We start from the raw sequence: 42,420 nt of genomic DNA on the forward strand, positions 1-42,420 counted from the left end.
GGCCGGGCCGGCCGGGCGGGCCGGGCCGGCCGGGCGGGCCGCCGCTTCGGCCGCCGGCCCCGGACGCTGCGCGCCCGGCTGATCGCCGGCGTGCTCGCGCTGCTGCTGCTCACCTGCGGCGGGGTCAGCCTGGCCACCGCCGAACTGCTGCGGCACTTCCTGGTCGGCCGGCTGGATCAGCAGCTCGCGCAGGCCGGCGCCCGGTACGCCGCCAGCCTTGAGCACGCCGCGGGTGCCCCCGGTACGGGGATCCCCGCCCCCGGCCGACCCGACGCCGGCGCGGACACCCGCGCCCAGGCCCCCGGCACCTTCGGCGCCCGGCTCCTCGACGGCCGGGTCACCGCCGCGGGCGTGGTCGACGGCGACGCCGACGACGCCGAGGTGGCCTCCGGCGACCGGCCCGCCGACACCGACGACAAGGTCGCCCTGACCGCCGTCGACGGCCGGCACCTGGCCGCGCTGCCGCCGGACGGCTCCGCCCACGGCGTCCGGCTCTCCGCCCTCGGCGGCTACCGGGTCCGGGCGGCGGCCGGCCGGGACGGCGACGTCCTGGTCACCGGCCTGCCCACCGGCCCGGTGGACGCGACCGTACACAAGCTCGTGATGGTCGAACTGCTGGTGTTCGGAGTGGCGCTGGCCGCCACCGGCATCGCCGGCACGCTGTGGGTGCGGCTGTCGCTGCGCCCGCTGGAGCGCGTAGCCGGCACCGCCGAGCGGGTCAGCGCGCTCTCCCTGGCCAGCGGCGCGGTCGCGCTCTCCGAACGGGTGCCGGACGAGGACCCGCGCACCGAGGTCGGCCGGGTCGGCTCGGCGTTCAACCGGATGCTCGGGCACGTCGAGGACGCCCTGGCGCAGCGCCATCTCGTCGAGGAACGGCTGCGCGGCTTCGCCGCCGACGCCGGCCACGAGCTGCGCACCCCGCTGGCCACCGTGCGCGGCCACGCCGAACTGGCGCTGCGCCACCCCGGCCCGGTGCCGCCGGAGGTCCGGCACTCGCTGGGCCGGATCGAGGCGGAGTCCCGCCGGATGGGCGCGATCGTCGAGGACCTGCTGCTGCTCGCCCGGCTGGACGCCGGGCGCCCGCTCGCCGACGACGAGGTCGACCTCACCAGACTCGCCCTGGACGGCGCCGCGGACGCCCGCGCGTCCGCCCCCGGCCACCGCTGGCGGCTCGACCTGCCCGAGGAACCGGTGATCGTGCGTGGCGACGCCGACCGGCTGCGCCAGGTGGTGGCCAACCTGCTGGCGAACGCCGCCGCCCACACCCCCGAGGGCACCGAGGTGACGCTCCGGCTCACCCCGGACGGCCCCTGGATCGCGCTCGGCGTCACCGACACCGGGCCCGGCATCGAGCCGCGGCTCGCCGAGCGGGTCTTCGAGCGCTTCGTCCGCGGCGACCCGGCCCGCTCCCGCACCCGCTCCGCCGGGAGCACCGGCCTGGGCCTGGCCATCGTGCGGGCCGTGGTCGACGCGCACGGCGGCTCCGTCCGACTGGCCAGCCGACCGGGGCGGACGGAGTTCACCGCTTTGCTGCCCGCCGGGCGCGACTAAATCCTTTCTTTTGCGTCACCGGCTCGACCGCCGTACCCCCGTGCCGCCTTCTCGCCGTTTCCGGAATCTACGCGCGCGCATTTCCCGGGATGAATGAGGTCCGCATTCGCGCGGCTCTCGATCGAGAACCGGAGTCCTCCGGCCGCGAAGCGCCGCACTTGACAATCCGGCGCCAACTCCGGCCCGGTTCGGGCGAATTGTCCGGCGCCGCCCGCCGGCGGGCCGCGGCCCCGAGTCGGCCGGGATGCGGCCCCCACCGCGCGGAACCGGTCGGAGGGTGATCCGGCAGTTCCGACGGAGGCCTCCTCCGACCTGCGGGAATTCGCGGTCGGGGCGTCAGGATGTGAACGTACGCCCCCTTGACTTCCCGCTTCGGACACACGACGGTTAACCATGCCGACAACCAGACGTCATGTCGGTATCCACAAGTCGTCACCTGAATGCCACCTTCGACTGATTGCTTCTACCCGCACCGCGACAGGCATTGATGGGGAAACTTCGATTTCCGAGGCAGGCAATGCACTTCAGTGATCGCGACATGAATCAGGTGTCAGGTTCTGCGGGCCGCTTCCCGGCGGCGGAATTACCGGAGAGCAGGACCGAAACACTCGTCGACCGGTTCCGCGCGGTGTTCCAGGAACGCCCCGGAGAAAGGTTCTACCGATTTCTCGTGGACGGCGAGGGAGACCCCGTCAGCCCGACCAACGAAGAAGTCGACCGGCGGGTCCGCGCCATCGCCGCGGCCCTTCGCGAGCGGGCCGCCGCCGGGGACCGCGCACTGATCATCTGCCCCCCGGGGCTCGACTACCTGGCCTCCTTCCTCGGCTGCCTGTACGCGGGGGTCATCGCCGTCCCGGTGTATCCGCCGGACCCGGTCTTCATGAAACGCACGCTCCCGCGCCTGCTCAGCGTCATCGCCGACGCCCGCCCGACGGTGGTACTGGCGAACCGCGCGGTCGCCGCGATGGCCGACGAACTCGCCAAGCGCGCACCGGACCTGGCGAACCTCACCTGGCTGCTGGTCGACGAGGTCGACCCGGCCGCCGCGGACGGGTGGCGCAGACCGGAGACCACCGGGGACGACCTCGCGTTCCTCCAGTACACCTCGGGATCGACCGGCACCCCCAAGGGCGTGATGGTCGGCCACGCCAACCTGATCCACAACGTCACCTCCATCAACGAGCGGGTCTTCGCCGACCACCCCGGCCGGCACCTGGTCAGCTGGCTGCCGCCCTTCCACGACATGGGGCTGATCGCCGGGCTGCTGGCGCCCGGCCTGGGCGCGTACCCGCTGACCTTCATGGAGCCGATGGCGTTCCTGAAGCGCCCGCTGCGCTGGCTGCGGGCCGTCTCCGAGTTCCGGGGGACGCTGACCGGCGCCCCGAACTTCGCCTACGACCTCTGCGTCGCGAAGATCTCCGAGGAGGAGCGCCGCACGCTGGATCTGAGCGGCGTGCGGGTGGCGTTCAGCGGCGCGGAGCCGGTCCGGATCGACACCATCGACCGCTTCGCCCGGGCCTTCGAGTCGAGCGGCTTCGACCGCAACGCGTTCTACCCGTGCTACGGGCTGGCCGAGGGAACGCTCTTCGCCTCCGGCGGACGGCAGTTGACCGGGCCGGTGACGCGAAGAGTCGACGCCGCCGCCCTCGCCGAGCGGGCGGTGGTGGACGCGGTGCCCGGCCGGGCTGCCAGGACGCAGGTCGGCTGCGGGTCCTCGATCCCCGGCCAGGAAGTCGCCATCGTCGACCCGGAGACCCGCAGACGGCTGCCCGAGGGCCGGATCGGCGAGATCTGGGTCCGCGGGCCGAGTGTCGCGCACGGCTACTGGCAGCGCCCCGAGGAGAGCGCCGAGGTCTTCGGCGCCCGCATCCGCGAGGACGCGGAAACCGACGCGGCAGACGGGCCCGAAGGCCAACCGGGCGGCGGCGTCGGGGAGTTCCTGCGCACCGGAGACCTCGGTTTCCTCGACGGCACCGAACTGCACGTCTCGGGCCGCCTCAAGGACGTCGTCATCATCGACGGGAAGAACCACTACCCGCAGGACATCGAGCTGACGGCGGAGACGAGCCACCCCGCGCTGTACCCCGGCTGCGGCGTCGCGTGCTCGGTGGAGGAGGACGGCGAGGAGCGGCTCCTCGTCGTCCACGAGGTCGCCGGGCGACCGCCGGCGCTCGACGCCGAGAGCGTCTTCGCCGCGATCCGCGCCGCGGTGGCGCAGGAGCACGGGATCGCGGTGCGCCACATCGTCCTGCTCAGACGCGGCGGCATTCCGAAGACCTCCAGCGGCAAGCTGCAGCGCCGGGCGGCGAAGCAGGCCTTCCTCGCCGACGAGCTGAACGCGGTGGCCTCCTGGAGCGCGCCGTCCGCGCACACCCCCGACCCCGCACCGGCCGAGGCCCCCGAGGCCCCCGAAGCCCCCGAGGTCCCCGAAGCCCCCGAGGTCCCCGCCTCCGCGATCGAGCGGCGCCTCGTCGGCGAGCTGGCCGAACTGCTCGGCCTGGCACCGGAAGCCGTGGACCCCACCCGCCCGTTCGTCGACTACGGGCTGAGCTCCGCGCAGCTGGTCGCCACGGTCGGCGGGATCGAGCACTGGCTGGGGCGCACGCTGCCCGCGACGCTCGCCTACGAGTACCCGACGATCGAATCGCTCGCCCGCCACCTGGGCACGGCCCCCGAGGGCGGGCGGGCCGAGCGACCCGCGACCGCCCGGCCGCCCCGCTCCGGTGCGGCACGGAGCGCGTCGGGCCCGTCCGCCGAAGCCGAACCGGCGGGCGGTGCGCAGGAGTACGAGCCGGTCGCCATCGTCGGCATCGGCTGCCGCTTCCCGGGCGGCGCCGACGACCCCGAGTCGTTCTGGCAGCTGCTCGTCGAGGGCCGCGACGCGGTGGGCGACGTACCGGCCGGCCGTTGGGACGCGGCCGAGTTCACCGCCGAGGACCCGTCCGTCCCCGGCCGGACCAACAGCCGCTGGGGCGGCTTCCTGGACGGCGTCGACCGCTTCGACCCGCACTTCTTCGGGATCTCCCCGCACGAGGCCGAGCGGATGGACCCGCAGCAGCGGCTGCTCGCCGAGGTCGCCTGGGAGGCCCTGGAGGACGCCGGGGTGGCGACTGAGAGCCTGGCCGGCTCCGCCACGGGGGTCTTCGTCGGCATCGCGACCAGCGACTACGCGCACCTGCAGTTCCGCGACCTGGCCACGGTCGACGCCTACGCCGGCACCGGCAACGCGCTGAGCATCGCGGCCAACCGCCTCTCCTACCTGTTCGACCTGCGCGGGCCGAGCATGGCGGTGGACAGCGCGTGCTCGTCCTCCCTGGTGGCCGTACTGCAGGCGTGCGCCAGCCTGGCGCGCGGAGAGTGCTCGCTGGCGCTGGCCGGCGGTGTCAACGTCATCCTGTCGCCGGCCCTGGCCGTCAACTTCACCAAGGCGGGGGTGATGTCCCCGGACGGGCGGTGCAAGCCGTTCGACGCGCGCGCCAACGGCTACGTCCGCTCCGAGGGCGCCGCCGTGGTGGTCCTCAAGCCGCTGAGCCGGGCGCTCGCCGACGGCGACACCGTGCACGCCGTCATCCGCGGCGGCGCGGTGAACCAGGACGGGCGCAGCAACGGCATCATGGCGCCCAACCGGCACGCCCAGGAGGAGGTCCTGCGCACCGCGTACGCCCGGGCCGGGGTGCGCCCCGAGCAGGTGCACTACGTCGAGGCGCACGGCACCGGCACGCTGCTCGGCGACCCCATCGAGGCCCGGGCGCTGGCCGCGGTGGCCGGCGCCGGGCGCGAGCGGGGCGCTCCGCTGGTGATCGGCTCGGTGAAGAGCAACATCGGCCACCTGGAGGCCGCGGCGGGCGTCGCCGGACTGGTCAAGGCGGCGCTGATGGTCCGTCACCGGATGGTCCCGGCGAGCCTGCACTACCGCACGCCGAACCCGCACATCCCCTTCGAGGACCTGTCGCTGCGGGTGGCCGACGCGCTGCGGCCCTGGCCCTCGGAGGACCGGGCGCTGGTCGGCGTGAGCTCCTTCGGCTTCGGCGGCACCAACGCCCACCTGGTGCTGGAGCAGGCCCCCGAGCAGGCGGCGCGCGCGCCGCGCACCCCGGCGGGCGGCACCCAGCTGCTGGCCCTCTCGGCCCGCAGCGAGCAGGCGCTGCGCGAACTCGCCGCACGGTACGAGGCGCAGCTGGCCGAGCCGGAAACGGGGGTGCGGCTGCACGAGGTCTGCGCGGCGGCGGCGGTGCGCCGCGTGCACCACGAGGTCCGGCTCGCCTGCGTGGGGCGCTCGTTCGCCGGCCTGCGGGAGGCGCTCGGCGCCTTCGGCCGGGGTGAGGAGCGCAAGGGCCTGTCCTGGGGCGGGCGCAGGGTCGGCCGGCGGCCGCGGACGGCGTTCGTCTTCTCCGGGCAGGGGCCCCGCTGGTGGCCGCTGGCGGGTGACCTGCTGGACGCGGAGCCGGTGTTCCGCGAGTCGCTGGAGCGCAGCGACGCGATCCTGGACCGGCTCGCCGGCTGGTCGCTGATCGAGCGGCTGGGCACCGACGCCGAGGACGGCCTGCTCGCCGACCCCGCCGTCGGGCAGCCCGCGCTGTGCGCCGTGCAGATCGCGCTGGCCGCGCTGTGGCGGTCCTGGGGCGTCGAGCCGGAGGCGGTGGTCGGCCACAGCGTCGGCGAGATCGCCGCCGCGCACGTCGCGGGCGCCCTGGACCTCGACGCGGCCCTCACGGCGGCCCTGCACCGCGGCCGGGTGATCCGCGCCGCGATCGGCCGGGGCCGGATGGCCGTGGTCGGCGTCGGCCACGAGGAGGCGCAGCGCATCCTCGCCGAGCGGGCGCCGGGCGCGGTCTGGGTGGCCGCGAGCAACGGCCCGACCTCGACGGTGCTGTCCGGCGACGGCGACGCGCTCACCGCGCTGGCCGCCGGGCTCGACGCCGAGGGCGTCTTCTGCCGCCTGCTGGAGTCGGTCGCCTTCGCCTCGCACAGCCCTCGGATGGACCCGCTGAGCGAGGAGTTGAAGGTCCTGCTCGGCGACCTGGTCGCGGGCCCGCCGGCGCTGGACATGGTGTCGACCGTCACCGGCGAGCGCGTCGGCGCGGACCTGCGGCTGGACGCGGAGTACTGGGCGGCCAACCTGCGCCGGCCGGTGCTGTTCGACCAGGCGGTCAGTGGTCTGGTCGACTCCGACTACGACGTGTTCGTCGAGATCTCCCCCCACCCGATGCTCGGCGAGGCCGTCGCGGAGCGGTTGGCGCAGCGCGAGGCGGACGGCGCGGTGGTGGCCTCGCTGCGCCGGGACGAGCGGGGCCGGGATGCGCTGCTCGCCGAGCTCGGCCGCCTCCACACCGCCGGCTTCCCGGTCGACTGGGCCGCGGTCCACGGCGGCGGCGTACCGATGGTGCGGCTGCCGAGGTACCCGTGGCAGCGGCAGCGCTACTGGCTGGACGAGGCGCCGCCGCGCGCGGAGCGCCCGCGGGAGGGCGGCCACCCGGTGCTCGGCACGCGGCTGCCCTCGGCCCTGCGGCCGGGCACCGTCCACTTCGGCGCCCGGGTCGACCTGGCCGGGCTGCCGTACCTGCGGGACCACCGGGTCGCCGGGGCCGCCGTGCTGCCGGCGAGCCTCGTCCTGGACGCGGCCCTGGCGGCGGCGCGCCGAACGCTCGGCGAGGGGCGCCCGCCGGGCGAGGGGCACGCGGTCGTCGAGGACGTCCGCTTCACCCGGATGACGGTCGTCCCGGAGTCGGCCGAGGACGCCACCCTGCAGCTGGTGCTGTGCGGGGAGACGGCCGGTACCGGGACGCTGCGCCTCTACAGTCGCGACCCGGCCGGGCGCGGCGAGTGGACCGAGGTGGCGAACGGACGCTACCGCGACGCGCCCGCGCCGGCCGCCCACGAGCCGCTCCACGAGCCGCTGGCGGCGCTGCGCGAACGGTGCGCGCGGCCGCTCGACCGCGCCGGGCACTACGCCGGGCTGGGCCGCGCGGGGCTGGAGTACGGGCCCGCGTTCCAGGGCGTCGAGCAGCTCTGGCGCGGCACGCACGAAGCCCTCGCCCGGCTGCAAGAGCCGGCCGAGGTGTCCGGCGACCGCGACCCGTACCTGATCCACCCGGCGCTGCTCGACAGCTGCCTGCAGGCGCTGGCGGCGGCCGTGGACGGGACGGGCGGGGCGACCTGGCTCCCGGTCGGCGTCGGCGCGTTCACGCTCACCGGCGACGGCCGCGCGGTGCGCTGGGCCCACGCCTCCGTGCCCGCGATCACGGACGCCGGGGACGAGATCAGCGGCGGCCGGGTGGAACTCCTCGACGAGGCCGGCCGGTCGGTCGGCGTGGTCGACCGGATCACGCTGCGCCGCCTGGAGCCGGCCGAGACCGAGGGCACGGCCGCCGAGGCGGTGTTCGAGCTCGCCTGGCAGCCGGCCGAGGCCGTCGCCGAGCAGGTGGACCCCGGCGCCGGCTGGTGGCTGTTGTTCGCCGACCGGCAGGGCGTCGCCGACGCCGTGCGCTCCTCGCTCGCGGCGCGCGGCGCCGCCTGCGTGACGGTGACCGCCGCGCACGGATACCGGCGGGTCGACGAGAGCCGCTACGAGGTCGATCCGCTGCGCCGGGAGGACGTCGAGGCGCTGCTGGCCGACCTGGCGGCCACCCGGACGGGCCCGTGCGCCGCGGTGCTGCACACCTGGAGCCTGGACGCCGAACCCTTCGAGCCCGAGGGCGAACCGGCCCGGTACCCACGGGAGTTCGACCCGCTGCTGGAGCCGGTCGACCGGATCTGCGCCCCCGTGCTCCATCTGGTCCAGGCGCTCGCCGAGGACGGCCCGTCAGGGCCGGGCCTGGGCTCGCCGCGGCTGCTGCTGGCCACCCGCGGCGCCCAGCGCGTCGGCGGCGAGCGGGCGCTGCCGGCCGTCGCGCAGGCGGCGCTGTGGGGCCTGGCCCGGGTGATCGTGCTCGAACACGGCGAGCTGCGGCCCGCCGTCGTGGACCTCGATCCGGACCGCCCGGCCGAGAGCGCGGCCGCCCTGCTCGGCGAGGCGCTGCGGCCCGCCGGCGAGGCCCAGCTCGTGCTGCGCGGCGAACGGCGGCTGGCCCCACGGCTGGAGCGGCACAGCGCTCCGCGGCCGGTGGCGACCGCCTGGCGGCGGCAGCCGTTCGATCCCGCCGTCCACACCAACCACCGGATCCTGGCGACGGAACCGGGCGTCCTGGACAGCCTGGCCGCCGCCCGCTGGCAGCGCACCGCGCCCGGCCCCGGGCAGGTCGAGATCGAGGTGGCCGCCACCGGGCTCAACTTCAACGACGTCCTCAAGGCCATGGACATCTGCCCCGGGGTGTCCGGGACGGTGCCGCTCGGCGGTGAGTGCGCCGGCCGGGTGACGGCGGTCGGCGCCGGCGTCGAGGGGCTGCGGGTCGGGCAGCGGGTGATGGCGGTGGCGCCGTCCAGCATGGCGGCGTACGCCACCACCGCGGCCCCCCTGGTCGCCCCGGCGCCGGAGAAGCTCACCGACGAGGAGGCGGCAGCCACCCCGGTCGCCTTCCTGACCGCGGTGTACGGGCTGGAGTACCTGGCGCGCCTGCGCCGGGGCGAGACGCTGCTGATCCACTCGGCGGCCGGCGGCGTCGGGCTCGCGGCCCTGCAGGTCGCCCGCCGCAACGGCGTGCGGGTGCTGGCCACCGCGGGCAGCGAGGAGAAGCGCGAACTGCTGCGCTCGCTGGGCGTCGAGCGGGTGATGGACTCGCGCTCGCTGACGTTCGCCGACGAGGTCATGGCGCTGACCGGCGGGCGCGGCGTGGACGTGGTGCTCAACTCGCTCGCCGGCGAGGCGCTCACCCGCAGCGTGCGGCTGCTCGCCCCGGGCGGGCGGTTCGTCGAGATCGGCAAGCGGGACGTCTACGACGACCAGCCGCTTCCGCTGGGCGCGCTCAAGCACAACCGGGCGTTCCTGGCCGTCGACCTGGAGCGCTCCTTCGCCGAGCAGCACGAGCTGGTGGCCGAGCTGTTCGCCGAGGTCGCGCGCGGCTTCGCCGAGGGCGACTTCACGGCCCTGCCGGTGACCGACTTCGCGTTCTCGCAGGCACCGGCGGCGTTCGCGCTGATGGCGCAGGCCCGGCACACCGGCAAGCTCGTGCTGCGGCCGGACGCCCCGGCGACGGTCGCCGTGCCGCCGCAGGACGGCCCGGTCCGGGCGGCGGCGAGCTACCTGATCACCGGCGGCCTGGGCGCGCTCGGTCTGGAGACCGCCCGCTACCTGGTGGACCAGGGCGCCCGGCACCTCGTCCTGGTCGGCCGGCAGAAACCTTCCGCCCAGGCGGAGTCGGTGATCGCCGAGCTGCGCGAACGGCAGGCGACCGTCCTGGTGCGCAGCGCCGACGTCTCCCGCCCCGAGGACGTCACCCGGGTGCTCGCCGACCTGGACGCCGCGCTGCCGCCGCTGGCCGGCATCGTGCACGCCGCCGGGTTCCTGGACGACGCCCTGCTGCTGGGGCTCGACCGGGACCGGCTGCGCTCGGTGGCCGAGCCCAAGGCCTCCGGCGCCTGGCAGCTGCACCGGGCCACCGCGGGCAGGGAGCTGGACTTCTTCGTGATGTTCTCCTCGGCCGCCGCGCTGCTCGGCTCGCCGAGCCAGGGCAACTACGCCGCCGCCAACGCCTACCTGGACGCCCTGGCGCAGTACCGGCAGGCCCGGGGCCTGCCCGCGCTGAGCATCGACTGGGGGCCGTGGGCGCGGATCGGCCTGGCCGCCGGACCCGAACGGGCCGGCGCCCTGGCCGCCCAGGGCGTCCTCGCGCTGGAACCGCGGCAGGGCATCGAGGCGCTCGACCACCTGCTGCGCGCCGGATCGGCGCAGGCGTGCGTCCTGCCGCTGGACCACGGCCGGCTGCGCGAGGCCGCCGACGCGGGGCTGCTGCCCGCGCTGCTCACCGGCCTGCTGGCCGCCGAGCCGGCGGCGGCGGTGCCGGGCGGGCCGCCGCCGGAGCTCCGCGGGCGGCTGCTCGCGGTCGAGCCGGGGCGCCGGCGCCGGGCGATCCTCGCCGAGCACTGCCGTGCGGTGGTCGCCAAGGTGCTCAAGACCGACCCGGCGCGGATCGACCCCACCGAGCCGCTGGCCGCGATGGGCCTCGACTCGCTGATGTCGCTCGAACTGCGCAAACGGCTGGAGGGCTCGCTGCACACCGACCTGCCCGCCACCATCGGCTGGCGCTTCCCCACGGTCGACGCGCTCGTGCCGTTCCTCGCCGAGCGGATGGGGATCGCCCTGCACGCGGAGCCGGGCGGCGTGGCTCCGGGCGGCGCGGTTCCGGGCGGCGCCGAGCCGGGCGGCGTGGCTCCGGGCGGCGCGATTCCGGGCGGCGCGATTCCGGGGGGCGCGGAGCACGCGGGCGGCGCGGCGCCGGGCGGCGGGCGCGCGGGCCGTACGGGTCCGGACCCGGTGGCCGACGACATCGAGACGGAGATCGACCGGCTGGACGACAGCGACGTCGAAGCGCTGCTGCTGGCCAGGATGACGCAGATCGACGAGGGGCGGGACTGATGACTTCGCAGGACGGGCAGCAGACTTCGACGTCCACGCTCAAGCGTGCGTACGTCACCATCGAGCGGATGCAGCGCCGCATCGAGGCGTACGAGCGCGCGGCCGCGGAACCCATCGCCGTGGTGGGGCTGGGCTGCCGCTTCCCCGGCGGGGCCGTCGACGCGGACAGCTACTGGCGGATCCTCGCCGAGGGCGTCGACGCGGTGAGCGAGATCCCCGCCGACCGGTGGGACGTCGACGACTTCTACTCCGCCGAGCCGCGCCAGCCGGGGCGGATGAGCACCCGGTGGGGCGGCTTCCTCGACCGCATCGACCGGTTCGACCACGAGTTCTTCGGCATCTCCCGGCGCGAGGCGCTCGCCATGGACCCGCAGCAGCGGCTGACGCTGGAGGTGGTCTGGGAGGCACTGGAGAACGCGGGCCAGGCGCCGTCCGGACTGGCCGGCAGCCGCACCGGCGTGTTCCTCGGCGTGTGCAGCAACGACTTCGCCACCGAGCAGCTCACCGGCCCCGCACAGGCCACCGCGTACGCCAGCACCGGCTCCGCCCACAGCATCGTCACCGGGCGGGTCTCCTACGTGCTGGACCTGCGCGGTCCGAGCATGGCGATCGACACCGCGTGCTCCTCCTCGCTGGTCGCCGTGGACCAGGCCTGCCGCAGCCTGCGGGCGGGCGAGTGCGACCTGGCGGTCAGCGGCGGCGTGAACGCGATCGTCTCGCCGCTGCCGAGCATCTCCTTCTCGCAGTTCCCCGGCATGGTCGCCCCGGACGGCCGGTGCAAGACCTTCGACGCCTCGGCCAACGGCTACGTGCGCGGCGAGGGCTGCGGCATCGTCGTCCTGAGACGGCTGTCCGACGCCGAGCGGGACGGCGACCAGGTGCTCGCCGTCATCCGCGGCGGCGCGGTCAACCAGGACGGCCGCAGCTCGGGCATCACCGCCCCGAACGGCGCGGCGCAGCGCGATGTGCTGCGCCGCGCGCTGGAGGCCGCCGGGGTGGCCGCCGAGGAGGTCTCGTACGTCGAGGCGCACGGCACCGGCACCACCCTCGGCGACCCGATCGAGGTGGACGCCCTCGCCGAGGTCTACGGCCGGCCGCAGGGCGCGCCGGTCTACCTCGGGTCCTCGAAGACCAACCTCGGCCACCTGGAGGCCGCCTCCGGCATCGCCGGGCTGATCAAGGTGGTGCTGTCGCTCAGCCGCGGCGCGATCCCCGGCAACGTGCACTTCCAGCGGCTCAACCCGCACATCTCCTTCGAGGGCACCACCTTCGCGGTGCCGACCGGGCTCACGGCCTGGCCGGCGCCGGAGGGCAGACGGGCCGCGGGCATCAGCAGCTTCGGCTTCAGCGGCACCAACGCCCACCTGATCGTGGCGCAGGCGCCCGCTCGCACCGCGCCGCCGCAGGCCGACACCGGCACCGGCACCGGCCGTCCGGCCTCGGTGCTGGCGCTGTCCGCGAAGAGCGGGACGGCGCTGGCCGCGCTGGCGGAGCGCTACCGGGAGCGGCTGACGGCCGATGCCGCCACCCCGCCGGCCGACCTGTGCCACTCCGCCAACACCGGCCGCTCGCACTTCCGCCACCGGCTGGCGGTCTCCGGCGCGACGCGGCACGAACTCGCCGAGGCACTGGGCGACTTCGCCGCCGGCCGGGCGAGCGAGCGGCTCGCCCACGGGCAGGCGGGCGCCGGCGAGGCGGTGTTCCTGTTCACCGGGCAGGGGCCGCAGCGGCCGGGCATGGCCCGCGCCCTGTACGAGACCCAGCCGACCTTCCGCCGGGTGCTGGACACCTGCGACGAGATCCTGCGGCCGGTCCTGGAGCGGCCGCTGCTGTCCGTCATCCACCCCGAGGACCCGGAGTCGGGGCTCGTCGACGAGAACACCTACTCCCAACCCGCCCTGTTCGCCGTCGAGTTCGCGCTGGCGGAGCTGTGGCGGTCCTGGGGCGTGGAGCCGGCGGCGGTGCTCGGGCACAGCTTCGGCGAGTACGTCGCGGCCTGCGTGGCGGGCATGATGTCCCTGGAGGACGGGCTCGAACTGGTCGCCGAGCGCGGGCGGTTGATGCAGGCGCTGGCCGCGAACGGCTCGATGGCGGCGGTCTTCGCCCCCGAGCTGGACGTCGCCATGGCGGTGGCCGACTACCCGGACACGGTCTCGATCGCCGCCGTCAACGGCCCGGCGAACGTCGCGATCTCCGGCGTGCGGGCCGACGTGGAGGCGATCTGCGCGAGCCTCGGGCGCTACGGCGTGGAGAGCCGGCAGCTGCGCATCACCACCGCCTCGCACTCCCCCCTGATCGAGCCCGTCATCGGCGCGCTGCGGGCGGCGGTGGAGAAGGTGCGGTTCAGCGCGCCGCGCATCCCCCTGGTCGCCAACCTGACCGGGGAGCTGTGGCCGTGGGAACGGGTGCCCGACGCCGACTACTGGGCCGAACACGCCCGCCAGCCCGTCCGGTTCGCGGCCGGCGTCTCCGCGCTGCGCGCCATGGGGCACGCCACCTTCCTGGAGATGGGCCCCTCCCCGACCCTGCTCGGCCTGGTCGAGGACTGCCTGCCCGGCGGGCACGACGCCCTGCTGCTGCCGAGCCTGCGGCGCGGGCAGGACGACTGGCAGGTGCTGCTGTCCTCGCTGGGCCGGCTCTACGCGCGCGGCGCGGACATCGACTGGCGGGGCTTCGACCGCGACTACACCCGCGCCAGGGTGACCGTCCCCGGCTACGCCTTCGACCCGACGCCGCTACGGCAGGAGCCGGCCGGACACCACCGCTACCAGGACCGGGAGGACCAGCGGGCGGGCGCGGCGGCCGCCGGGCCGGACGGCGCCGGCCCGGACGAGGAGCTGCTGTACCAGCTCGACTGGCAGCCCGCCGAGCCCGCCCCGGTGCGGACGGCCCCGCCGGACGGCCCGGCGCCGACCTGGCTCGTCCTCGCCGACCGCACCGGCGTCGGCGACGCCCTCGCCGCGGCCGTCGAGGAGCAGGGCGCCCGCTGCGTGCGCGTCGTGCCCGCGCCCGAGTACCGCTACGACCCCGAGCAGGGCGCCGCCGAGGTGCGCACCGACAGCGCCGCGGACCTTCGCCGGCTGCTGGGCGAACTCGCCCCGGCCGAGGAGGAGCTGCGGGTGGTGCACCTGTGGAGCCTCGACGACGCGGACGCCGAGCCGGAGTCCGCGGCCCAGCTGCTGGCCGGGCAGGAACGCGGCTGCATGAGCGCGGTACGGGCGGTGCAGGCCCTCGCCGAGGTCCGCAGCACCCGGCCGACCCGGCTGTGGCTCGTCACCCGCGGCGCCGCCGGCCCGGACGCGCAGGGCGCGGCGCTCGGCCAGTCCACCCTGTGGGGCCTGGGCAGGTCGCTGCAGCAGGAGCACGCCGGCCTGTGGGGCGGCCTGCTCGACCTCGACCCGCAGGCCGAACCGAAGGCGCTGGCCCACCGGTTGCTCGACGAGCTGGCCGGCGGCGACGGCGAGGACCAGATCGCGCTGCGCGGCGAGGTGCGCCACGTCGCCCGGCTGACCCGCGCCCGGCTCGCCGAGCCCACCGCCCGGGGCGGAACCTTCCGCACGGACGCCAGCTACCTGGTCACCGGCGGCCTGGGCGGTGTGGGCCTGGCCGCGGCCCGTGCCATGGTGCAGGCCGGAGCCCGCCACCTGGTGCTCCTCGGCCGCACGCCGCTGCCGCCGCGGCAGGAGTGGGCCGCGCAGCGCGGCGACTCCCCGGCCGCGCGACGCGTCGCCGCCGTCCGGGAGTTGGAGTCGCTCGGCGCCGCCGTCACGGTGGCGGTGTGCGACCTCGCCGACGAGTTCGCGGTGCGCGACCTGCTCGCCCGCCACGACGCGGAGGGCCGCCCGCCGATCCGCGGCGTGCTGCACGCGGCCGGCGTCGGCGAGGTCACGCCGCTGCGCCGGCTCGAACTCGACGACCTGGAAGCGCACCTGAAGCCGAAGGCGGTGGGCGCCTGGATCCTGGACCGGCTGCTGGCCGACCGGCCGCTGGACTTCTTCGTCCTCTGCTCCTCGGCCAGCTCCGTCCTCAGCTCGCCGTTCGTCGCCGGCTACGCCGCCGCCAACGCCTTCCTGGACTCCCTCGCCCAGCGGCGCCGGGCCCAGGGCCGGCCGGTCCTGAGCATCAACTGGGGCATCTGGTCGCAGACCGGCATGGCGCTGCGCGGACCGGAGTCCACCGGCGGGCTCAGCGGCGGCATGGGCACCCTCGACCCCGACCAGGCCGTCCGGGTCCTGCTGACCCTGCTGCGCCAGGAGCTCGCACAGGTCGCCGTCCTGCCGATCGACTGGGCCGAGTGGGGCCACCGCTACCAGGAGGCCTCCGGATCCGCGCTGCTGTCCGCGCTGGTGCACCGGCCCGAGCGGGCACCGGCCGCGGCCGCGCGCACCGCCGTCCGGGCCAGCTCGCTGCCCACCCGCGAGGAGCTGCTCGCCCTCGGGCCGGCCGAGCGCGTCGCCGCGCTGACCGCGCAGCTGTCCCGCAGCGCCACCGCGACCCTGCGCGCCCAGGGCGAGGGCGTCGCGGCGGAGCTGCCGCTGATCGACCTGGGGCTGGACTCCCTGATGGCCGTGGAACTGCGCAACGAGATCGAGGGCCGGCTCGGCGTCCCCGTGCCGATCTCCGTCTTCCTCGAAGGCGCCACGGTGGGCGGGTTGGCGCAGCGGATCGTCGACCAGCTGGCCGGCGGCGACGGCGAGGCGGCCGCCGGGCCCGTGCCGATCCGGCGCGTCAAGCGCCGCGAGGACGTGGCGGCCGACCTGCTCGCGCGGATCGGCGCCCTGCCGAGCGGCGAGGCGGGCGCATGAGCGAGATCGACGACCGCCTCGCGGCGCTCACGCCCGAGCAGCGCGCCCTGTTCGAGAAGCTGCTGGCCGAGAGCGGGCAGGCGGAGGACAGCTTCCCGCTCTCGGTGACCCAGCAGGGCATCTGGTTCCAGGAGCAGCTGCACCCGAACAACCCGGCCTACGTCATCCCGGCCGCGGCCCGGCTGGACGGCCCGCTCGACACCGCCGTCCTGCGCGCCGCGCTGCGCGAGATCGTGCGCCGCCACGAGTCGCTGCGCACCACCTTCGAGTTGCGCGACGGTCAGCCCGTCCAGGTCGCCCGGGCCGAGCTGCCGCTCGACCTGACCGAGGAGGACCTCGGCGCCGGCGGCCTCGACGAGGAGCTGTTCCACCGGCGGATGTCCGAGCTGCGCGGCGAACCGTTCGACCTGGCGGCCGGGCCGCTGCTGCGGCTGCGGCTGCTGCACGTCGGCCCCCAGGAGGCGGTGCTCCTGGTGGCGATGCACCACCTGGTCTCCGACGGCTGGTCGGTGGGCGTCCTGGTGTCCGAACTCCTCGCCCTGTACGAGGCGTTCGCCGCCGGGCGGCCCTCGCCGCTGCCGGACCTGGAGATCCACTACGGCGACTTCGCCGGCTGGCAGCAGCAGTGGCTGCGGGACGCCGACCTGACGGCGGACCTGGCCTACTGGCGGGCGCACCTGGCCGGCGCGCCCGCCGCCCTCGCCCTGCCGACCGACCGCCCGCGCCCGGCCGTCCAGGGATTCCACGGCGCCTCGGTGCCGTTCGCGCTGCCCGAGCCGCTGATGCGCGAGCTGGGCGCCCTGGCCAAGCGGCACGGCGCGACGACGTACATGGCACTGCTGGCGGCCTTCCAGGTGCTGCTGCACCGGCACGCCGACCAGGACGACGTGGTGGTCGGCGTGCCCACGGCCGGCCGCGGGCGGGCCGAGGTGGAACCGCTGATCGGATTCTTCGTCAACACCCTGCCGGTGCGCACCGACCTGTCGGGGAACCCCGACTTCGTCCAGGTCCTCACCCGCACCCGGGACGCGTGCCTGGGCCTGTACGCGCACCAGGACGTCCCGTTCGAGCGGATCGTCACCGAGCTGCGGCCGGCCCGCGACCTGAGCCGGCCGCCGGTCTTCCAGACCTGCCTGACGTACCAGAGCGACCCGCTGCCCGCCCGGGAGAGCGCCGGCCTGCGGCTGCGCCGGCTGCCGGTGCGGGCCGAGGGCGCGCGGTTCGACCTGGAACTGCAGTGCTTCGACGACAACGGTGGCCTGCACGGCTGGTTCGAGTACGACCGCGACCTGTTCGACGAGCGGACCGTGGCGCGGATGGCGGACCACCTGCGCCGGATCGTCGAAGGGGTGGTGGCCGACCCGCGGACGCCGGTCGGCCACCTGCCGCTGCTCGACGACGGCGAGCGGGCGGGCGCGCTGGCCGCCGGCACCGGACCGGACGCCGAGTGGCCCGGCCGGGGCTGGATCCACCAGTGCTTCGAGGAGGCCGCACGCCGCACGCCCGCGGCCGAGGCCGTCCGCTTCGAGGGGGATTCGCTCGACTACGCGGAGCTGAACCGGCGGGCGAACCGGCTCGCCCACCGGCTGCGGCGCTCGGGGGTCGGCCGCGACGTGCTGGTCGGCGTCGCGATGGAGCGCTCGCCGGACCTGGTGGTGAGCCTGCTCGCCGTCCTCAAGGCCGGCGGCGCCTACGTCCCGCTGGACCCGGGCTATCCGCCCGACCGGCTGGCGTACCTGCTGCGGGACGCGCAGGCCCCCGTCCTGCTCACCCAGGCGCGGGTGCGGGCGCTGCTGCCCGCCACCGACGCGGAGATCCTCTGCGTGGACGAGCTCGCGGAGCAGCTGGCGGCCGAGTCCGCCGCCGACCCCGAGGTCGCGGTGGACGGCGAGGACCTCGCCTACGTGATCCACACCTCGGGCTCGACCGGGCGGCCCAAGGGCGTCATGAACGTCCACGCGGCCATCCGCAACCGGCTGCTGTGGATGCAGGACGCCTTCCCGATCGGCCCCGGGGACCGGGTGCTGCAGAAGACGCCGTTCTCCTTCGACGTGTCGGTGTGGGAGTTCTTCTGGCCGCTGATGACCGGCGCCACCCTGGTGGTGGCCCGGCCCGAGGGGCACCGGGACAGCCGCTACCTGATCGAGACCATCCGCGCGGAGGCGATCACCGCCGTGCACTTCGTCCCCTCGATGCTGCAGGTCCTCCTGCGGGAGCCGGACGTCGAGGAGTGCACCTCGCTGCGGCACGTGGTGTGCAGCGGCGAGGCGCTGCCGCGGCGGCTGGCCCAGGCCTTCCTCGACCGCAGCGGCGCGCGGTTGCACAACCTGTACGGCCCGACCGAGGCCGCGATCGACGTCACCGCCTGGACCTGCCGCCGGGACGAGGACCCGCGGCCGCTGCCGATCGGGCTGCCGATCGCCAACACCCGGGTGCACGTGCTCGACCGCCACCTGCGGCCCGTGCCGCCCGGGGTGCCCGGTGAACTCCACCTCGGCGGGCGCAACCTGGCGCGCGGCTACCTCAACCGGCCCGAGCTCACCGCCGAGCGGTTCGTCGAGGACCCGTTCGCGCCGGGCGGGGGCGCCCGGCTGTACCGCACCGGGGACCTGGCGCGGCGCCGCGAGGACGGTGCGCTGGAGTACCTCGGGCGGCTGGACCACCAGGTCAAGCTGCGCGGTCTGCGGGTCGAACCCGGCGAGATCGAGGCGGCGCTGACCGCCCACGAGCGGGTGCGCGAGGCGCTGGTGCTCGCCCACGAGCACGGCCCGGACGACGTCCGGCTGGTGGCCTACCTGACCGGCGAGGACGTGCCGCCCGCCGGCCGGCTGGCCGAGTTCCTGCGCCGGCGGCTGCCCGAGTACATGGTGCCGTCGCACTTCACGGTGCTGCCGGCGCTCCCGCTGACCGTCAACGGCAAGGTCGACCGCGCGGCCCTGCCCGCGCCCGGCGCGGACCGGCCCGAGCTGCGCAGCGCGTTCGCCGAGCCGCGCGACGAGCTGGAGCGGTCGATCGCCGCGCTGTGGTGCCGGCTGCTGGGCGTCGAGCGGGTCGGCGTCCAGGACAGCTTCTTCGACCTCGGCGGGCACTCGCTGCTGCTGGCCCGGCTGCGGGCCGAACTCGCCGAGACCATGCGGCAGGAGGTGTCGATGGTGGAGCTCTTCCAGTACCCGACGGTCGCCTCCCTCGCCGCCTTCCTCAACCGGCCCGGGACCGCCGCGCCCGGGGCGGCCGCGGCCGGGGCCCCCGCGCCCTCGACCGCCGCGCGGGAACGGGCCGAGGCCCGCCGTCAGACGCAGGACCAACGTCAGCGAGCCGCCGCCCGGCGCACCCACTCGCGGAAGGGCAGATGACCGAAGTGTCGGAGATATCCGAGGACCACCACCGGATCGCGGTCGTCGGCATGGCCGGGCGCTTCCCCGGCGCCGGCGACGTCGAGACGCTGTGGCAGAACCTGGTCGAGGGGCGCGAGGGCATCTCGGCGCTCACCGAGGACGAACTGCTCGCCTCGGGCGCCGACCCGCGGCTGCTCGGCCACCCCGACTACGTCCGGGCCAAGGGCGTGCTGGCCGACGCCGACCGCTTCGACGCCGCGTTCTTCGGCTACAGCCCGCGCGAGGCCGAACTGCTCGACCCGCAGCACCGGGTGTTCCTGGAATGCGCCTGGCAGGCGCTGGAGTCGGCCGGCTGCGACCCGCAGACCTTCCGCGGCCGGATCGGGGTGTTCGCCGGCTCCAGCCTCAACTCCTACCTGCTGTTCAACGTCATGGCCAGCCCGGGCACCGTCGAGTCGGCCGGCGGCTACCAGGTCCAACTCGCCTCCGACAAGGACTTCCTGGCCACCCGCGCCGCCTACAAGCTCGGCCTGACCGGCGCCGCGATCACCGTCCAGAGCGCCTGCTCCACCTCGCTGACCGCCGTGCACCTGGCCTGCCAGAGCCTGCTGAACGGCGAGTGCGACATCGCGCTGGCCGGCGGGGTGTCGGTCAGCGTCCCGCTGCAGAACGGCTACCTGTACGAGCCCGGCGGCATCCTCTCGCCGGACGGGCACTGCCGCGCCTTCGACGCCGAGGCCGGCGGCACCGTGGCCGGCAACGGGGTCGGCGTCGTGGTGCTGCGCCGGCTGGCCGACGCCCGCGAGCGGGGCGACCTGGTGGACGCGGTCATCCTCGGCAGCGCCGTCAACAACGACGGCTCCCACAAAGCGGGTTACTCCGCCCCCGGCGTCGACGGCCAGGCCGAGGTGATCGCCGAGGCGCTCGCGGTGGCCGAGGTCGACGCGTCCGACATCGGCTACGTCGAGACCCACGGCACCGGCACCGTGCTCGGCGACCCGATCGAGATCGCCGCCCTGACCCGCGCCTTCCGCGAGCACACCGAGGAGACCGGGTACTGCGCGATCGGCTCGGTCAAGAGCAACGTCGGCCACCTGGACGCCGCCGCCGGCGTCACCGCGCTGATCAAGGCCGTCCTCGCGCTCCGACACGAGGCGATCCCGGCCACCCTGCACCACCGCAGACCGAACCCCGCGCTCGCCCTGGAGAGCAGCCCGTTCTTCGTCAACACCGAGCTGCGCCCCTGGCCCCGACAGCGGCGGCCGCGCCGCGCGGGCGTCAGCTCCTTCGGCATCGGCGGCACCAACGCGCACGTCGTGCTCCAGGAGGGGCCGCCCGCCGAGCCGGGCGGCCCCGACCGGCCCGTGCGGCTGCTGGCGCTGTCCGCGAAGTCCGCCCCGGCGCTGGTGGAGAACGCCAGGCGGCTGGCCGACCACCTCGAACGCCACCCGCAGGACGGCCTCGGCGACACGGCGTTCACCCTGGCACTGCGCCGCCGGGCCTTCGAGCACCGGGCCACCGTGGTCGCCGAGGACCGCGCGGGCGCCGTCGCGGCGCTGCGCCGCATCGCCGCACCGACCGCCGCCGCCACCGCCGGGCACCGGCCGCCGGTGGTCTTCCTCTTCCCCGGCCAGGGCGCCCAGTACGTCGGCATGGCCCGCGACCTGTACCGGCACGAGCCGCTGTACGCGGCCGAACTCGACCGCTGCGCCGAGCTGTTCGCACCGCACCTCGGCGAGGACCTGCGGGCCGTGCTGTTCCCGCCGCCCGGTGCGGAGCGGGGCGCCGCCGAGCGGCTGGAGCGTACCGCGCACACCCAGCCGGTGCTGTTCGCCGTCGAGTACGCGCTGGCGCGGCTGTGGCGCGCCCGGGGCGTGGAGCCGCGCGCGATGGCCGGGCACAGCATCGGCGAGTACGTCGCGGCCTGCCTGGCGGGCGTGTTCTCGCTCCCGGACGCGGTGCGCCTGGTCGCGGCGCGCGGGCGCCTCGTGCAGTCGATGCCGGCCGGCGCGATGCTCGCGGTCTTCCTCCCCGAGGCCGAGACCGCCGCCCTGCTCACCGGCGGGCTGTCCGTGGCCGCGGTCAACTCCACGGCGCTGAGCGTGGTCTCCGGCGGCGTCGAGGCGATCGAGGAGCTGGAGCGGCGGCTGAAGGCCGCGGGCACCGGCTGCCGCAGGCTGCACACCTCGCACGCCTTCCACTCGCCGAGCATGGCGGCGGCGGTCGCGCCCTTCGTGGCGGAGGTCCGCACGGCCACCCTCAACCCGCCGACGATCCCCTTCTGCTCGAACGTGACCGGCACCTGGATCACCGACGAGCAGGCGGCCAGCCCCGAGTACTGGGGCCGGCACCTGCGCGAGCCGGTGCGCTTCGGCGCGGCGCTGGACGAACTGCTCGCCGACCCGGCCGCGGTGCTGCTCGAAGTGGGCCCCGGCCACGCCCTGACCACCTTCGCCCGCGAACACGCGGCCTGGGACGCCTCGCGCACCGCGCTGGCCTCGCTGCGGCACCCGAACGAGCGGCGGGACGACCGCGCGTTCCTGCTGGAGAGCCTCGGCCGGCTGTGGAGCGCGGGAGTGGCCGTCGACTGGTCGCGCCTGTTCGAGGGCGAGGAGCGTCGTCTGCTGCGGCTGCCCGGCTACGCCTTCGAACGCCACCGCTACTGGATCGAACCGGACCCCCGCCCGGAGCGAGAGGAGCCCGCCGCCGTGCGGGCCGAGTCCGCCGACGCCCTGTGCTACACCCCCGGCTGGCGGCGCCTGCCGCCGTTCGCCGCCGCGACGGCGCCCGCCCCGGAGCGCGTGTGGGTGCTCCTCGGTGCGGAGCTGGGCCTCGGCCGAGCCCTCGCACAGCGTCTGACGGACGGCGGCGCCAGGGTGGTGCGGGTCGTCGCCGGCCCGCAGGCGCAGGCCCACGGCCCGGACGACCGGGCCCTCGACCCCCTGCGGCGCGAGCACCACGCCGAGTTGCTGCGGTCCCTCGCGGCCGACCGGCCGACGGCCGTCCACGTGCTGCACCTGTGGAGCCTCGGCGGTGACGGCGGTGACGGCAGCACCGGCCCGCTCGACGAGCGGCGGCTGGCCGAGGCGAGACGGCGCGGCTTCGACAGCCTGCTGGCCCTGGCCCAGGGCATCGGCGATGCCCGCCCGGACGTCCCGGACGTCCCGGTCGCCGTCGACGTGCTGTGCCAGGGCGTGCACAGCGTGACCGGTGAGGAGGAGCTGCGGCCGGAGAACGCGCTGCTGCTCGGCCTGACGACCGTGCTCCCGCAGGAGCTCGCGGACGCCACCTGCCGCAGCCTCGACCTGTCCGGCGTGGACCCGGAGTACCCCGCCGAGCGCACGCTGGACGACATCCACTCCCTCCTCGAACGAGCCGTCGATGAGCCGGAGTTGGCGTTGCGCGGCCGGCACTGGTGGGTCCGCGCGTTCGACCCAGTCCCGCTGGAGCCGTCCGCACCGCCGACCGTCCAGACGCCGGCGCGGGTGCGCGACGGGGGCGTCTACCTGATCACCGGCGGCCTCGGCGGCGTCGGCCTGGCACTCGCCGAACACCTCGCCCGCACCGCCAAGGGCCCGGTGCTGGCCCTGCTGAGCCGGTCGGAGCTGCCCGCCGAGGCCGACTGGGCCCGGTGGCTGGAGACGCACGGGGAGCAGGACGCCACCAGCGGGCGGATCCGCCGGCTGACCCGGCTGCGCGAGCTGGGCGCCGAACCGCTCGTGCTGTCGGCCGATGTCACCGATGTGGCGCAACTGACCCGAGCGGTCGAGGAGTTGCGGACCAGGTACGGCGCGATCCACGGCGTGGTGCACGCCGCCGGGGTGCCCTCGCGCGGCATGATCGCGGGCAAGTCCCGCCAGGACGTGGACGAGGTGCTGGCGGCCAAGACCCTCGGCACGCTGGCGCTCGACCACGTGCTCGGCCAGGTGCTCGGTGGTGACGAGCCGGACTTCGTCCTGCTCTGCTCCTCGCTGACCTCGCTGCTGGGCGGGCCCGGCCAGAGCGACTACGGCGCGGCCAACGCCTTCCTCGACGCGTACGCCCAGGCCAAGCGGCAGTCGGGCGCGCCGGTGACGGCCGTCGCCTGGGACACCTGGCGCGGGGTGGGCATGGCCGCCGGACTGGCGGCGCGGCTCGGCGGCCAGGGCGCCGCCGATGGCGAGCCGACCGGCCACCCGCTGCTGCGCCTGGTGCGCGCCGAGGAGGGGTCGTGGACCTACCTCACCACCCTCGGCACCGAGCACTGGATCCTCGACGACCACCGCATGATGGGCAACGGCCTGGTGCCCGGCACCACCTATCTCGAACTGGTCAACGCCGCGGTGGCCCGCCAGGCCGGCGGGCGCGTCGTCGAACTGCAGGACGTGCTGTTCCCGCTGCCCGTCATCGTGCCGGACGGGCAGACCCGGCAGCTCCACACCACCGTCGAACTGCGCGACGGCCGGGGCCGGTTCTCGGTGCGCAGCCGTGTGGGGGACGCCTGGCTGGAGCACGCGGTCGGCACCGTCGCGCTGCACGAGCGCGACGCCTCGCCGACCGTGCACGACCTGGCCCAGGTACTGCGCGACTGCCGGGCCACCGAGGTCATCGAGACGCCGGAGGAGATCAAGCGCCGCTTCAAGCTCGACCAGGTGGAGCAGGGCGGTCGGCTGGAGTTCGCGTTCGGCCCGCGCTGGCAGTGCCTGCGCCGGATCGAGGCCGGGCAGGGGCGGCTGCTGGTCACCCTGGAACTCGACGAGGGCTTCGCCGCGGACCTGGACGACTACGCCCTGCACCCGGCCCTGCTGGACGTGGCCGGCGCCTCCGCCCGGATCCACGCCGAGGACGTGTTCTACCTGCCGTTCACCTACCGCAGCCTGCGCGTCCACGGCCGCCTGACCCGCACCGTGCACTGCACGGTCGAACTGAAGAAGACCCAGGACGGCGCTGGCGAGACCCTCACCTGCGACACCAGGATCCTCGACCCCGAGGGCCGCCTGCTGGTCGAGATCACCGACTTCACCATCAAGCGCATCAACGACGTCGACGGCCTGCTGGCCCAGATCGACCGGGCCGCGGCGCCGCCCCGGCCCGCGCCCGGGCCGTCCGGCGGCGCGCTGGCCCGGCTCGGCGAGGGCATGACCGAGCAGGAGGCCGTGGCCGCGTTCGCCCGGATCCTGGGCGCCGACGCGCTGCCCGGCCAACTCGCGGTGTGCGCCCGGGACCTGGCCGCGATGCGCCGCCTCGCCCGGTCGCTCACCCCCGCCCTGCTGGCCCGGGAGCTCGACGGCCTGGCACCGCTCGGCGCCACCCACCCGCGCCCCGACCTGAGCACGCCCTACGTGGCGCCCGCGACCGAGCAGGAGCAGGCCGTCGCCGCCGTGTGGCAGGAGGTGCTGGGCGTCGACCGGGTCGGCGTGCACGACGACTTCTTCGCCCTCGGCGGCCACTCGCTGGCCGCCGTGCAGATCGGCACGAAGATCCGCGGCAGGTTCGGCACCGAGCTCGACCTGCGGGACTTCTTCGAGGGCCCCACGGTGGCCAACACCGTCGCCCTGCTGGCGGCCGGCGGCGACCGGTCCGACGACGAGGGCATCCGGGCGCTGGACCGCGACGAGCCCGCGGACCTGCTCGACGAACTGACCGACGACGAGGTGGAAGCCCAGCTGCGCGCCCTGCTCGCCGCGGACGGCGAGGGCGAGGGGGACCCGGCATGAACGACATCGACCTGAGCGCCCTGAGCGGCCCGAGCGACCTGAACGGCCCGAGCGACCTGAGCAGGCTCACGGCGGCCGAGAAGCGCGCACTGCTGGCGGCCCGGCTCGGCCGGCGCAAACCGGCGCGGCGCCGCTTCGCCACCTCGCTCTCGCAGCAACGCCTCTGGTTCCTCGAACAGTTGACCCCCGGCAACGCGGCCTACAACATCCCCGGCGCGATGCGCCTGCACGGCGCGCTGGACCTCGCGGCGTGGCGGCGCAGCGTGCAGGAGATCGCACGGCGGCACGAGATCCTGCGCACCACCTTCGAGGAGGTCGACGGCGAGCCCGTGCAGATCGTCCACGAGGCGGGCGAGGTGGAGTTCACCGTCGTCGAGTGCGGCCACCTGCGCGGGCCGCGGGGCGAGGCGGGGATCCGGGAGCTGGCCCGCGAGGAGTTCGGCCGCCCCTTCGACCTGCGCACCGGCCCGCTGCTGCGGGTGCGGTTCCTGCGGCTGGCCGAGGACGAGCACGTCCTGCTGCTCACCATGCACCACATCGCGGGCGACCTGTGGTCCACCTCCGTCGCCTTCGGCGAACTGGTAGCCCTCTACGCGGCGTTCACCTCGGGGAGCGAGGCGGCGCTGCCGGCGCTGCCGATCCAGTACGCGGACTACGCGGCCTGGCAGCGCCGGCGCGCCGAGGACGAGAGCCAGCGCGCCCACCTGGAGTACTGGAAGCGAGCGCTCAGCGGCGCGCCCGAGGCGCTGGAGCTGCCCACCGACCGCCCGCGCCCCGCGGTGCAGGGCACGGCGGGCGGTTCCTGCTCCTTCGAGCTGTCCGAAGCGGCCAGTACGGCGCTGCGCGAGCTCGGCCGGCGCGAGGGCGCCACCGCGTTCATGGCGATGCTCGCCGCCTTCCTGGTCCTGCTGCACCGCTACTGCCGCGAGGAGGACCTGGTCGTCGGCGTGCCGGTCGCCAACCGCACGCGGCGCGAACTGGATCCGCTGATCGGCCTGTTCGTCAACATGCTGGCGCTGCGCACCGACCTGTCGGGCGCGCCGGGTTTCCGGGAGCTGCTGGGCCGGGTCCGCCAGGTGTGCCTGGACGGCTTCGCCCACCAGGAGCTGTCCTTCGAGCGGCTGGTGGAGGAGCTGCACCCGCGGCGCGACCTGTCGCGCTCGCCGGTCTTCCAGGTGTCGTTCATCTTCCAGAACATCCCCGTGCCCGAGTTCGAGGGGCTCGGGCTGCGGATGGAGCCGGTCGAGGTGGAGAGCGCCACCTCGCGCTTCGACCTGACCCTGGAGGTCTTCGACCGGCCGGGCGGCATGGCCGGCCTGTTCGAGTACAACAGCGACCTGTTCGACGCGGCCACCGTGCGGCGGATGTCGCGGCACCTGGCGCGGCTGGTGGAGAACCTGGTCGCCGACCCCGACCGCCCGATCACGCAGGTGCCGATGCTCTCGGCGGCGGAGCAGGACCGGCTGTGGACGGCGGGGCAGCGGCCCCGCCGCACGTGGCCGGGTCCGTTCGCGGCCCACCGCCGGTTCGAGGAGCAGGCCCGGCGAACGCCCGGGGCGCCGGCCGTCCAGGCGGCCGACGGCACCCTCGACTACCGCGAACTCGACGTCCGCTCGAACCGCTTGGCCCACCGCCTCAAGGAGCTCGGGGTCGGTCGGGGGACGCTGGTCGGCCTCTGCCTGGAACGCTCCACCGAGCTGGTGGTGGCGCTGCTCGCGGTGCTCAAGGCCGGCGGGGCCTACGTGCCGCTGGACCCGGGCTTCCCGCCCGAGCGCCTCGCGTTCATGATCGAGGACTCCGGGCTGCCGGTGCTGCTGACCCAGCGCCGGGTGCTGGCGGACCTCGGCCAGGACCTGGCGGTGGGCGGGGCCACCGTGGTCTGCGTGGACGCGCTGCGCGACGAACTCCGCGACGAGCCGCACGACGGACTCCGCGACGAACTCGACGCGGCCCGCGCCGAACCGCTCGACGGGCCCGTCGACCCGGACGACCTCGCCTACGTCATCTACACCTCCGGCTCGACCGGGCGCCCCAAGGGCGTGCAGATCCCGCACCGGGCGCTGGACACCTTCCTGCACGCGATGCGGGAGCGGCCGGGCCTGACGGCCGAGGACACGCTGCTCGCGGTCACCACGTTCTCCTTCGACATCTCCGGGCTGGAGATCCTGCTGCCGCTGGTCACCGGCGCGCGGGTGGTACTGGCCGAGCGCGAGGTCACCGCCGACGGCGGGCGCCTGGCGCACGCCCTGGACAGCTGCGGCGCCACCGTCCTGCAGGCGACGCCCGCCACCTGGCGAATGCTGCTGGACGCCGGCTGGACGCCCCGCCCGGGGCTGCGGGCGCTGGCCGGCGGCGAGGCCCTGCCGGCCGAACTGGCCGGGCGCCTGCGGGCCGGCGGCATGCCGGTGTGGAACATGTACGGCCCCACCGAGACCACCATCTGGTCGTCGGTGGCCCTCGTCGGCGACGGCCCGGTCACCCTCGGCGAGCCGATCGCCAACACCGAGCTGCACGTCCTGGACGCCGCCGGCGCGCCGGTGCCCCTCGGGGTGCCCGGCGAACTGTGCATCGGCGGCGACGGACTGGCCCGCGGCTACCTCGGCCGCCCCGACCTGACCGCGCAGAAGTTCGTCCCGCACCCGTTCCCCGGTAACGCGGGCGAACGGCTGTACCGCACCGGCGACCTGGTGCGCCGCCGGCCGGACGGGGCCGTCGAGTTCCTCGGCCGCCTGGACCACCAGGTCAAGCTGCGCGGGTTCCGGATCGAGCTCGGCGAGATCGAGTCCGTCCTCGCCGGTCTGCCGCGGGTGCGGCAGGCGGTCGTGGTGGTCCGCGAGGACACGCCGGGCGACCAGCGGCTGGTGGCCTACCTGTGCGGGGACGAGCCGGCGGCCGAGCGGGACGGGCACGAGCATGAGGCCCACCTGCGCGCCGCGCTGCGCGAGCGCCTGCCCGCCTACATGGTCCCGTCCGCGTTCGTCCTCCTCGACGCGCTGCCGCTGACGCCCAACGGCAAGATCGACCGCCGCGCGCTGCCCGCGCCCGAAGGCGGCCGCGCGGCGCTGCGGGCGCCGTACGTCGCCCCGCGCACCGCGCAGGAGCGGACCTTGTGCGAGCTGTTCGCGCAGGTCCTCCAGGTGACCGAGGTCGGCGTCGAGGACGACTTCTTCGACCTCGGCGGCCACTCCCTGCTGGCCACCCGGCTGATCGCGCGCATCCGGGAGGCGTTCGGCACCGAACTGCAGGTGCGCACGCTGTTCCACCACCCCACCCCGGCGGGGCTGGCCGGTCTGCTCGCGGCGGGCGACGCCGCCCGGCCGGCGCTGCGCCCCGTCGCGCGGCCCGACCGGCTGCCGCTGTCGTTCGCCCAGCAGCGCCTGTGGTTCCTGCACGGCCTGGAGGGCCCTTCGGCCACCTACAACATCCCGGTGGCGCTGCGGCTGTCCGGCCCGCTGGACGTCGACGCCATGCGCGCGGCGCTCGCCGACGTGGTGGCCCGCCACGAGGTGCTGCGCACGGTGTTCTCGGACACCGCCGGAGTGCCGTTCCAGCAGGTGCTGGACCCCGAGCGGGCGCGGCCCGAGCTGCCGGTCGTCCGGGTCACCGAGGCCGAGCTGGCGCAGGCCCTGGACGAGGCGGTGCGCCACGCGTTCGACCTGGCCGTCGAGGCGCCCACGCACGCCAGGCTGCTCGCCCTCGGCCCGCAGGACCACGTGCTGGTGCTGGTGGTGCACCACATCGCCGCCGACGAGTGGTCGCTGGCCCCACTCGGCCGGGACCTGGCCCTCGCCTACCGGGCCCGCGCCGCCGGCCGCGCCCCCGACTGGGCGCCGCTGCCGGTGCAGTACGCCGACTACGCGCTCTGGCAGCGCGACCTGCTCGGCGACCCGGCGGACGAGCAGAGCCGGTGGGCGGGCCAGCTCGCCCACTGGCGGCGGGCGCTGGACGGCCTGCCGGAGCGCATCGCGCTGCCCACCGACCGCCCGCATCCGCCGCGCTTCGGCTACCTGGGCGCCCGGGTGGAGTTCGGCTGGGACGCGGAACTCCACGACCGGCTGGCGCGGTTGGCCCGCGACTGCGGGGCCAGCGTGTTCATGGTGGTGCACGCCGCGCTGTCCGCGCTGCTGAGCCGGCTCGGCGCGGGCCACGACATCCCGGTCGGCGCCGCCGTCGCGGGACGCACCGACCGGGCGGCCGAGGAGCTCGTCGGCTTCTTCGTCAACACCCTGGTGCTGCGGGTGGACACCTCCGGGCGGCCCGGCATGCGCGAACTGATCCGCCGGGTCCGCGAGACCAGCCTGGAGGCCTACGCCCACCAGGACATCCCCTTCGAGTGCCTGGTCGACGCGATCAACCCCACCCGCTCGCTCGCCCACCACCCGCTGTTCCAGACCGTCCTCGCCTGGCAGAACACCCCCGAAGCGGGCCTGGAGCTGCCCGGCCTCTCCGCGCGGACACTGCCGACCGCCACCGGCACGGCCCGGATGGACCTGGCCTTCACGCTGACCGAGCGCCGGCCCGGCCGGCGCGGCGAGGCGGCCGGCATCGACGGCAGCGTCGAGTACAACACCGAGGTCTTCGACGCCGGCACCGTCGAGGCCGTCCTGGCGCGCCTGGAGCGGCTCCTGCGCGCCGCGGTCGAGACCCCCGAGCTGCCCTTCGAGGCCGTCGACCTGCTCACCGCCGAGGAGCACCGCCTGCTCGTCGAGGAGGTGAACGACACCGCGCACGAGGTGCCGCACGCCGCGCTGCCCCGGCTGTTCGAGGCGCAGGCCGCGCGCACGCCGCACGAGGTGGCGGTGGTCTGCGGGCCCGAGCGGCTGACCTACGCGCAGCTGGAGGCCGCGGCCAACCGCCTGGCCCACCGGCTGGTGGCGCTGGGCGTCGGCCCGCAGAGCGCGGTGGCCGTGCTGCTGCAGCGGTCCGTGCACCACGTGGTCGCGGTCCTGGCCGTCACCAAGGCCGGGGGCAGCTACGTGCCGCTGGACAGCCGCTCGCCGGTGTCCCGGATGGAACTGATCCTGTCCCGGACGGGCGCCCGGCTGCTGCTGGTCGACCGGGCCGCGGGGCCCCACCCCGCGGGCGAGGGCGTGGACGTCGTCACGGTGGACGACATCGCGGCGGACGGCGAACCGCTCGGCGCGCAGGCGGACCCCGGCCCGCCCCGGGTGGAGATCCACCCCGACCAGCTCGCCTACGTGATGTACACCTCCGGCTCCACCGGCACGCCCAAGGGCGTCGCCGTCACCCACCGCAACGTGGCGAGCTTCGCGCACGACGGCCGCTGGCCGGGCGGCGCCCACGCCCGGGTGCTGCTGCACTCCCCGCTGGCCTTCGACGCCTCCACCTACGAGCTGTGGGTGCCGCTGCTGACCGGCGGCCGGATCGTGGCCGCCCCGCCCGGCGACCTGGACCCCGCCACGATCGAGGCCGTGATCGCCGAACACGGCGTCACCGCGGCCTTCTTCACCACCGCCCTGTTCAACCTGCTCGCCGACCGGCGCCCCACGGCGCTCGGTCGGCTGCGCGAGGTGTGGACCGGCGGCGAGGCCGTCTCGCCGGAGGCGTTCGCCCGCATCCGCCGGCTGTCCCCGGGCACGCGGCTGGTCCACGTCTACGGACCCACCGAGAGCACCACCTTCGCCACCTGCCACCCGGGCTGGGAGCCGGCCGCCGGCACGGTGCCGATCGGCGGGCCGATGGACAACACCCGGGTCTACGTGCTCGACGAGGCGCTGCGGCCGGTGCCGCCGGGCGTGCCCGGCGAGCTGTACGTCGCGGGCGACGGCCTCGCCCGCGGCTACCTCGGACGGCCCGACCTGACCGCGCAGCGCTTCGTCGCCGACCCCTTCCAGGCGGCCGGCGCGCGGATGTACCGCACCGGGGACGTGGTGCGGTGGAACGCCGGAGGGAGCATCGAGTTCCTGGACCGGGCCGACGGCCAGGTGAAGCTCCGCGGCTTCCGCATCGAACTCGCCGAGGTCGAGGGCGCGTTGCGGGCCCACCCCGGCATCGCCCGGGCCGTGGTCACGGTGCGCGAGGACCGCCCCGGGGACAAGCGCCTGGTGGGCTACGCGGTGCCCGCCGAGGGCGCGCCGCTCGATCCCGCCGCCGTCCGGGAGTTCCTCGCCGAGCGGCTGCCGCAGTACATGGTCCCGGCGGCGGTGCTGGCGCTGGACGCCCTGCCGCTGACGGCCAACGGCAAGCTGGACCGCCGCGCCCTGCCGGCCCCCGACTTCGCCGCCGCCGCGGTCGGCGCCGCGCCGCGCACCCCGCTGGAGGAGTCGCTGTGCGCGGCCTTCGCCGAGGTGCTCGGGGTGGCGCGGGTCGGGGTCCACGGCAACTTCTTCGAGCTCGGCGGCCACTCCCTGATGGCCACCCAGCTGGTCTCGCTGCTGTCGGCGCAGCACGGGGTCAAGGTGCCGATCCGGGAGCTGTTCGACCGCCCGACCGTCGCCGCGATGGCCGCCTGGCTCTCCGGACGCCTCGCGGCGGACGCGCCGACGGACACCATCGAGCCGGTCGAGCGCGCCGGCGGCGTCCCGCTGTCCTTCGCCCAGGACTGGATGTGCCGCCACCACCGCGTCCCCGCCGGGGATCCGTACCACAACGTGCTCACCGCCGTGGTCCTCAGGGGCGCGCTCGACGAGGCGGCCCTGTGCGGCAGCCTGGACGGGATCGTGCGGCGGCACGAGGCGCTGCGCACCAACGTGGTGCACGGGCCGTCCGGTTGGGCGCAGCTCGTGCACCCGGACGGCACCTGGCCGATGGACGTGCTCGACCTGCGCGAGCGCGACGAGGAGAGCCGGCAGCGCGAGCTGCGCGGCCTGCTGGCGAGCGAGCAGCGGCGCGCCTTCGACCTGGCGGCGGAGCCGCTGGTGCGCGGCACGCTGGTCAGGCTCGCGCCGGAGGAGACCGTCCTGGTGTGGGTGATGCACCACCTGGTCACCGACAACTGGTCGTACGGGGTGCTGCTGCGCGAGCTGTGCGAGCTGTACACGGCCGCGGTGACCGGGCGCGCGCCGCGGCTGGCGGAGCTGGAGGTGCAGTACCCGGACTACGCGGCCTGGCAGCAGCGGCAGCTGGCCTCCGGTGCGCTGGAGAGCCAGGCGGCCTACTGGCGCGGGCAGTTGGCCGGGCGCCCGGCCCGGCTGGGCGTCGACCTGCCCGAGCACCAGCGGATCGGCGCGGCGGTCGGCCCCACCCACGGCTTCACGCTGACCCCGGCGGCCACCGAGGCGCTCGGCGGGATCGCCCAGCAGCAGAACGCGACGCTGTTCATGGTGCTGATGGCCGCGTTCCACCTGATGCTGTCCGCCTACAGCGGCAGCGAGGACATCACGGTGGCCTTCCCGGTGGCCGGGCGCGGACGGCCCGAGAGCGAGCCGATGCTGGGCTTCTTCGTCAACCACCTGCTGGTGCGCAGCGACCTGACGGGCGACCCGAGCTTCCGCGACCTGGTCGGCCAGGTCCGGGAGCGGACCCTCGGCGCCTACGCCCACCAGGACGTCCCGGTGTGGGCGCTGCCGGAGGCCGGCGCGGACGGCCGCGACCCGTTCGCCGTCTCCTTCAACCTGCTCAACGCGGCGATCCCGACCTTCGACCTGCCCGGCCTGGAGGCCGCGCCGCTGGCGCTGGACGACCTCGGCGACGACTACGTCTTCTCCGAGGTGATCATCACCATGGATCCGGCCACCGTGGACCTGACGCTGATCATGCGGGAGGACGGCGGCACGCTGCGCGGCATGTGGCTGTTCTCCCCGGAGCGCTTCGACGCCGAGGTCATGGCCGTGGTGATGCGCCAGTGGGCACCGCTGATCGACCTGATCACGACCGAACCCGACCTCGGCGTCACGGAGCTGAAGCACCGGCTCCGCGCGGCCGACCACCCCACCGGACAAGGGACTTGCGATGACTGAGACCAGCAGCAGCGGACCGGCCGACCCCCGGGCCCCCTTGGCGGAGGGCATCGGCCTGCGGCGGATCGACCACGTCGGGGTCGCCGTCGCCGACCTCGACGAGGCGATCGCGTTCTACCAGCGGGTGTTCGGCATGCGCTGCCTCAACGTGGAGGAGAACGCCGAGCAGGGCGTGCGCGAGGCGATGATGGCGGTCGGCCCCGACGCCTCCGGCGGCTGCGTGCAGCTGCTCGCCCCGCTGTCCCCGGGCTCGGCCATCGCGCGCTTCCTCGACCGGTCCGGCCCGGGCCTGCAGCAGGTCGCCTACACCGTCGACGACGTCGAGGCGGCCTGCGAGGCGCTGCGCGACCGGGGCGTCCGGCTGCTGTACAACACCCCCCGGCGCGGCACCGCGGGCTCGCGGGTCAACTTCCTGTTCCCCAAGGACACCGGCGGCATCCTGGTCGAACTGGTCGAACCGGCCGCCGGGCCCGAGGACACGGGCCCTCCGCGTCGCTGACCGCGGCGGGCGGGCGGGCGGAGTTCACCGTCCGCTCGCCCACCGCCCCGCCCAGGACGCTGCCCGGCCGGCCCCGGCCGGGGGCCTCGGCCTGTGCGTCACGGCCCGGCGGAGCGCGTCCGCCGCCAGGGCGTTCGCCGTCGCCAGGAACCAGCCGCCGGCGAGCAGGACTTCGCGGACCTTGTAGGCCGGATTGTCGTCGGTCTGCTCCATGCCGAAGGTCATCAGGAGGACGAACCCCCCGACGATCCCGGCGAGCAGGAGCCACAGGCAACCGATCCCGGCCGCCGCCGCTCCCATGGCGCGTGGGGCCGCGCCCTTCGCCAGCGACAGCGCGGACAGCGCCGCGAGGACGCACACGGCCGCCGTGCCGACGACGGCGACCGGGGTCAGCACCCAGTCCGAGTTGACGTCCGGCACCCCGGTCGGCACCGAATCCCACAGGTGGCCGAAGTCGACCTGGTACCTCATCCGCGCCACCTCGGTGCCGGTGGCCTTGGACTTCCAGAACTCCTCCGCGATCGGCAGCTGGGTCGCCCGGGCGAGCGCCCCGGCCGCTGCCAGGGCCTCCGCCACGATGATGACGGCGGCCCGGGCCCGGGTCCGGTCAGGCCGGTCCGGCACGACCGGCGGCGTGTCGTCGAGGCCGCCGACCGGGGGTGGCTCGGGCGCGCGTCTCGTCCTCGACACCCTGCGGACGGTCTCGTCCTCGCTCCCCCGGACGGTCTCGTCCTCGCTCCCCCCAACGGGACCGGGCGCGGCGCCCCTGCCGCCGCCCTCCGTCGCGAGGGCGTGCAGCGCCCCCGTGCGCGCCCGGATCGCCGCCCGCGCGCCGGTGATGCCCATCCACGCGCCCGGCCCGAGCGCGTCGCCGAGCGCCTCCTCGCACCACTCCCGCACCACCGCCGCGCTGGGCCGCTGCGCCGGGTCCTTGCGCAGGCAGGTCGCGATCAGCGGGCCGAGCGGGTCGGCGAGCGCGCCGAGGTCCGGTTCGTCCGCGACGATGCGGTGGGCGACGGCCCACTCGTTGTCGGCGCCGAAGGCCTCCCGGCCGGTGGCGAGGTAGTAGAGCGTGGAGCCGAGCGCGAAGACGTCGGAGGCCTCGCCGACGGTCCGTCCCATGGCCTGCTCGGGGGACATGTACAGCGGGGTGCCGACCCGGGTCGACCGGCTGCGGTAGGTGACCGACTGGGCCAGGGACTTGACGATGCCGAAGTCGATGACCTTCGGGCCGCTCTCGTCCAGCAGGATGTTGCCGGGCTTGAGGTCGCGGTGCACGACCCGGGCGGCGTGGATGTCGGCGAGCGCGTGGGCGATGCCCCAGGCGAGCAGCAGCACCTGCCCGGGCGGCAGTGCGCCGTGGTCGACCACCAGGTCGCGCAGCGAGGGACCGGCGACGTAAGCCGTGGCCAGCCAGGGTCGTTCGGCCCGGGGGTCGGCATCCAGCAGCGGTGCGAGGTGGGCGCCGCGGACGCGCTGCGCGGCGGCGACCTCGCGGGCGAAGCGGTGCCCGAACTCCTCGTCCCGGGCGAACTCGTCCCGGATCACCTTGACGGCGGCCGGCTGACCGCCGGGCGAGAGGGCGAGGAACACCTGCCCCATGCCGCCCTCGCCGAGCCGCGCGACCAGTCGGAAGCCGCCGAGGCCGTCCGGGTCGTGCGCCCGCAGCCCGGGAAACCGGAACACCTCACTGGACACGCGTCCTCCCCCTGGTCCGCACGCCGGTCCACGCTCCTTTCCCCGCAGGGTACTTCGCCGGGAACACGGTCGGACAGCCCTGGCCGGGGGCGGGGTTGTCAGTGGGTCACGCCATGATGGCGGCGATCTGTGGAAGGAGTACGGATGATCACGCTCTCGGCCTGGCTCCGGCGGTACGTGGAGCCGTGCACGGCGGCGGAGGGGCTGACCCGCAAGGGCCTGACGTTCCGGCTGACGGCGGCGAACGGGGACTGCGCGGTCCTGGAGTTCCAGGAGTTCCGGGTCGATCCCGCGCGGACGGTGTTCGAGGTGCGGGTGGCCGTGGTGCCCGCGACGGCCTGGGCGTGGACGTACCGGGCCGCGGAGCGGCCCCCGCTGCCGAGCGGCGCGGGCGCGCTGATCGACTGGCGGGTGCCTCCTCCCGAGCACGTCGCCTGGGCGCCGGGCGAGGCCGCGTGCGAGGCGATGTGGGCGTACGGCGGCCCGGTGCACCTCCACCACACGGGCGAGGAGCTGGTGGAGCTGCTGCGGACGGAGACCGTCCCGGCGATGCGGCGGCTGCTGGACCGCCGGGCGCTGGAGGCGGAGTTGGAGCACCCGGGGTTCGCGTTCAGCAGTCGCCGCCCGCCGGGCTGGGCGCGGGTGCTGCTGCGGGTCGACGACGCCTCGCCGGCGGAGCTGGAGGGGCTGTTGGCGGAGGTGGAGACGCACTACCCGGTGGTGGACGAGTTCGTCGCCTGGGCACGGGAGCGGGCGGGGAACCGACCACGCATATGAGCGGCTGGTCAGATGACTGAGCGCTTGCTTAGAATCGGCGGCGTCCGGCTCAGGGCCGTGGGCCCGTGGGCCCGCCGTGCGACCACCGTCAGGAGACGCCATGACCGCCGTCAACCGCCAGATCCGCCTCGCCCGCCGGCCGGTCGGGGAGGTGCGGCCCGAGGACTGGGCGCACGTCACCGAGCCCGTCCCGGTGCCCGGGGACGGGGAGTTCCTGGGCCGCACCCGCTACCTGTCGCTGGACCCGGCGATGCGCGGCTGGCTCGACGACCGGCCCTCGTACCTGCCGCCGGTCGCGATCGGCGAGGTGATGCGGGCCGGCTCGGTGGTCGAGGTCGTCGCGTCCAACCACCCCGAGTTCCAGGTCGGCGAGCTCGTGTCCGGCGGCTTCGGGGTGCAGGAGTACGCGGTGTCGGACGGGCGCGGCGTGATCCGGGTCGACCCGGCGCTGGCCGCTCCCTCCACCTACCTCGGCGCGCTCGGCATGCCCGGGCTGACGGCCTACTTCGGGCTGCTGGAGGTCGGCGCGCTGAAGGAGGGCGACACCGTGGTCGTCTCCGGCGCCGCCGGGGCGGTCGGCACCGTGGTCGGGCAGATCGCCAAGCTGAAGGGCTGCCGGGTCGTCGGCATCGCGGGCGGGCCGGAGAAGTGCGCGCTGCTCACCGAGGAGCTGGGCTTCGACGCGGCGATCGACTACCGCGCCGAGGACGTCCGCAAGGCGCTGCACGCGCATGCCCCGGGCGGCATCGACGTGTACTTCGACAACGTCGGCGGCGAGATCCTGGACGCCGCGCTGACCAGGCTGGCGATGCGCGCCCGGGTCGTGGTGTGCGGCGCGATCAGCCAGTACAACAACGAGACCGCCGTGCAGGGCCCGTCCAACTACCTGTCGCTGCTGGTGCGCCGGGCCCGGATGGAGGGCTTCATCGTCTTCGACTTCGCGCGCCGCTACCCCGAGGCCACCCGGGAGCTCGCCGGCTGGATCGGCGAGGGGCTGATCAAGGTCAAGGAGCACGTGGTCGACGGCGGCGTGGACGACTTCCCGGCGGCCCTCGGGATGCTGTTCCGCGGGGAGAACACCGGCAAGCTCGTCCTGCGCGTGGGCTGAGGCGTCCGGAAGCCGTCGAAGGCGCCGGACCCCGCTCGGGCTCCGGCGCCTTCGCACGCCTCAGTCGAGGACGGCCGCCAGCGCGGCGCGCAGCTCCTCGTCCTCCCGGATCATCGTGCTGTCGGACCCGGAGACCACCAGGCGGCGGTCCCCGGTGGCGAGTTCGGCCAGCCGGCCGCGCTGCTTCGGCGTCAGGGCGGCGGCGCCGAGCGCCCGCAGCGCCTCGGCGGCGCCCTTGAGGTCGGCCCGGGTCTCGGCCGAGCGCAGCGCCGCCTCGGCGAGCCGGGCGCGGTCGAGGCCGGCCGGGTCGGCGACGGCGAGCAGCCCGAGGACCGCCGGGGGTGCCTGGTCCGGGTCGTCGAGCAGGGCTTCGAGCCGGGCGGTCAGCGGGCGCCCGGCCGGGCCGAGCAGGGCGACGCCGCGGGCGGCGCGGGAGGCCGTCCAGCGGAACCACTGCCGGCCGCCGCAACGGTCGAACACCGAGTCCAGCACCGGGACGACCTCGGCCGCCTCCCCGGTGATCCGCCACAGGGCGAGCGCCAGCGCGAGGTCGGTGTCCACCTCCGGCGTGGTGTCCCGCTCGATGCGGCGGCCGAGCGCCGTCCGCAGGACCGGGGTGAGGCTTGCGGCCGCCGAGCCGAGTTCGGCGAGGGCGCGAGCGGCCTCGGCGGCGTCGCGCGAACCGGTGGCGAGCTCCGCCTCGGCGGCGGCGAACAGCGGGCCGGTCTCGCCGGTCAGCTCGTGCAGCGCCTTCGCCACGGGCAGCTTCCCGGCGTCGGCCCGCAGCGCGGCGGCCGTCCGCTCGCGCAGCTCCGGCCCGGCCCCGGCGGCGACGGCGGTGACCGCGGTGGCGGCGTACTGGAACCGGGGCAGGACCGCGCACAGTTCGGGCAGCGCCTCGACGGCGGCCGGGCCCCACCGCCGCAGCAGGTGGACCAGCCCGGCGATGTCGTTGTGCTCCTCGATCGTCGAGCACCCGCAGTCCTTGCACCCCTCGGGACGCTCCAGTGCCTTGGCGGCCAGTCGGGCCCGGACGGCGGCGAACAGCTCCGGGTCGAACGGGACGGCCACGTCGGAGGCCCGCCCCCTGGCGCGCGGGCGCCGGCCGAGGGCGCGGGCCAGCAGCGGGGCCGCCACCTCGGGGGCCACCGTGAGCAGCGCGGCGAGGGCCTGGTCGGCCGTCTCGTCGTCCGGCCGCGCGGCGAGTTCGGCGAGCACGGGCGCGGCCTCGGCGGCGGCCGGGCCGAGCTTGCCGAGCAGCCCGGCGGCTGTCTGGTCGGCGGCGAGCGCGGCGAGCGCGGGGACCAGCCGGCGCGGGGCGCTGCGGGAGACGGTGCAGGCGTGGTCGGCCGCCCACAGCGCCTCGGCCCGCACCGCGTCGCGGTCGTCGCGCAGGGCGGCGTCCAGCAGGGCCAGGGCGTTCTCGCGGTCGGTGTCCGTGCCGCGCCGCAGCAGGGTGCCGACGATCGTGCGCAGCGGCTCCTGGTGCTCGTGCGCGTGGCCGGAGCGGGCCGTCTCGCGGGCGGGCAGGAGGCCGAGGACGGCGTCGTGGTGCGCGGCGAGCCACGGCTCCTCGGCGTCCAGCGCGGCGAACACGGCGGCCAGGCGCACCGGCGCGGGCGTGTCCGCGCCGAGCCGGGCGCGGGCCTCGGCAGCGGCGCCCGTACGGTCCAACCAGCTGTGGGCGGTGAGGAGTTCGGCCCGGACGGCGGGCTCGGTCTCGACCGCCCAGCGGGCCCGGACGGCGGGCAGCGCGGTGCCGGTGTCCCGGGTCCGGCCGACCGTCCAGCCGGCCGCCTGCCGAACGGCGGCGTCCTCGTCGGCCAGCAGCGGTATCAGCAGCGGCAGTTGGGCCGCGACGGCGGCCCGGACGGCGCCCGGCTCGACGCCGCACTCGTCCTCGCTCTCGGCGAGCGAGCCGAGCAGCCGCAGGGCGTCGACGGTCTGCCGCCCGGCGGCGGCGATCCGGGCCAGGTACGGGGCGGCGTCGACGCTGGCGGCGTACACGGTGCCCTGGTGCACGATCGAGCCGTACAGCTCGTCCAGCGCCTCCTCGGCGTCCTCGCCGCCCTCGGCGAAGGCGCGCAGCAGCTCGGGCAGGTCCTCGGCGGGGCCGTAGGCGTGGTGGACGGTGGCCCAGGGGTGGGCGTCGAGGCCGGCGAGGGCGGCGGAGAGATCCATGGGCGGGATCCTGGCAGACCGGTCGGACAGTGCCTCAGCCGAGGTGGCGCAGGTAGGCCTCGGGCCGCTCCAGGAACCGGCGCCAGTGGTCGACGAGCGCGAGGTCCTGCCAGCGTGCGGTGCGCACCCCGTGCTCGCCGACCTCCAGGACGGCCGAGCCGGGGGTGGCGGCGAGCAGCGGCGAGTGGGTGGCGCAGACGACCTGGGCGCCGGTGCGGCCGAGGTCGTGCAGCAGGCCGACCAGGGCCAGCGTGGAGGTGAAGGAGAGTGCCGCCTCGGGCTCGTCGAGCAGGTAGAGGCCCGGTTCGCGGAACATCGCCGCGAAGACGGTGAGGAAGCCCTCGCCGTGGCTCATGAGGTCGGTGCGCTCCTGCCAGTAGGTCCCGCGCCCCTGCTTCTCCGCCATCATCCGCATCGCGGTCTCGGCGCGGAGGAAGAAGCCCCGTCGGCGCGAGCGCGGGCCGGCGGCCATGGCCCGCCCGCGCTCGGTGTAGTCGAGGTGCAGGTACCGCCCGACGGCACCGGGTTCGCGCGGGGCGGCGTAGCGCGCCCCGGCGCGGCCGCCGTAGGCGTCGACCCCGAAGGCCTCGGCCAGTCCTTCGACGAGGGTGGACTTGCCGGAGCCGTTCTCGCCGACCAGGAAGGTGACGGGCGCGGGCAGCCGGATGCCGGGGCCGAGCAGCGCGCGCACGCAGGGCACCGTCCAGGGCCAGTCGTCCGGCCCGCCCGGCCCGTCCACGGGCAGCAGCCCGGCGTGCACCCGCATCCGTTCGACGATCACGTGCCCGGCCTCCCTGGGTGGTTCGCTCGCCGAGCACCACCCTAGGGCTTGCTACGAGGCCGGCATCGTCAGAGCCAGCCGCGCTCGTCGGCGACCCCGCAGGGCCTCGGTGCGGTTGCGGGTGCCGGTCTTGGCGATGGCGGCGGAGAAGTAGTTCCGCACGGTGCCCTCGGACAGGTAGAGCTTCGCCGCGATCCCGGCGACGCCCGCGCCGGAGCGGGAGGTGTTCAGCACGTCGCGTTCGCGGGCGGTGAGCGGGGAGGCGCCGGCGGCGAGGGTGGCGGCGGCCAGCTCCGGGTCCACCACCCGCTCCCCCGCCGTCACCCGCCGGATGGCGTCGGCGAGCGCCTCGGCCGGGGCGTCCTTGACCACGAAGCCGACCGCGCCCGCCTCCATGGCCCGGCGCAGGTAGCCGGCCCGGCCGAAGGTGGCGAGGATGACGACCCGGCACCACGGCGCCTCCTGGGCCGGCACGGCGGCGGCCGCCAGGCCGTCCAGTCCGGGCATCTCGACGTCCAGCAGGGCGACGTCCGGCCGGTGCTCGCGGGCCGCGTCGGCGACCTGGTCGCCGCGCCCGACCGCCGCCACGGGCCGACCGAGGTGTCGGGGTCGGGCAGTTCGGTGGAGGTCATGGCATCCATGGTGGTCGCGGGCCCGGTGGCCGGGGCAGTGTGCTCGCACACCGGTCCGCCGTGACAATTGTCAGCCCGCGGGACGCCCTCGGACGCCCGCGGCCTCACCCGGACGGGTGATCATCGGCGTCCCGCTCCGGCCCGCCGGACCGCCAATAGCACGAACGCCGTCCCCCGCGCGGGGAATGAGGCCCAAAACCGTTCGCACGAGCGAATCCGGGGCCGGTTGCCGGTGCGCGCGGCGCCGGGGGAGAAGCCTTGGGGCGGGGCGTCGACCGCCCCGGCTGCGACTGGTGTGCGAGTGGCCCGACATGTCGGCCGATTCGCCACAAGTCGGTTGTCGCGCAGGATTCTTGAGATCCGGTCAGGATTGTCCGGAACTTGGCTATGCTGCGGCCCACGCTTCCGGAGCCGGTCGACGCCCCGTCCCCGTACTGTTCCGATCGTTTGAGGAATCGCCGCATGCATCGAGCTGGATCGTCACCCGACAGAGGGCGCACCACGCCCCTGTTCGGCTGGCTGCTGCCCACCGCCGTGATGACGGCGGCCGCCGCCGTGGCCGGCGTGGTGGTGGACGCCGGGGCCCGGGCCGAGGTGGTCGGCTGCGGGGCGACCGGCACCGTCCTGGTGGCCGTGGTGGCCGCCGAGTCGGCCCGCCGGGGCCGCGCGCTGACCGCCCTGCGCGAGCAGAGCACCCGGCAGGTGGACGACCTGAAGCGCCAACTCGCCGGGCAGGAGCGCGAGATCGAGCGGATGGCGTCCACCGGGCTGGACATCCTGGTGGCCGGCGCCCGCTACGGCTCGTCGATGGACGTGCTGCTCAAGCCCTTCGAGCAGACCGACACCGCCGCCTCGCCGAAGTTCCGCAAGAACCTGCGCACCGTCGCCCGCGGCATCGCGATCGCCGTCGACGACGAGGTCAGCCGGCGCGACTCCGCCGAGCGCGCCTTCGTCAACATCGCCCGCCGGGTCCAGGCCATCATCCACCGCCAGGCCAAGGACCTGCGGGAGATGGAGGACCGGCACGGCAACGACCCGGCCGTCTTCGACGACCTGCTGCGCCTGGACCACGGCAACGCGCTGACCGGCCGCCTCGCCGACTCCATCGCCGTGCTCTCCGGCGCCCGCCCCGGCCGCCAGTGGACCAGGCCGATCGCCCTGTACAGCGTCCTGCGCGGCGGCATGTCGCGGATCCTGGAGTACCAGCGGGTCGACCTGCACCCGGTGCCGCAGCTGTCGGTCACCGGCCCAGCCGTCGAACCGCTGATCCACGCCGTGGCCGAGATCCTCGACAACGCCACCCGCTACTCGCCGCCGCAGACCCACGTGCACCTGAGCGCCTCCGAGGTGCAGAGCGGCATCGCGATCGAGATCGAGGACGGCGGCCTGGGCCTGAGCGACGAGGCCCGCACCCGCGCCGAGCGGGCGATCCGCGACGGCATGGTCTCCAAGGACTTCGACGACCTCACCGAGTCCCCCCGGCTGGGCTTCGCCATCCTCGGCCGGCTCTGCCAGGCGTACGGCTTCCAGCTGTCGCTGCGCCGCTCCGCGTACGGCGGCGTGCGCGCGGTGCTGATCGTGCCGCAGGACATGTTCACCACCGCTCCCCCGACCGGCCGGGCGCACGGCATCGGCGCGGTCTCCGGGCCGCGGCCGCTCCCGCCGGAGCCGCCCCGCACCGCCGGCCCGGCGCCGGCCTGGGGCGCCCGGACGGCGTCGGCCGGCGTCGGCCCGTCCTACGGCTCGACCAGCCCGTGGGGCGGCCCCGGAGGCGGCGGGGACGACGAGGTGATCGTCACCGAGCGCACCCCCAACGGCCTGCCGCAGCGCCGCCGCCACGCGCCGGCGCCCCGCGGCTTCGCCGCTCCCCCGCGCGGCACCGCGCAGCCCCCCGGCCCCGCCGCCGGGCCGACCGCGGGCCCCGCGG

13 protein-coding genes and 1 pseudogene are annotated in these 42,420 nt (G+C 75.7%); 10 read left to right on the forward strand and 4 right to left on the reverse strand.

Annotated elements, in window-relative coordinates:
• Positions 1-66: 66 nt before the first annotated feature.
• From VM95_RS28095 to mce, 7 genes are all read left to right on the forward strand, one after another.
• Entirely contained in the window at positions 67-1,551 is a 1,485-nt protein-coding gene (locus tag VM95_RS28095; protein ID WP_045701850.1) for a sensor histidine kinase, read from the forward strand.
• Between the two features lie 670 nt (positions 1,552-2,221).
• Positions 2,222-11,062, forward strand: coding sequence for a type I polyketide synthase (locus tag VM95_RS28100; RefSeq protein ID WP_244178973.1), 8,841 nt, complete (start codon positions 2,222-2,224; stop codon positions 11,060-11,062).
• Positions 11,062-15,867 carry a type I polyketide synthase gene (locus VM95_RS28105; RefSeq protein ID WP_045701834.1) on the forward strand — a complete coding sequence of 1,602 codons (4,806 nt, stop codon included), beginning with the start codon at positions 11,062-11,064 and terminating at the stop codon, positions 15,865-15,867. Before VM95_RS28100 ends, VM95_RS28105 begins: the two co-directional genes overlap by 1 nt.
• Positions 15,864-19,220 carry a non-ribosomal peptide synthetase gene (locus VM95_RS28110; protein ID WP_045701836.1) on the forward strand — a complete coding sequence of 1,119 codons (3,357 nt, stop codon included), beginning with the start codon at positions 15,864-15,866 and terminating at the stop codon, positions 19,218-19,220. The genes VM95_RS28105 and VM95_RS28110 overlap by 4 nt, the downstream gene beginning before the upstream one ends.
• Positions 19,217-24,898, forward strand: coding sequence for a type I polyketide synthase (locus tag VM95_RS28115; protein WP_045701838.1), 5,682 nt, complete (start codon positions 19,217-19,219; stop codon positions 24,896-24,898). Before VM95_RS28110 ends, VM95_RS28115 begins: the two co-directional genes overlap by 4 nt.
• On the forward strand, positions 24,895-32,817 hold the full coding sequence (locus VM95_RS28120) for an amino acid adenylation domain-containing protein (protein WP_045701841.1): 7,923 nt from the start codon (positions 24,895-24,897) through the stop codon (positions 32,815-32,817). The genes VM95_RS28115 and VM95_RS28120 overlap by 4 nt, the downstream gene beginning before the upstream one ends.
• The gene (gene mce, locus VM95_RS28125) at positions 32,810-33,316 is read left to right on the forward strand and encodes a methylmalonyl-CoA epimerase (protein WP_045701843.1); all 507 of its coding nucleotides are present in this window, start codon (positions 32,810-32,812) and stop codon (positions 33,314-33,316) included. Before VM95_RS28120 ends, mce begins: the two co-directional genes overlap by 8 nt.
• A 24-nt stretch (positions 33,317-33,340) precedes the next feature.
• Here mce and VM95_RS39200 read toward each other — a convergent pair whose 3' ends face one another.
• Positions 33,341-35,014, reverse strand: coding sequence for a serine/threonine-protein kinase (locus VM95_RS39200; RefSeq protein ID WP_052707626.1), 1,674 nt, complete (start codon positions 35,012-35,014; stop codon positions 33,341-33,343).
• Between the two features lie 144 nt (positions 35,015-35,158).
• On the opposite strand from VM95_RS39200, the gene VM95_RS28135 reads away from it, so the two are divergent.
• Positions 35,159-35,791 (forward strand): hypothetical protein, encoded by a 633-nt coding sequence (locus tag VM95_RS28135; protein ID WP_045701845.1) that lies wholly within the window; start codon positions 35,159-35,161, stop codon positions 35,789-35,791.
• A 100-nt stretch (positions 35,792-35,891) separates the two neighbouring features.
• Positions 35,892-36,899, forward strand: coding sequence for an NADP-dependent oxidoreductase (locus tag VM95_RS28140; protein ID WP_107073119.1), 1,008 nt, complete (start codon positions 35,892-35,894; stop codon positions 36,897-36,899).
• Positions 36,900-36,959: 60 nt separating this feature from the next.
• Here the strand turns inward: VM95_RS28140 and VM95_RS28145 are convergent, their stop codons facing one another.
• From VM95_RS28145 to VM95_RS28155, 3 genes and pseudogenes are all read right to left on the reverse strand, one after another.
• Positions 36,960-39,080, reverse strand: coding sequence for a HEAT repeat domain-containing protein (locus tag VM95_RS28145; RefSeq protein WP_045701847.1), 2,121 nt, complete (start codon positions 39,078-39,080; stop codon positions 36,960-36,962).
• Between the two features lie 34 nt (positions 39,081-39,114).
• Positions 39,115-39,861 carry an AAA family ATPase gene (locus tag VM95_RS28150; protein WP_078860655.1) on the reverse strand — a complete coding sequence of 249 codons (747 nt, stop codon included), beginning with the start codon at positions 39,859-39,861 and terminating at the stop codon, positions 39,115-39,117.
• Positions 39,862-39,929: 68 nt separating this feature from the next.
• Positions 39,930-40,449 (reverse strand): annotated as a pseudogene (locus VM95_RS28155) (response regulator transcription factor); the annotation flags it as partial.
• Between the two features lie 506 nt (positions 40,450-40,955).
• On the opposite strand from VM95_RS28155, the gene VM95_RS28160 reads away from it, so the two are divergent.
• Positions 40,956-42,420, forward strand: a 1,465-nt coding sequence (locus VM95_RS28160; RefSeq protein ID WP_045701858.1) for an ATP-binding protein, incomplete at its 3' end; no start/stop codon positions are given.

The sequence above is a fragment of the Streptomyces rubellomurinus genome (genome assembly GCF_000961885.1).
Lineage (GTDB): Bacteria > Actinomycetota > Actinomycetes > Streptomycetales > Streptomycetaceae > Kitasatospora > Kitasatospora rubellomurina.

Coding starts and splice junctions, on each gene's coding strand:
- VM95_RS28105 (WP_045701834.1), top strand. CDS start 11,062: ATGACTTCGCAGGACGGGCAGCAGACTTCGACGTCCACGCTCAAGCGT.
- VM95_RS28110 (WP_045701836.1), top strand. CDS start 15,864: ATGAGCGAGATCGACGACCGCCTCGCGGCGCTCACGCCCGAGCAGCGC.
- VM95_RS28115 (WP_045701838.1), top strand. CDS start 19,217: ATGACCGAAGTGTCGGAGATATCCGAGGACCACCACCGGATCGCGGTC.
- VM95_RS28120 (WP_045701841.1), top strand. CDS start 24,895: ATGAACGACATCGACCTGAGCGCCCTGAGCGGCCCGAGCGACCTGAAC.
- mce (WP_045701843.1), top strand. CDS start 32,810: ATGACTGAGACCAGCAGCAGCGGACCGGCCGACCCCCGGGCCCCCTTG.
- VM95_RS28135 (WP_045701845.1), top strand. CDS start 35,159: ATGATCACGCTCTCGGCCTGGCTCCGGCGGTACGTGGAGCCGTGCACG.
- VM95_RS28140 (WP_107073119.1), top strand. CDS start 35,892: ATGACCGCCGTCAACCGCCAGATCCGCCTCGCCCGCCGGCCGGTCGGG.
- VM95_RS28145 (WP_045701847.1), bottom strand. CDS start 39,080: ATGGATCTCTCCGCCGCCCTCGCCGGCCTCGACGCCCACCCCTGGGCC.